This window comes from Arthrobacter sp. 9AX (assembly GCF_902506095.1).
GTDB lineage: Bacteria > Actinomycetota > Actinomycetes > Actinomycetales > Micrococcaceae > Arthrobacter.
Genome location: NZ_LR733293.1, coordinates 3,347,089 through 3,403,021, shown reverse-complemented (window position 1 = coordinate 3,403,021; position 55,933 = coordinate 3,347,089). Strand labels below are relative to the sequence as shown.

Annotated in this window: 55 protein-coding genes (1 of these 55 cut by a window edge); 31 read left to right on the top strand and 24 right to left on the bottom strand. The window is 66.6% G+C overall.

Annotated elements, in window-relative coordinates; all coding sequences use genetic code 11:
* Positions 1–263: the beginning of an oxidoreductase gene (locus BACI348_RS15730; RefSeq protein ID WP_159827434.1), read on the bottom strand. Its footprint begins 568 nt before the window's first position; the window shows 263 of its 831 coding nt (coding positions 1–263); the start codon lies at positions 261–263; its stop codon lies off the left edge, out of view.
* Positions 264–415: 152 nt separating this feature from the next.
* On the opposite strand from BACI348_RS15730, the gene BACI348_RS15725 reads away from it, so the two are divergent.
* Positions 416–895 carry a DUF2975 domain-containing protein gene (locus tag BACI348_RS15725; protein WP_159827431.1) on the top strand — a complete coding sequence of 160 codons (480 nt, stop codon included), beginning with the start codon at positions 416–418 and terminating at the stop codon, positions 893–895.
* Positions 895–1,101 carry a helix-turn-helix domain-containing protein gene (locus BACI348_RS15720; RefSeq protein ID WP_159827428.1) on the top strand — a complete coding sequence of 69 codons (207 nt, stop codon included), beginning with the start codon at positions 895–897 and terminating at the stop codon, positions 1,099–1,101. Before BACI348_RS15725 ends, BACI348_RS15720 begins: the two co-directional genes overlap by 1 nt.
* Before the next feature lie 21 nt (positions 1,102–1,122).
* On the opposite strand, the gene BACI348_RS15715 is transcribed toward BACI348_RS15720, so the two are convergent.
* Entirely contained in the window at positions 1,123–1,593 is a 471-nt protein-coding gene (locus BACI348_RS15715; protein ID WP_159827425.1) for an Hpt domain-containing protein, read from the bottom strand.
* Positions 1,594–1,883: 290 nt separating this feature from the next.
* On the opposite strand from BACI348_RS15715, the gene BACI348_RS15710 reads away from it, so the two are divergent.
* The 4 genes from BACI348_RS15710 (at position 1,884) to BACI348_RS15695 (ending at position 8,028) form a co-directional block, all read left to right on the top strand.
* A complete protein-coding gene (locus tag BACI348_RS15710) occupies positions 1,884–3,866 on the top strand; it encodes an APC family permease (RefSeq protein WP_159827422.1) in 1,983 nt (660 codons plus the stop codon).
* Positions 3,863–5,323 carry a TrkH family potassium uptake protein gene (locus BACI348_RS15705; RefSeq protein WP_328699968.1) on the top strand — a complete coding sequence of 487 codons (1,461 nt, stop codon included), beginning with the start codon at positions 3,863–3,865 and terminating at the stop codon, positions 5,321–5,323. Before BACI348_RS15710 ends, BACI348_RS15705 begins: the two co-directional genes overlap by 4 nt.
* Positions 5,324–5,434: 111 nt before the next feature.
* Positions 5,435–6,271 carry an alpha/beta fold hydrolase gene (locus tag BACI348_RS15700; RefSeq protein WP_159827419.1) on the top strand — a complete coding sequence of 279 codons (837 nt, stop codon included), beginning with the start codon at positions 5,435–5,437 and terminating at the stop codon, positions 6,269–6,271.
* Entirely contained in the window at positions 6,268–8,028 is a 1,761-nt protein-coding gene (locus BACI348_RS15695; protein ID WP_159827416.1) for a sensor domain-containing protein, read from the top strand. The genes BACI348_RS15700 and BACI348_RS15695 overlap by 4 nt, the downstream gene beginning before the upstream one ends.
* Before the next feature lie 147 nt (positions 8,029–8,175).
* Here the strand turns inward: BACI348_RS15695 and BACI348_RS15690 are convergent, their stop codons facing one another.
* Positions 8,176–8,559, bottom strand: coding sequence for a hypothetical protein (locus BACI348_RS15690; protein ID WP_442858505.1), 384 nt, complete (start codon positions 8,557–8,559; stop codon positions 8,176–8,178).
* A 202-nt stretch (positions 8,560–8,761) separates the two neighbouring features.
* A complete protein-coding gene (locus BACI348_RS15685) occupies positions 8,762–9,103 on the bottom strand; it encodes a hypothetical protein (RefSeq protein ID WP_159827413.1) in 342 nt (113 codons plus the stop codon).
* Positions 9,104–9,240: 137 nt separating this feature from the next.
* Here BACI348_RS15685 and BACI348_RS15680 point away from each other — a divergent pair, with 137 nt between their 5' ends.
* From BACI348_RS15680 to BACI348_RS15665, 4 genes are all read left to right on the top strand, one after another.
* Complete coding sequence (locus tag BACI348_RS15680) at positions 9,241–10,458, top strand: MFS transporter (protein WP_159827410.1); 1,218 nt, start codon at positions 9,241–9,243, stop codon at positions 10,456–10,458.
* 93 nt (positions 10,459–10,551) lie between these two features.
* Entirely contained in the window at positions 10,552–11,253 is a 702-nt protein-coding gene (locus tag BACI348_RS15675; protein ID WP_159827407.1) for an esterase/lipase family protein, read from the top strand.
* Between the two features lie 97 nt (positions 11,254–11,350).
* Complete coding sequence (locus BACI348_RS15670) at positions 11,351–11,698, top strand: hypothetical protein (protein WP_159827404.1); 348 nt, start codon at positions 11,351–11,353, stop codon at positions 11,696–11,698.
* Positions 11,699–11,805: 107 nt separating this feature from the next.
* Complete coding sequence (locus tag BACI348_RS15665) at positions 11,806–12,699, top strand: LssY C-terminal domain-containing protein (RefSeq protein WP_236557579.1); 894 nt, start codon at positions 11,806–11,808, stop codon at positions 12,697–12,699.
* Between the two features lie 5 nt (positions 12,700–12,704).
* Here the strand turns inward: BACI348_RS15665 and BACI348_RS15660 are convergent, their stop codons facing one another.
* The 6 genes from BACI348_RS15660 to BACI348_RS15635 all read right to left on the bottom strand — a co-directional run bounded on the left by BACI348_RS15660 (position 12,705) and on the right by BACI348_RS15635 (position 18,041).
* Positions 12,705–14,126, bottom strand: a complete 1,422-nt coding sequence (locus BACI348_RS15660; protein ID WP_159827398.1) for a hypothetical protein — start codon at positions 14,124–14,126, stop codon at positions 12,705–12,707.
* Between the two features lie 105 nt (positions 14,127–14,231).
* Complete coding sequence (locus BACI348_RS15655) at positions 14,232–14,705, bottom strand: hypothetical protein (protein WP_159827395.1); 474 nt, start codon at positions 14,703–14,705, stop codon at positions 14,232–14,234.
* A gap of 254 nt (positions 14,706–14,959) precedes the next feature.
* Positions 14,960–15,865: a phosphatase PAP2 family protein gene (locus tag BACI348_RS15650; protein WP_159827392.1), complete on the bottom strand. Its 906-nt coding sequence runs from the start codon at positions 15,863–15,865 to the stop codon at positions 14,960–14,962.
* 108 nt (positions 15,866–15,973) lie between these two features.
* Positions 15,974–17,152: an MFS transporter gene (locus BACI348_RS15645; protein ID WP_159827389.1), complete on the bottom strand. Its 1,179-nt coding sequence runs from the start codon at positions 17,150–17,152 to the stop codon at positions 15,974–15,976.
* 35 nt (positions 17,153–17,187) lie between these two features.
* Complete coding sequence (locus BACI348_RS15640; RefSeq protein ID WP_159827386.1) at positions 17,188–17,688, bottom strand: SRPBCC family protein; 501 nt, start codon at positions 17,686–17,688, stop codon at positions 17,188–17,190.
* Positions 17,689–17,699: 11 nt separating this feature from the next.
* Positions 17,700–18,041, bottom strand: coding sequence for an ArsR/SmtB family transcription factor (locus tag BACI348_RS15635; protein WP_159827383.1), 342 nt, complete (start codon positions 18,039–18,041; stop codon positions 17,700–17,702).
* Positions 18,042–18,205: 164 nt separating this feature from the next.
* Between BACI348_RS15635 and BACI348_RS15630 the strand changes: the two genes are divergently transcribed.
* From BACI348_RS15630 to menD, 4 genes are all read left to right on the top strand, one after another.
* Complete coding sequence (locus BACI348_RS15630) at positions 18,206–19,222, top strand: magnesium and cobalt transport protein CorA (protein WP_159827380.1); 1,017 nt, start codon at positions 18,206–18,208, stop codon at positions 19,220–19,222.
* A gap of 38 nt (positions 19,223–19,260) precedes the next feature.
* The gene (locus BACI348_RS15625; protein ID WP_159827377.1) at positions 19,261–20,265 is read left to right on the top strand and encodes an o-succinylbenzoate synthase; all 1,005 of its coding nucleotides are present in this window, start codon (positions 19,261–19,263) and stop codon (positions 20,263–20,265) included.
* Positions 20,266–20,468: 203 nt separating this feature from the next.
* Positions 20,469–22,538: a PhoX family protein gene (locus BACI348_RS15620; RefSeq protein ID WP_159827374.1), complete on the top strand. Its 2,070-nt coding sequence runs from the start codon at positions 20,469–20,471 to the stop codon at positions 22,536–22,538.
* A 222-nt stretch (positions 22,539–22,760) separates the two neighbouring features.
* The gene (gene menD / locus BACI348_RS15615; RefSeq protein WP_159830193.1) at positions 22,761–24,554 is read left to right on the top strand and encodes a 2-succinyl-5-enolpyruvyl-6-hydroxy-3-cyclohexene-1-carboxylic-acid synthase; all 1,794 of its coding nucleotides are present in this window, start codon (positions 22,761–22,763) and stop codon (positions 24,552–24,554) included.
* Between the two features lie 26 nt (positions 24,555–24,580).
* Here the strand turns inward: menD and BACI348_RS15610 are convergent, their stop codons facing one another.
* The 5 genes from BACI348_RS15610 to BACI348_RS15590 form a co-directional block, all read right to left on the bottom strand.
* The gene (locus BACI348_RS15610; protein ID WP_159827371.1) at positions 24,581–25,408 is read right to left on the bottom strand and encodes a VOC family protein; all 828 of its coding nucleotides are present in this window, start codon (positions 25,406–25,408) and stop codon (positions 24,581–24,583) included.
* 244 nt (positions 25,409–25,652) lie between these two features.
* Positions 25,653–26,456 (bottom strand): amino acid ABC transporter ATP-binding protein, encoded by an 804-nt coding sequence (locus BACI348_RS15605; RefSeq protein WP_159827369.1) that lies wholly within the window; start codon positions 26,454–26,456, stop codon positions 25,653–25,655.
* A gap of 13 nt (positions 26,457–26,469) precedes the next feature.
* Positions 26,470–27,261 carry an amino acid ABC transporter permease gene (locus BACI348_RS15600; protein ID WP_159827366.1) on the bottom strand — a complete coding sequence of 264 codons (792 nt, stop codon included), beginning with the start codon at positions 27,259–27,261 and terminating at the stop codon, positions 26,470–26,472.
* A gap of 146 nt (positions 27,262–27,407) precedes the next feature.
* Positions 27,408–28,211: an ABC transporter substrate-binding protein gene (locus BACI348_RS15595; protein WP_159827363.1), complete on the bottom strand. Its 804-nt coding sequence runs from the start codon at positions 28,209–28,211 to the stop codon at positions 27,408–27,410.
* A gap of 221 nt (positions 28,212–28,432) precedes the next feature.
* Entirely contained in the window at positions 28,433–29,833 is a 1,401-nt protein-coding gene (locus BACI348_RS15590) for an isochorismate synthase (RefSeq protein ID WP_159827360.1), read from the bottom strand.
* 162 nt (positions 29,834–29,995) lie between these two features.
* Here BACI348_RS15590 and BACI348_RS15585 point away from each other — a divergent pair, with 162 nt between their 5' ends.
* From BACI348_RS15585 to BACI348_RS15570, 4 genes are all read left to right on the top strand, one after another.
* Positions 29,996–30,772, top strand: coding sequence for a demethylmenaquinone methyltransferase (locus tag BACI348_RS15585; RefSeq protein ID WP_236557577.1), 777 nt, complete (start codon positions 29,996–29,998; stop codon positions 30,770–30,772).
* Between the two features lie 3 nt (positions 30,773–30,775).
* Positions 30,776–32,107 carry a geranylgeranyl reductase family protein gene (locus tag BACI348_RS15580; protein ID WP_159827354.1) on the top strand — a complete coding sequence of 444 codons (1,332 nt, stop codon included), beginning with the start codon at positions 30,776–30,778 and terminating at the stop codon, positions 32,105–32,107.
* Positions 32,104–33,204 (top strand): polyprenyl synthetase family protein, encoded by a 1,101-nt coding sequence (locus tag BACI348_RS15575; protein WP_159827351.1) that lies wholly within the window; start codon positions 32,104–32,106, stop codon positions 33,202–33,204. The genes BACI348_RS15580 and BACI348_RS15575 overlap by 4 nt, the downstream gene beginning before the upstream one ends.
* A 360-nt stretch (positions 33,205–33,564) precedes the next feature.
* Positions 33,565–33,702 (top strand): PDDEXK family nuclease, encoded by a 138-nt coding sequence (locus BACI348_RS15570; protein ID WP_159827348.1) that lies wholly within the window; start codon positions 33,565–33,567, stop codon positions 33,700–33,702.
* Here the strand turns inward: BACI348_RS15570 and BACI348_RS15565 are convergent.
* Entirely contained in the window at positions 33,699–34,124 is a 426-nt protein-coding gene (locus BACI348_RS15565) for a hypothetical protein (protein ID WP_159827345.1), read from the bottom strand. The genes BACI348_RS15570 and BACI348_RS15565 overlap by 4 nt on opposite strands.
* Positions 34,125–34,137: 13 nt before the next feature.
* Complete coding sequence (locus BACI348_RS15560; protein WP_159827342.1) at positions 34,138–34,806, bottom strand: trimeric intracellular cation channel family protein; 669 nt, start codon at positions 34,804–34,806, stop codon at positions 34,138–34,140.
* Positions 34,807–34,866: 60 nt separating this feature from the next.
* Between BACI348_RS15560 and BACI348_RS15555 the strand changes: the two genes are divergently transcribed.
* From BACI348_RS15555 to BACI348_RS15530, 6 genes are all read left to right on the top strand, one after another.
* Entirely contained in the window at positions 34,867–35,769 is a 903-nt protein-coding gene (locus BACI348_RS15555; RefSeq protein WP_159827339.1) for a sirohydrochlorin chelatase, read from the top strand.
* 54 nt (positions 35,770–35,823) lie between these two features.
* Positions 35,824–37,569, top strand: coding sequence for a nitrite/sulfite reductase (locus BACI348_RS15550; RefSeq protein ID WP_159827336.1), 1,746 nt, complete (start codon positions 35,824–35,826; stop codon positions 37,567–37,569).
* Positions 37,566–38,366 carry a phosphoadenylyl-sulfate reductase gene (locus BACI348_RS15545; RefSeq protein ID WP_201298436.1) on the top strand — a complete coding sequence of 267 codons (801 nt, stop codon included), beginning with the start codon at positions 37,566–37,568 and terminating at the stop codon, positions 38,364–38,366. Before BACI348_RS15550 ends, BACI348_RS15545 begins: the two co-directional genes overlap by 4 nt.
* A complete protein-coding gene (gene cysD / locus BACI348_RS15540) occupies positions 38,363–39,310 on the top strand; it encodes a sulfate adenylyltransferase subunit CysD (RefSeq protein WP_159827333.1) in 948 nt (315 codons plus the stop codon). Before BACI348_RS15545 ends, cysD begins: the two co-directional genes overlap by 4 nt.
* Positions 39,311–40,717 (top strand): sulfate adenylyltransferase subunit 1, encoded by a 1,407-nt coding sequence (locus BACI348_RS15535; protein ID WP_159827330.1) that lies wholly within the window; start codon positions 39,311–39,313, stop codon positions 40,715–40,717.
* Between the two features lie 162 nt (positions 40,718–40,879).
* Entirely contained in the window at positions 40,880–42,046 is a 1,167-nt protein-coding gene (locus BACI348_RS15530; protein ID WP_159827327.1) for an RtcB family protein, read from the top strand.
* Between the two features lie 17 nt (positions 42,047–42,063).
* On the opposite strand, the gene BACI348_RS15525 is transcribed toward BACI348_RS15530, so the two are convergent.
* Positions 42,064–42,474: an Hpt domain-containing protein gene (locus tag BACI348_RS15525; protein ID WP_159827324.1), complete on the bottom strand. Its 411-nt coding sequence runs from the start codon at positions 42,472–42,474 to the stop codon at positions 42,064–42,066.
* A 328-nt stretch (positions 42,475–42,802) separates the two neighbouring features.
* On the opposite strand from BACI348_RS15525, the gene BACI348_RS15520 reads away from it, so the two are divergent.
* The 6 genes from BACI348_RS15520 to BACI348_RS15495 all read left to right on the top strand — a co-directional run bounded on the left by BACI348_RS15520 (position 42,803) and on the right by BACI348_RS15495 (position 49,221).
* Complete coding sequence (locus BACI348_RS15520; RefSeq protein WP_159830189.1) at positions 42,803–43,945, top strand: ABC transporter substrate-binding protein; 1,143 nt, start codon at positions 42,803–42,805, stop codon at positions 43,943–43,945.
* Between the two features lie 30 nt (positions 43,946–43,975).
* Positions 43,976–44,701: an ABC transporter ATP-binding protein gene (locus BACI348_RS15515; RefSeq protein WP_050054183.1), complete on the top strand. Its 726-nt coding sequence runs from the start codon at positions 43,976–43,978 to the stop codon at positions 44,699–44,701.
* Positions 44,691–45,671: an ABC transporter permease gene (locus BACI348_RS15510; RefSeq protein WP_159827321.1), complete on the top strand. Its 981-nt coding sequence runs from the start codon at positions 44,691–44,693 to the stop codon at positions 45,669–45,671. The genes BACI348_RS15515 and BACI348_RS15510 overlap by 11 nt, the downstream gene beginning before the upstream one ends.
* Before the next feature lie 264 nt (positions 45,672–45,935).
* Entirely contained in the window at positions 45,936–46,232 is a 297-nt protein-coding gene (locus tag BACI348_RS15505; RefSeq protein WP_159827318.1) for a putative quinol monooxygenase, read from the top strand.
* A gap of 161 nt (positions 46,233–46,393) precedes the next feature.
* On the top strand, positions 46,394–47,656 hold the full coding sequence (cobA, locus tag BACI348_RS15500) for a uroporphyrinogen-III C-methyltransferase (RefSeq protein WP_159827315.1): 1,263 nt from the start codon (positions 46,394–46,396) through the stop codon (positions 47,654–47,656).
* A 98-nt stretch (positions 47,657–47,754) separates the two neighbouring features.
* Entirely contained in the window at positions 47,755–49,221 is a 1,467-nt protein-coding gene (locus tag BACI348_RS15495; RefSeq protein WP_159827312.1) for an FAD-dependent oxidoreductase, read from the top strand.
* Between the two features lie 131 nt (positions 49,222–49,352).
* On the opposite strand, the gene BACI348_RS20735 is transcribed toward BACI348_RS15495, so the two are convergent.
* The 3 genes from BACI348_RS20735 to BACI348_RS15480 are packed head-to-tail and all read right to left on the bottom strand — an operon-like array spanning position 49,353 to position 51,847.
* A complete protein-coding gene (locus tag BACI348_RS20735; protein WP_236557576.1) occupies positions 49,353–50,696 on the bottom strand; it encodes an SRPBCC family protein in 1,344 nt (447 codons plus the stop codon).
* A gap of 29 nt (positions 50,697–50,725) precedes the next feature.
* The gene (locus BACI348_RS15485) at positions 50,726–51,553 is read right to left on the bottom strand and encodes a DUF1206 domain-containing protein (protein WP_159827309.1); all 828 of its coding nucleotides are present in this window, start codon (positions 51,551–51,553) and stop codon (positions 50,726–50,728) included.
* A gap of 3 nt (positions 51,554–51,556) precedes the next feature.
* Entirely contained in the window at positions 51,557–51,847 is a 291-nt protein-coding gene (locus tag BACI348_RS15480; RefSeq protein WP_159827306.1) for a hypothetical protein, read from the bottom strand.
* Positions 51,848–51,990: 143 nt separating this feature from the next.
* Here BACI348_RS15480 and BACI348_RS15475 point away from each other — a divergent pair, with 143 nt between their 5' ends.
* Positions 51,991–52,527, top strand: coding sequence for a hypothetical protein (locus BACI348_RS15475; RefSeq protein ID WP_159827303.1), 537 nt, complete (start codon positions 51,991–51,993; stop codon positions 52,525–52,527).
* A gap of 97 nt (positions 52,528–52,624) precedes the next feature.
* Here the strand turns inward: BACI348_RS15475 and BACI348_RS15470 are convergent, their stop codons facing one another.
* The 3 genes from BACI348_RS15470 to BACI348_RS15460 form a co-directional block, all read right to left on the bottom strand.
* Positions 52,625–53,827, bottom strand: a complete 1,203-nt coding sequence (locus tag BACI348_RS15470; RefSeq protein WP_159827300.1) for an AI-2E family transporter — start codon at positions 53,825–53,827, stop codon at positions 52,625–52,627.
* A 112-nt stretch (positions 53,828–53,939) separates the two neighbouring features.
* Positions 53,940–54,620 (bottom strand): FadR/GntR family transcriptional regulator, encoded by a 681-nt coding sequence (locus BACI348_RS15465; protein WP_159827297.1) that lies wholly within the window; start codon positions 54,618–54,620, stop codon positions 53,940–53,942.
* A gap of 6 nt (positions 54,621–54,626) precedes the next feature.
* Complete coding sequence (locus BACI348_RS15460) at positions 54,627–55,913, bottom strand: MFS transporter (RefSeq protein ID WP_159830185.1); 1,287 nt, start codon at positions 55,911–55,913, stop codon at positions 54,627–54,629.
* Positions 55,914–55,933 lie beyond the last annotated feature (20 nt).

Sequence of the window (55,933 nt, the reverse complement as noted above, 5' to 3'; positions counted from 1 at the left end):
CGGTACCCGTAGCCGGCGTTGTTGACCAGGACGTCGACGCTGCCGAAGCGTTCCTTCGCCTGATGCACCACCGAGTTGATTTGGGCGCGGTCCGTGACGTCGAGGGGCAGGGCAAGGGCCGTCTCGGGGAAAGCCTCGGCGAGGTCCTGCACGGAGGCGCCGTCGCGGGCTGTGGCCACGGCGTTGTGCCCGTGGGTGAGCACCGCCTGGGCGAGTGCCCGGCCGAGTCCGGTGGAGCATCCTGTGATGAGCCAGGTAGCCATGGTGGGTTCCTTCCATAGACCGGATTAGGGCGTGGAATTCACGCCTACGGACCAGATAACAGCACAATCGCCGCCGGCGATAGGTACCGTCAGAACGATGGCAAGGTGAGACATCAATTGACTTTCGATAGGTAACAACTGAAACTCGATGCATGAAGATCACAAGTCTGGCCGTCGTCGCCCTCCGGATCGTCCTGGTGGCGGCGTTCCTCCTGTTGCTCCTTTTCCAGGTCATGTCCATGCCGGGCCAGTTTGCCCACATGGCGGCCGAGGATCCGGAGCGGGCCTACCTGCAGTGGCCGCTTACCGTCTTCGCCATCCTTGAACTGGCCTGCGTCCAGGTGGTGATCGTGAGTACCTGGAAGCTGCTCACCATGGTCCGGCGCGACCAGATCTTCAGCCGGCAGGCCTTTGTGTGGGTGGACGCCATCATGTGGGCCATTGCGGCTGCCTGGACCATGCTCGCCGTGTTCTTCGCCATTGTGGTGCTCAACGCGGACGATCCCGGCATGCCGCTCCTGCTGGTCCTGATGCTGACGGCCGGTGCCGCCGTCGGCCTGGTGGTGGTGGTGCTCCGCGCCCTGCTCCGGCAGGCCGCGGACCTCCGCTCGGACCTGGAAGCGGTGATCTGATGCCCATCGTGGTGCGCATCGATGTCGAACTGGCAAAGCAGAAAATGAGCGTGGGTGAGTTCGCCGAGCGCGTGGGCCTTACGCCGGCCAACGTGGCAGTCCTCAAGAACGGACGGGCGAAGGCGGTCCGTTTCAGCACGCTGGAGGCCATGTGCCGCGTCCTTAACTGCCAGCCGGGCGATTTGCTGGAGTTCACCGAGGACTGAGCGCGCCGCTCAGCCACCGGGCTACTCCGGGGCGGACACCTGCGTGGGAAAGCCTGCCAGACGGAGGGCAGACGAAAGCTCGGGGGTGGACGAGCGGCGCCCCTCGAGGTGGGCCTGCAGGAGGTAGGCGGTGTGGCTGCCGCAGGACCTCAGCGGTTCCAGATGGGCTTCGGCCAGCTGCGGCAGGGTGAGGGCGTGCTCGGTGCCGGGGCTGTTGTGCAGCTCCATCTGCAGGCCCTGAGCAAGGTCCGCCAGGCGTTCGCCGCCGAGCCTCTGGCTGGAGATCTTGAGGCTGAGCACGGCATCCATGGCGGCGGGAAAGTCGCCTGCAGCCAGGGCCAGGCGCAGCCGTTCCACCCGGTAGGGCAGGCGTTCGATGAAGGCTTGGACGAGTGCTTTCCACACGCCTTCATGGTCCTCGAGGTCCGCGCGGAGCCTGTCCAGTACGGTCCTGTCGAGGAACGGCAGGATGGAGCCGTTGGAGTGAGTCATCGTTGTCCCGCCATCACTTCCGCCAAGTAGACCCTACTTTTCCCCCAGCAGAGACTGCCTCAAGGTTACTCCCAACGGCAGGCTGGAAGCACTAGTAAGGGGTACCCGATGTCAGTCCGGGTCGGCGCCCGCCCGCCTGTCAGGAGGGGCGTTAAGAAAGCGTTAAGATCCCCGGAATTGGCCCCGGGAGGCGATTGGCCCGGTGCTAGGCTCCGTTAGTTATCAGCACAGCGTCGCGCCTGGAACCGGGGAACTTGTGCCGGTAACGGGCACCAAAGAAAGACACGTCCTTGACGGCTTCCGCCCGGTCTTCCCTTCCCGCCATCGTTCCCAACCCGGAACTTGCCACGGAACCCCGCAGCCCGTTGACCAAGTGGCTGCTGGAACACCGGGTCAGCCAGCCTGTGGGTCCCGAAGCCAACGAGGCCCACGCCCCGCAGCAGAGCTGGTGGAAGGTTATGTGCCTGACCGGCGTGGACTACTTCTCCACCCTGTCCTACCTGCCCGGCATCGCCGCACTCGCCGCCGGCGCCCTGTCCCCGCTCGCCACCTTGCTCATCGTCGCACTGACCCTCCTGGGCATGCTCCCCATGTACCGGCGCGTGGCGGAGGAAAGCCCGCACGGGCAGGGATCCGTGGCCATGCTCGAACGGCTCCTGCCGTTCTGGCGGGGCAAGGTCTTTGTGCTGGTGCTGCTCGGCTTCGTGGCCACCTCGTGGATCATCACCATCACCCTCTCGGCCGCCGATGCCACGGTGCACCTGCTCGAGAACCCTTACCTGCCGCCGTTCCTGGAAGGCCAGGCGGTGCCCATCACGGTGTTCCTTCTCCTGGTTCTTGGCGCAGTCTTCCTGTTGGGCTTTTCGGAAGCCGTGGCCGTCGCGATTCCCCTGGTGGCCGTGTTCCTGGTACTGAACGCCATCATCATCGGCGCCGGCATCGCGGAAATCCTGGCCACGCCCGGCGCCCTCAATAACTGGACCGAAGCCCTGACCTCCTCCGGGGGCGGTTTCGGCGGAATCCTCGGTCCCGCCCTGATGGCCTTTCCGCTGCTCGTCCTGGGCCTCTCCGGCTTCGAGACCGGCGTCAGCATGATGCCCCTGGTAGCCGCCGAGGGCGGCACCCCCGCGGAGAAACTGGCCAACCGGGTGCGCAACACCCGCAAGCTGTTGACGACGGCGGCGCTCATCATGAGCGTCTACCTGCTGGGCAGCAGCTTCGTCACCACCGTCCTGATCCCCGCCGAGCAATTCCAGGCCGGGGGAGAGGCCAACGGCCGTGCCCTCGCGTACCTGGCCCACGAACACCTCGGCAACGGCTTCGGCTCGGTCTACGACGTCAGCAGCATCCTGATCCTGTGGTTCGCCGGCGCGTCCGCCATGGCCGGCCTGATCAACATCGTTCCCCGCTACCTGCCCTCCTACGGCATGGCCCCGGACTGGTCACGCGCCGTCCGGCCCGTGGTGCTGGTCTACACAGCCATCAGCATCCTGATCACCATCGGCTTCAACGCCGACGTGAACGCCCAGGCCGGCGCTTACGCCACCGGAATCCTGGCCATGATGGTCTCCGGTGCCATCGCCGTGACCATCTCCGCGATCCGCCGCAAGCAGCGCGCCGCCTCCATCGGCTTCACCGTGCTGACCCTGGTGATGCTCTATGCCCTGGCCGCCAACGTCATCGAAAAACCGGACGGCCTGGCCATCTCCGGCTTCTTTATCCTGGGCATCGTGGCGGTCTCCCTCGTCTCGCGCATCAGCCGGACCACCGAGCTGCGCGTGGACAGCATAGAGTTCGACGACGAAGCGCGCCGCTTCATCAGCGACACCCTGGACTACGACGGCCGGATCAACCTCATCGCCAACAAACCCCAGGCCCGCGATTCCGCCGAGTACACGGATAAGGAAGCTGTGCAGCGGGAGAACAACCCCGTACCCGGCTCGGCGGATGTCATCTTCCTGGAAATCGACATCACCGACCCGTCCGAGTTCAGCGACACCCTGCAGGTCCGCGGCGTCGAAGTGGGAGGCCACCGGGTCCTGCGGGCCTCCAGCCCCGCCGCTCCGAACGCCATCGCTGCCATCCTGCTGGCCCTGCGGGACGGTACCGGCGTCAAGCCGCACGCCTATTTCGAATGGTCCGAGGGCAACCCGCTGGCCCACCTCATGCGCTACCTGCTCCTGGGCCGCGGCGATACCGCCCCGGTGGTCCGCGAAATCATCCGCGAGAATGAACCGGACCCTGACGGGCGCCCGGGCATCCACGTGGGATGAGCCTGCGAAGGAGCGTCCCGACGCCGGCACCCGCCACCCCGGGCCCCGACGCTTCCAGCGTGGCCGCCATCCAAAAAATGCTCCGGGACGCCCGGAACGACAACGGCGGCGGCAAGGAAAACTTCATCCGGCGGGCACTGTCCCACCCGGTCAGGGCAGTTCCCGTTGCCTTCCTGATGGTCATCATCATCGGGGCGGCACTGCTGATGCTCCCGGCGTCACGCACCGACCCCGACGCCGGGGCATTCATGGACGCACTGTTCACCTCCGTTTCCGCCGTGTGCGTGACGGGCCTGATCACCGTGGACACGGCAACGTTTTGGACCCCGTTCGGGCACGTGGTCATCCTGGCGCTGATCCAGGTGGGCGGGTTCGGCATCATGACCCTTGCCACCCTCCTGGCGCTGCTGGTCCGCAAAAGCATCGGCCTCCGCGGCCAGCTCGTGGCCCAGTCCGAAACCCACACCCTTAACCTGGGCGATGTCCGGGCGGTGCTGCTCCGGGTGGCGCGGATCATGCTCACGTTCGAAGCCGCGACAGCGCTGGTCCTCTCGATCCGGTTCTGGATCGCCTATGACCAAAACCCCGGCACTGCGCTCTGGCACGGGATCTTCCACGCTGTCTCCGCCTTTAACAACGCCGGCTTCTCGGTCTACAGCAACAACCTCGTCGGCTTCGCGGAGGACCCGTGGATCATCACGCCCATCTGCCTGGCCATCATCGCCGGCGGGCTCGGTTTCCCGGTGATCATCCAGTTGGTCCGGGGCGAGACCAGGCCCCGGAACTGGTCCGTGCACCTGCGCTTGACTGTCTACGGAACGCTGTTCCTCCTGATCGCCGGGATGGTGCTGTTCGCGGCGTTCGAATGGAACCGGAACGAGACGTTGGGCCACCTCTCGTTGACCGGCAAGATCCTGGGCTCCTTCGCCGGCAGCGTCTTTCCCCGCACCGCCGGGTTCAACAGCATCGACTACGGCGCCGCGGCCCCGGAAACGCTGATGGTCACCAACATCCTGATGTTCATCGGCGGCGGCAGTGCCGGCACCGCCGGCGGCATCAAGATCACCACCTTCCTGGTACTTGGCTTCGCCATCTGGAACGAAGTCCGCGGCCGTGACCAGGTGACCATCGCCCACCGGTCTGTCAGTTCCTCTTCCCAGCGGCAGGCCCTGTCCGTGGCACTGCTGGGGATCGCCGCTGTGGTGATCGGGACCATGCTGCTGCTGATGTTCACCGACTACAGCCTGGAGAAGGTCCTGTTCGAATCCATCTCCGCGTTCGGCACAGTGGGCATGAGCACCGGCATCACGTACCACCTGCCCCCGTCCGCTGAGTGGGTGCTGATGGCATTGATGTTCACGGGCCGTATCGGGACGGTGACGGTGGCGTCAGCCCTGGCCCTCTCGGCCCGGCCGCGCCTGTTCCGGCTGCCGGAGGAACGCCCCATCATCGGCTAGGTCAAGATTCCATCAATCCTGGGCCGGTCCTAGGATTCAGGGACCCGCCGACGCTAGTATCTGAGCAAACGCAAAGTAACCCTACTTATTATCTTTGGGGGTCCGTGAGGCATGGTCGAAGCCGTCGCGTCAGCAGTTTCACCGGTGATCCGCCGGAACAACGTTACCGTGTCCGGCCGGGCGGACGGGCCGGTGATGCTGTTTGCCCACGGCTACGGCTGCGACCAGGCGATGTGGCGCAGGCTCGTGCCCTACTTCTCCGATACCCACCGGCTGGTGCTCTTTGACAACGTTGGCGCGGGCCGCTCGGACGTGGAGGCCTATGACCGGGAAAAGTACGGGTCGCTGGCTGGCTACGCGGCGGATCTACTGGAAATCTGCGAAGCCCTGGACCTGAAGGACGTCATCCTGGTGGCCCACAGCGTCAGCGCAATGGTGGGGGTGATCGCTGCTGCGCAGGAACCTGAGCGGTTCTCCCGGCTGGTCCTGGTGGCACCCTCCCCGCGCTACACCAACGACCCCGCCCATGGCTACGTGGGCGGATTCTCGAAGGAGGACATTGAGGGCCTGCTGGCATCCCTGGACAGCAACTACTTCGCCTGGGCCGAGGCACTGGCTCCGATGGCCATGGGCAATCCCGAGGACCCTGAGCTCTCGGAGGAACTCCGGAGCAGCTTCTGCCGCACCGATCCCGCCATCGCGAGCCACTTCGCACGGGTCACCTTCCTCTCGGACACCCGGAACATACTGGACCAGGTGGGAACGGACAGCCTGGTCCTGCAGTGCTCCGAGGACCTGCTCGCGCCGCCTGAAGTGGGTTCCTATGTGCACCGGCACCTGGCGCACAGCACGCTGGTGCAGCTTCAGGCCACCGGACACTGCCCGCATGTCAGCGCGCCGCAGGACACGGCCCAAGCAATCCTGAACTACCTTTCGGGCAGTCCGTGACAGGACCCGGCGGGCCGGACCCGGACCATTTTGAGGCGCTGTTCCACCAGGCGCCGTGCGGGTATCTGATAACGGACGACGCCGGACGCATCACCGCGGTCAACGAAACCTTTGTGCGCTGGACGGGTTACAGCCGTTCCGGGCTGGTGGGGTCCAAGCTGCAGTCCCTGATGCCTGTTGGGGACCAGATCCTGTACTCGACGCACTGCATTCCCCAACTGGGCATTAATGGCGCAGTGTCCGAGATCGCCGTTGAGATCATTGCGGCAGACGGCGGGCGGCGGGCGGCGCTGCTCTCGGCATCACGGTCACCCGGCTCAGGGCAGGAGCCTGCCAGTGTCCGCGTCATCATTTTCAGTGCCCATGAACGGCGGATGTACGAAAGGGAACTGGTCTCCGCGCTCCGGGCAGCCGAAGAAGCAGAAGCCCGGCGCGCGCAGGCGGAAAAGGAACTCCAGCACCTGGCCCTGCACGACGCACTGACCGGCCTGCCCAACAGGGCTGGGCTGAAGGCGAAGCTGGACGCGGTACCGGCGGGCGGCGGGCTGGCCGTCCTGTTCATCGACCTGGACCACTTCAAGGCCGTCAACGACAGCCTGGGCCACGCGGCCGGGGACGATCTCCTGGTTTCGGTGGCGAACCGCCTGAGGGCGGCCGTTCCGGGAACCGGCATCGTGGCCCGGCTGTCCGGTGACGAGTTCGTGGTGGTGGACTCCTTCGCCGGCTCCCGCGAGGCAACTGGCCTGGCAGCCGGGCTGCTGGAGATCCTCAAGACGCCCATCCTGATCGAAGGACTGGAAATCGTTACGTCCGCGAGCATCGGAGTCGCCGTCAACGGGGATGATGATGAAACCCCTGAAGACCTGGTCCGCCGGGCCGACATCGCAATGTACCGGGCCAAGGAACTGGGACGCAGCCGCTGGGAACTGCACCAGCCTGCCGAGTCTGACTACACCGTGGACCGGCTCCGGGCGCTGGGCGAGCTGCGCCGCGGAATCAACGACGGTGCCCTCCGGGTGCACTACCAGCCGCGCATCGACCTGCACACCGGCCGCGCCACGGGCGTGGAGGCACTGGTCAGGTGGCAGCATCCAACACGGGGCCTGCTGCCGCCGTCGGAATTCATCACCATGGCCGAAGAATCCGGGTTGGTCCGTCCACTTGGCGCCTGGGTCCTGGGCGAAACGCTCCGGCAGGCTGACAACTGGCGCCGGGAAAGCCGCCGCGGTGCGGACCTTGATTTCGCCGTCAACCTGTCCGCCCGCCAGCTCAGTGATCCCGGGCTGGTGACCATGGTGGAAGACGCGCTCCGGTTGCGCGGAATCGATTCCTCGCACCTGCTGCTGGAGATCACCGAAACGGCCCTGATGGCAGACCCCGGCGGTGCGCTGGACTCGCTCACGGCGCTGAAGAACCTGGGCGTGGGCCTCGCCGTGGACGACTTCGGCACGGGCTACTCGAGCCTGACCTACCTGAAGAAATTCCCCATCGACGAACTGAAGATCGACCGGTCATTCATCAATGGACTGGGATCGGACTCCGGTGATTCCGCGATTGTGGGGAGCTGCATCGACCTGGCGCACGCTGTGGGCATCCGGGCCGTTGCCGAGGGTGTGGAAACCTCCGGTCAGGTGCAGACGCTCAAGGACATGGGCTGCGACCTCGCCCAGGGGTTCCACTTCGCCCGCCCGCTGCCGGCCCCGGCGCTGAAGGAATGGCTGGACGCGCACACCCGGGACGAGCGGGCCGGCGCATAAGGGGTTTCCACCAGACTGGGAGTGCGGCTACCCGTCTATTCGGATACAGCTGCACTTCCAGCCCGTGGAAAGTCTGATAGGAAAGAGTGTTCCGCCGAACATCCTGGCCCGATCATTGGACGCTGCGGATGCTGGGGCCTGGACGCCCTATGCGGCGATCAGTGCCGGCCTTGCGCCAGTATGCCCGCGGCGCGGTGCCAGGACGCTGATAGCGCACGGCTTCTGGGACGGATCGATTTTTGCCGGCAGGTGATGGGTCTCGGAGCAGGCTTGCAGCTGCTCCAGTGCCTCGTCATCCACCAGGGCGTGGGAGATGTCCAACTTCAGGTCCAGGCCCTGCCTGATGGAATTGGCGCGCTTAACCACTACATATAAAGCATTGACGCTGTGCACGGTGACATGCCCCTTTGCAATCACCAGAGCTTTCGCATGATCGAGATCTACACGGACAACAATGTTGAGCTTGGAATTCAAGATGTAAAGCCTTCCCCTGCATTGGCTGCGACGCTGCAGCTTCTTGCGTTGGCCCATTTCTTAAGCCTCAACCAGAGTAGGGGCAGAATGTGATGCACGCAACAGTTACGTATTTATTACACCGTTTGGAGATGCTTGCGTTGTGACAGATGCTGCGCCTGTAACGGCCGCAACGAACCCTGCCAACAAGCGACTGCGGCCTGCGGCACCCAGCCGCCAGCCGCCGTCGAACTCTCCGGCCCTGTACGTTCCGCGGGGCTCACACCACCTCGGGAAGCTTTCCTGTTAACACTGAGACCGGTGCCGAGGACCAGCGCTCGCGCTCCGGCTCGTAGGAGATGACCACGGATGCGCCGCTGTCCCGGGCCTCGTCCATGGCAAGCAGCAGGGCGTCCTCAACATGCCGGGCGTACTCGAGCCGCTCGCGCAGGGTTCCCTGCAGTTCGCCGTCGTCGATTAGGGCGTGGCTCTTGGCATCCACGATGACCTTCAGCAAATACCCCTGGTCCTCATGGAGGGATCCCCGGGTTGATGTAATTTCGGTGACTTTGTCTGCCCGGACCAACCCGTTGCCGAGCGTGCGGATCCACACTTCACCCATTGAATGAACCTCCCCTTTGGCCTTGGGCGCGCGAATCAGCACCCCATAAAGCAAACGGTAGTCCTTTGCAAGGGTTTTGTGACCCCCAAATCTTTGGTTTTCCGTCTCCTGCTGCCACCCGCCCTAGGATCAATCTGATGAGTTCCCCCGACGATCCACAGCCCTTCAGCCTGCGCGCCATCGCATTGGCCGCATTCGGCCCCACGTTGCTTTTCGGGATCGGCCAGGGAGCCATCCTGCCGGTGGTGGCGCTGACAGCCCGCGACCTTGGCGCGTCCGTGGCGCTGGCCGCTTTGATCGTCACGCTGATTGGGCTGGGCTCGTGGTTCTTTAATCTGCCTGCATCCCTGGTGACGCTGAAATTCGGGGAACGCTGGGCCATCGTGGCCGCCGCTGTCGCCGCCGGCCTGGCGCTCGCCGCGGCCGGGCTGTCCTCCCTGATCCCCAACGGCCTATGGCTGCTTGCGGTGGCAATGGCCGTCGTCGGAATGTCCGGAGCGGTGTTCGGCCTGGCGCGGCAAAAATACCTCACCGAAGCCGTCCCCGTGGAGTTCCGGGCACGGGCCCTGTCCACGCTGGGCGGGGTGAACCGGATCGGTGTGTTCATCGGGCCGTTCCTGGGGGCTGCCGTGATGCAGTTTTCCGGGATCGGCGGCGCGTACTGGGTGGGTGTGGTGGCCATGGCTGCCGCCGCGCTGCTGTCCCTCACCATCCCGGACCTGGAGATGGCGGAAACGCGCGACGGCGGCCACAAGGGGCCGGAGCCGACGCTGCGCAGCGTGGCGGTCTCGCACGCCGGGGTGTTCTTGAGCGTGGGGGTGGGGATCCTGCTGCTGAGCGCGCTGCGCTCCTCGCGCCAGGTGGTCATCCCGTTGTGGGCGGACCACCTGGGCATGGATGCCAGCTCCGCTTCCCTGATTTATGGTTTGTCCGGGGCCATTGACATGCTGGTGTTCTACCCGGCGGGCAAGCTGATGGACCGGAAAGGCCGGCAGTTTGTGGCTGTCCCGTCCACGCTGCTGATGGGCGCCGCGCTGCTGCTGATCCCGTTGACCGGGTCCTTTATGGGCCTGCTGCTCGCTGCGCTGCTGATTGGGTTCGGGAACGGCATCAGTTCGGGGCTGGTAATGACCCTTGGGGCGGACTTCTCTCCCGACCGGGGCCGCGGCCAGTTCCTGGGCTTGTGGCGGTTTATGGCCGACGCCGGGTCCACCGCCGGGCCCGTGTTGCTCTCCGGGGTGACGGCCCTCGCCTCCCTGGGGGCGGGGATCTCAGCCACCGGCATCCTGGGGTTCGCGGCGGCAGCCGTGTTCGCCGTCGTGATTCCCCGCCTGAAGCACCGCCGGAACTACTGAGGTTCCCCCGTTGCTCTATCAGTTACGGTGCCCAACCGGCGGTTTGGGGACCAAAAATGCTGGAGCAACGGGGTGTGGGGCTATCCTCAACAGATGAGTGAAACGGGCACGCCCACCCGCATCAGCGCGGTGCAAAAAGGCGCGTGGTGGCTGCAGGACTACCTTTATGCTGCCGGCTGGCAGGTCCGCGGCGTGCTGTCCCGCGTACAGCCCGGTTCGTTCCACCAGGGCAACGGGACCCCCGTGGTGATCATCCCCGGCGTGTACGAAAACTGGCAGTTCATGCTGCCGCTCATCCAACGGATCCACGACGCCGGCCATCCCGTCCACGTGGTGACGGTTTTGCAGCGCAACAAACTGGACGTCCCCGCCGCGGCCCGGGTGGTGGCGCAGCACCTGGAGGAGGCGGGCCTGCGCGATGCCGCGATCGTGGCGCACAGCAAGGGCGGGCTGATCGGGAAGTACACCATGCTGAACCTTGACCCGGAGCGCCGGATCGAGCGGATGGTCGCCGTGTGCACGCCCTTCTCAGGCTCGCGTTATGCCCGGTACATGCTGCTGCCCAGCCTCCGGATCTTTTCCCCCCGCAACGCGTTGACGCTCCAACTCGCACGCGAGGAGACCATCAACAGCCGGATCACGTCCATTTACGGTCCGTTCGATCCGCACATCCCGGAGGGGAGCGTCCTGCCGGGTGCCACCAATATCGAGTTGCCCACCGCCGGGCACTTCCGGATCCTGGGGGACTCCGAGACGGCACGGATCATCGTGGAGCAGCTGAACCTTCCTGCGTGAACCCTGCGTAGCCGGATCCTTGAGCCGACACAGCACCCTCAGTATTCTGGAAGGAGTCATGCAGTAGGCTTCCCGTCGATATTTCCTGGAGGTCACCGTGGCTTCCATTTCCCTCAATTCCTTGCACGTCCCTGTCCACGGAACCCGCCCGCACCATGGTGTTGCGCCGGGAACCCATGCGAGGCGGCATGAACCAGGCATCGAACCCTTGCCCGCCGCGATCCGGCCCAAAGCCGTCCAGGAACTGTTCCGCCGGTGGCCCAAGGTGCCCTCGCGCGAACTGGAACGGATCCGGCACGCGCTGCTGCAGTGCCTCCATCGGGGCCATCCGGGCCGCGAACATCAGCTCTCCGAGCCCGCCCGGGAATTGCTTGACCTGGTGACAGCCGAGCTGGACCGGCGGCGCGAAGCCGTCAGGGCAGGCACTGAACACACCACTGCGTAGCTGGTGCCACCGCTCCGCAGGACAATCCGGACAACGGCGTTTGGGGGTGCCCTGTGGAGCGGTTGGATAGAGTGTTGGTTCGTGCCGTCGCCGAAAGGAGAAGCCCTGTGGCGTCCACTGCCGGGGAGCGGGCTGTTCCGGAGGAGCCGGACCACTCACGTTCCAGCAGCCCGGTGGTGCGCAGGCAAAGCAGGTGGGCCACCGTCCTGGCGGTCCTGCAGCGGCTGCTGTACCTGCTGGTGACCATTGCCGTGGGCTGGGCCGTCTACTATTTCCTGCTCGCCCGGCTTTCGCGCGGCCCCGAGCAGGCGTGGGTGTTCCTGCCCGTCTGGCTGATCCTGGCCTACGCACTGTTGCCGCGCATCCACAAGATCCTCAGCGGGCTGTATATCCCGGACTACTTCATCGGACGGACAAGAACGGGCGACGGCGTCCTGGGCGATCCCGTGAACCTCGCCGTGGTGGGCCCCAAGGAAGAGCTGCGCCAGGCCATGCTGACGGCCGGCTGGGTGGAGGCCGATCCCATCACGCCTGCCACCGCCTGGCATACGCTGACGTCCACCGTCCTGGGCCGCAGCTACCCGGCCGCCCCGGTGAGCTCGCTGTACGTGTTCGGTCACAGGCAGGACCTCGCCTTCCAGCGTGAAATCGACGGAAATCCCCGGAAACGGCACCACGTCCGGTTCTGGCAGTGCCCGCCCGGATGGCGGCTCCCTGGAGGGCTCGCCGTGGATTGGGTGGGGGCCGGGACCTATGACCGAAGCGTAGGCCTGTCCCTGTTCACGTTCCAGATCACCCATAAGATCGCCGACCGCACGGACGAGGAACGCGATTTCATCATCGAAACACTCCGCTCCGCCAACGCTGTGGAATCGGTGCACACCATCCTCAACTACTCCAGCGGCTACCACCACCGCAACGGCGGCGGTGACGCCATCCGCACGGACGGGCACCTGCCCATCATCGACCTGTACCCACCGGAGCGGCTTCGGAGGGCATAAAGCGGTCAGTTCAACGTGAAGGATGTGCTGGTAACGGAAAGGGTGCCGCTGGTGGCAGTCAGGGTGCAACTTGCGAAATTTCCGCTGCCCACGATCAGAAGATCGGGGAACGATGCCAGGCCCGCAGTCCCTGGTTGACTGAGTGTGCCTTTGAGGTTGCACATGGACTGCAGCGAAACCTGGCCTGCTTCTGTCGCATTGCCGTAAGCATCCAGGATGCTGACAGCCACGGAGGGCGTGATGAGCTGGTTCCTTTTTATGTTCGAACCCATGGCTCCGAACTGCAGACTGCTCGGCGTTGCGGCGGTGATGGTGGCTGTTATCGGTGTGGGAGCTGCCAGTCCGTTCGAGGCGACTGTGATCGTTGCGGTGCCGGCCTTCGTGTTCGCGTAGAAGAACGACGCCGATGAGGAACCTGCAGGGATAGTGACAGCGGTGACCATGGCGCCGTTCGCCGTTGCAGCAAAGATGGAGGATGCGGCGGAGCTCGTGGCGAGGGAGATATTGGATATTTCGGCAGTTACAGGGTTGCCGTAAGCATCCTGGCGTTGCACTGTCACCGGGCCAAGGGTGGCCTTGTTGGAGGCCGGGCCGGTGAGGGCGGTTCCACCGGTGACAACGAGTTTGGCAGCTGCCGCCGGAACAACTGTGAAGGTTTTGCTCGCAATGCCGGCGTAACCCGGGCTCGATGCAATGAGGGTGTAGCCCGCTCCGGCCTTGTCGATTGAGAGGCCACTGAACGAGGCGGTGCCCCCACTGTCTGTGACGGCAGTGGCCTGCCCAGACAAAGTTCCGCCGACCGGGTTCGCTCCCAAGCTAACGGTGACAGGGACTCCCCGTTCGCGGACCGGAAAGCCAAAGATGGTCCGTAGCTGAATGTCAAAGGACGAGACGGGCGAACCGGCCGTCACCACGGGGGACGGCTGCGAGTCGAACGAAAGATCGCGGATGCTGGTCACCGCCACATTGCCGCTCACCGGTCCAGGTGCAGTCCACGAGCGGTGGACTGCGGTGACCTGGTACCGGTGCGTGCCTTCCGGGACGGAGATGTCAGTGCAGGTGGTGGCCGCGACCGGGGCCGCAAGGCTGGAGCCGCAGGCGGCCACAACCGTGGAACCGGTGATCCGGGTGATGTAGTAACCCGTGGGAAGCACGCTGCCGCCGGGTCCTGTCCAGCTGACGGTGACATTGGAGTTGCTGCTTGCGGGCACCGAAACGTTGGTGGGCGGAAGCAGCGTGGCGACGGCTGCCGTCGTACTTCCTGATCCGCTGGCGCGCCAGAAGGCGGACGCCGGCTCGGCGCTGATCAACGCGGCAACCAGGAGGATGGCAACGGCCAGGGCGCTGGCGCGCAACGCCCGGTAAACCGGAACCAGCTCCCGCGGAAGCCGGGGGGTGGCTTCGGGGGAGCTGGCGACTGCGGGCACGGGAACCTTCCGGAAAAGTCGGGCTTGGTAGCTGTCAGGCGGACTTCATCACCAAGGGGCTATGAAGCTGATGGACTGTTTCAGGAGTGTGATCCCTGGGCCTCTTCAGCTGGCCGCGATGTGCAGTGGCACGTCCGCCCCCTGGCAACCGTCTTGGTTGACACCGGGGCGGTCGACCATCTGAAGCGTTACGGTGCCGGTTACGGACTCGCCGGCCTTGATCTCGGTCTGGGTGAAGACGGGAGTGCCAACCTTGAAGTCGGCAGCCGAGCATCCGGTGACAGCGGTCCACTCGGCGCCGTTCGCACCTGCCACAGCGGCGGTGACCGTGCTGAGCTTCTGGACGCCGGTGCCCGGGTTGGTCACCGTAAATGTGGCCGTCTTGGTGGGGCCGTTGGGTGACAGCGGGTCACCGGCAACCGAGCTGGTGACGGTGAAGTTCTTGGAGGCGCCCGCCTTGGTGGTGGTGTCCGCGCTGCCCGTGGCGGTCCAGTAGGCGAACGCGGCGCCGCCGCTGATGGCCACCAGTGCGATGGTGGTGCCGATGATGCGCTTCTTACGTCCTGCGACCTTGCCCATGATGTGCCCCTAAAGTTTGTGCGGTGTTCCGCTGAGACTCTGTGAGCCTTAGCGGCTCCGATGGGAATAGCTTGGTAGACGCGGCTCAAATTACGCCGGGGTAATCCGTCAAGGTTTTGTCAAGAGTTCTTCGACGTTTGCGCAGGTCAGTGTCACGGGAGGGGACGGAGACTCCGTTGCGCCGCGTGACGACGCTGGGACTCCCGGTGACGAACCGATGCTTTTGGTCGCCCGCACTGGGACGGAGGTGACCGTCAGCGCCTGGCTGAGTCCCGCCGTCGGGCGGCGAAGGCGAACAGGGCCGTGGTGGCCACGGTGGCCAGGTACCCGGCGATGACGATCAGCGAGATCCCGGCCCAGAAATAGTTGGTGGTGCTGGCTTCCTGCCAGGGCCCCGGCGCGATCCGGACCAGCGAATACACCGCCACCGCCGCGGACGCCAGCCCGATCACCACCGGCAGCGTCAGCCAGATCCGGGCCGAGCCCACATGCCCGCCGAACCCGTCCCACGCATTCCACATCCCGCGCCGGATGATCAGCCAACCCGCCGGAACCATGAACGCGCCCACCAGGAGGAACGCCGCCACGACGTCGGCCGGCCGGTGCCACTGGTTGATCAGCGTGGACACTCCGGAGGCGATGGCGAAGGTGCCGCCCACGAAGCCTGCCATGGGCCGCCAGCGCGGGGAGGCCATCAGGAACACCGCAGCCGCGGCCGACGCCGCCAGGGTGGTGTGTCCGGACGGCAGCGAGTTCAGCTCCAGCGTCACCACGCCCTTGTCCGGCCGCGCCGGCAGCACATCCTTGAGCACCTGGGTGGCGATGTTGGCGCCGATGCAGGCCGCCACGGCGATGCCCGCCTCGGTCCAGTGCTTGCGGATCACCGTGACGAACAGGACCACGACGGCGGCCATCACCAGTGAGATGGTGGGCAGCAGGTCCAGGAACCTGGTGCTCGCCTTACCGGCGGGCCCGTGGATATCAACGGCCTCCACCAGCGCGGATTCATCGATGAACTGGCCCGTAGTGGTCTGGACGAAGAAGTGGTATGTGGCGATCAAACCGGCAATGCAGGCCAGCGTGGCAAGCACGAACAGGACAGCCGAGCCCGGTGCGGGTCTGCTGGGTGTCCTGCTGGAGGTTTGGCGGGAAATCGTCACCGGTTAAGGGTGTCACAAAAAGCTGGGAGCCCGCCGCACCGGGCTGCTGCCTACAACTGAATAGCGCTAAGTGTCGGTTTGGAGCGTCAAGACGGCACTTGGCGCTACCTAGTGGGGCGGCAGGGGGCGCGGGACCGGGGAGAGGCGGGGGATGCCCGCCGCCGCGACGAGCAGGGCAAGGGCACCGAGCCCGAACGGCAGGGCCGTGAGGGTAGCGATGCCGCCCACCAGCAGCGGCCCGCCGGCGTCGCCCAGTTCCCGCCCCAGTTCCGCGGAGCCCATGGTCCGGCCCATCCGCTCCGGCGGCGTGGTGTCCGCCAGATGGGCGAACCCGAGCGGCGTGACAGCGCCGATGCCCGCACCGATCAAAGCCGCGGAAACAAAAATGGTGACCACGCCAGGGGCAACCGCCAGCAGGCCGACGCCCGCGGCAATTAACAGCAGGCCCGCCGTCGTGCCCCTGTTGTCCGTGACGCGGTGGCTGTCCCGCAGACGGCCCATCCACGGCTGGACCAACACGGAGCCGGCCGCGAGGACGCTCACGGCGGCAGTTCCCGCGAGCGCCCCCATCCCGTGCCGGGTGGCCAGCGCGGGAAGGAAACCGACGGCGGCGCCCAGCGCAGCCGTGGAGGCAGCCAGCACCAGTGTGGGCACCAGGAACCGGCGTTCGCCCACCTGCCGCGCCAGGTCCATCACCGTATACCGCTGGCGCGGGAGCGGCTCCAGGTGCGGCACCGCAGCCATCACCCACACAGCGGTAACAACAGCGAGGGCGGAGAGGGAGCCGAACAGCAGCGGGAACCCGCCCGCCAGAATGAGGCCCGCGCCGAGGAGAGGACCAATGATGTAGCCCAAACTCTTCCAGGATCCGTACCGGCCAAAATAGGTGCCGGCCCGTCCGCCGCGGGCCAGCCGGGCCACCATGGCTGACGATGCCGGGGAGAATGCTGACGCCGCCGCGCCCTGCCCCAGCCGGGCCAGCGCCAGCATGAGCGGATCGGCTGCCCACAGCCCAATCAGGGACAGCACGGCGAACGCCACCAGACCGCCAACAATCACCGGTTTGGCGCCGACGCGGTCACTGAGGGCACCGAACACCGGTTTGAGGAAAACCTCAGAGATGTCGTACAGCGCCAGGAGGATGCCCAGGTTCAGCAGCGTCAGGCCGATGTTGCCACTCTGCGCGCCCAGGCCAGCCGCGATGCTGTGCGCCCCGAAGGCCGTGACGAAGCCGGCGGCGTACAGCGGGGCGGAGGAGGAGCGGGTGGCAAGGCCGGAGACGGTCACGTCAGCGAGTGTAGCCGCTGCACGCGCAGGAAAGCTCAGGAGAGCCCGGCCGCCAGCTCCTCGATGATCTCGAACTGCTCGCGCACGCCGCCTTCCATGCCGGACTGGGCAATCATGTCTCGGACTTCCTTGCTTCCCGCATTGGTGCGGATGCTGACCAGGGTAGTGCCGCCGTCGGCCGCTTCAAACGTGACCGTACTGACCACGGCGCCTTCCTCGCTGTCCGGCGGGGTATCCGGCATCTCCATGATTTCGGTGTGGACGATCCGCTCGTTGGGCACAATGTCCCGGTACGTGCCATGGAAGGCCACCTCGAAGTCCCCGTGGGCCACCATCACGTACCGCCAGGCCCCGCCCACGCGGAAATCCATCTCCGCCACAGTCATCTCGCCGCGCCTGCCGGGCCACCACCTCCTGACGAGGTCCGGCGTGGTCCAGGCTTTGTAAACGAGGTGCGGCGGCGCGTTGACCGTGCGGGTGATCAGGATTTCCTCGTCGCTGGGGAAGCTGACGTCCATGGTGCTGGTGTGTGCCATTGCCTTGCTCCTTAACCGTGCGTTTCTTCGTCTTTGAGGTCCGCCAGGACATCCTCCAGCAGCTCGAGCCGCTCCTCCCAGAGGTGCTGGTAGCTGGAAACCCAGTCATGAATGGGCTTGAGTGCCTGCGGGTTCAGCCGGTAGACGCGCTGCCGGCCTTTGTCACGGACGACGACGGCCCCCACCTCGCGCAGGACCCGCAAGTGGCGTGACACGTGCGGTTGTGCGAGGCCCAGCAGCTCCACCAGTTCGTTGACCGGCCGCTCGGCTTGGCTGAGGGCGTCCAGGATTTCCCGCCGCCGGGGCTCGGCCACCGCGTTGAATGCATCTGCCGTTGTTGCCGCCCGTGCCATGTCCCAATCATATATCGATATGGATATGAAATTGAAGGGGTGCTTCCCAAAACCGTGAACCTGAGTAGTGTGCGGATCAAAGGAACCATGGGCTTGCGCGGGCTTGAGGGCACCGAATCCTCCCGAATAGAAGGAGCGGCCGTGTTCAACGAAGGAGGCGGGCAATGACCATCATCGATAACGCCGTATACGTGGACGGACGGCGGACGGAGGACCCCGGAAGCCTGGACGAAACCTACTTCGTGCTCCGCCAGCGCGAGGGCATGGCCTGGATCGGCCTGTACCGGCCCGATCCTGAGGAACTTCAGTCCGTGGCAGAGGAGTTCGACCTGAACCCCCTGGCCGTGGAGGACGCCCTCTCCGGGCACCAGCGCGCCAAGCTGGAGCACTACGGCGAATGCGTGTTCCTGGTCCTGCGGCCGGCCCGCTACCTGGACGACGTGGAGAAGGTGGACTTCGGCGAGATCCACGTTTTTGTGGGGCAGGAGTATGTGGTGACGGTCCGGCACGCCGAATCCCCGGACCTGGCCAAGGTGCGCCGCCGGATGGAGGGGATGCCGGAGTTCCTGGCGCTGGGCCCGGACGCTGTCCTCTACGGCATCCTGGACCAGGTGGTGGACGAGTACGAGCCGGTGGCGGCGGGGCTCGAGAACGACATCGACGAGATCGAGGACGACCTCTTCGGCGCCGACCCGGATGTTTCCCGCCGGATCTACGAACTGTCCCGCCAGGTGATCACCTTCCAGCGCGCCACCAGCCCGCTGGCGGGCATCCTGCAGGAACTGATGGCCGGAACGCCGGAGCGGGTGCCGGACCCGGAACTGCAGGACCATTTCCGTGACGTTCTGGACCACGTGCTGCGGCTTAACGAGCGCGTGGCATCCTTCCGGGCCCTGCTGCAGAACGCGCTCGCCGTCAACGCGGCCCTGGTTGCGCAGCGGCAGAATGACGAAATGCGCCTCCTCACCGAGTCCAGCTACGCGCAGAACGAACAGGTCAAGCGGATCTCCTCGTGGGCTGCCATTCTGTTCGCGCCCACCCTCGTCGCCTCGATTTACGGCATGAATTTTCGTGACATGCCCGAGCTCAACTGGCTTTTTGGCTACCCGTTCGCCCTGGGCCTGATGTTCGTTATGGGTTCTGCCCTGTACCTGACGTTCAAGCACAACAAGTGGATCTAGCGGCCGTAACCGCGGGCGCCCGCTTGTACAGTGGGTCCATGCCCGCCGCCGCACCGCCCCTGCCCGCCCTTGAGGACCTGCTGGCCAGAGCGCACGTGGTCAGCCTGCCGATGCGCGTGAAGTTCCGCGGCATCATGGCGCGTGAGTCCCTGCTGCTGCGCGGCCCGGCGGGCTGGGGCGAGTTCTGCCCCTTCCCGGAGTATGGCGATGCCGAGGCCTCCCGCTGGCTGGCGTCCGCGATCGAGGCGGGCTGGGAAGGGTTTCCGGAGCCGCTGAGGACGGTTGTCCCGGTCAACGCCACCGTCCCCGCCGTAGCCGCCGGGCGCGTGCCCGGGATCCTGGCGCGCTTTGGCCGGGTGGACGCCGTCAAGGTGAAGGTCGCCGAACAGGGACAGACGCTCGACGACGACGCCGCCCGCCTCGCCGCGGTCCGCTCCGCCCTCCCGGACGCCACCATCCGGGTGGATGCGAACGGCGGCTGGGACGTCCCTGCTGCCATCGAGGCACTCACCCGGCTCGCCGGCGTCGGGCTTGAATACGCCGAGCAGCCCGTCCCCACCATCGACGGACTGGCCGAGGTGCGGCGCGCGCTGCAGGCCGCGGGCACCCCGGTGCTGATCGCCGCGGATGAAAGCGTCCGCAAGGAAACGGACCCCCTGAAGGTGGCCCGGGCAGGCGCGGCGGACCTGATCGTGGTCAAGGTGGCCCCGCTCGGCGGAGTGCGGCGCGCCCTGGACATCGTGGCTCAGGCCGGGCTGCCCGCCGTCGTCAGTTCCGCGTTGGACACCTCCGTGGGGATCCGCGCGGGCCTTGCCCTGGCGGCCGCGCTGCCCGAGCTGCCGTACGCGTGCGGGTTGGGGACCGTGTCCCTGTTCGAATCGGACATCACCACGGATCCGCTGGTGGCCGACGACGGCGCCATCCGCCTCCGCCACGTGTCCGCCGATTCCGGGCTGCTTGAGCAGTACGCGGCTTCCGCCGAACGTCGCGACTGGTGGCTGGCCCGGCTGGCCCGCGTCCACGCGTTCCTGACCCCCCAGTGACGCTCTCTTTTCCTGCGACGCTCTATCGCTTATCGCGGGTATTTATCGAACGCTCTATCACTTGATGTGGCTTTTTTAGGACGCGCCATCACATTCCCGCAGGTCACGCGGGGTTAGCCGGAACTTCACCTTCCTGACTACTTGATGTAGAAATTCACTGACAGGGTGGGCGGGACCTCATAGAAACATCTTGGAAGGCCCCCATGTCTGAAACGACTGCCCGTAAATTTCCGCTGCTGCCGATGCTCGGCCACACCAAGGGCAACCGCAGTGCCGTCACCTGCGCGCTGAAGTGCGACAACGCCTGCGCCGGCGACGTCTGCAACACCAGCTCCAACAGCTACTTCCGCGACATCGCCTCCGCCACCATGTCCCGCCGCGCCGCCCTGGGCTTCGGTGCCGCCGGTGCCCTCGCCGTCGTCCTTGGAAGCGCGGTGACCTCCGCCGAACCGGCCAGTGCTGCGGGCCTGTCCAAGGCTGCGAAGGAAGGCTTCGGCAAGTCCAAGCTGCAGTTCACGGCCATCAAACCGGTGGACAAGGCGGTGGATGCTTTCACCGTTCCCGAGGGATTCACCTGGCAGCCCATCATCCGGTGGGGCGACCCGCTCTTCAACGACTCGCCGGACTTCGACCTGAACAAGCAGACGGCAGCCGCCCAGGCCCGCCAATTCGGCTACAACAATGACTACACGGACATCGTGGAGATCCCGGACAGCAAGGGCCGCCGCGCCGTGCTGTTCACCAACCACGAGTACACCAACGAGAACATCATGGTCCCGGCCGGGTATGACGCCGTGGAGACCCGCGCCATCGGACGCGCAGCGCACGGCCTGGCCGTGGTGGAACTGGAGCGCAAGAACGCCACCAAGCCCTGGAGCTACGTCAAGGGCGCGCCGCTGAACCGCCGCTTCCTCTCCGACACCACCTACGAACTGACCGGACCGGTGGCCGGCTCGGCTCTCACCAAGACCGTGGCGGACCCCACCGGCAAGTCCATCAAGGGGACGTTCGGCAACTGCTCCGGCGGCACCACCCCATGGGGCACCATCCTCTCCGGCGAAGAAAACTTCAACGGCTACTTCGTCTCGCCGGGAACATCCGCAGCGGACAAGCGCTACGGGCTCACCAGCAAGCCCACAGCCCGCCTCTGGGAACTTGACGACAAGCGCTTCGACACCCGCAATGCCGGCTACGAAAATGAAGCCAACCGCTTCGGCTGGATCGTGGAGGTGGACCCCTTCGACCCCACTTCCACCCCGAAGAAGCACTCCGCCATGGGCCGCTTCAAGCACGAGGGCGCCAACGTGATCGTGGCCGAATCCGGGCACGTGGTGGCGTACATGGGTGACGACGAGCGCTTCGACTACCTCTACAAGTTCGTCTCCAAGGACAAGTACCGCGAGGGCGACCGCAAGCACAACATGGGGCTGCTGTCCGAGGGCGACCTGTACGTGGCCATGTTCACCGGCAACTCACCTGCCGCCGAAATCACCGGGACCGGGGCCGTGCCCGCCGACGGCGTGTTCGACGGCTCGGGCGAATGGCTGCCCCTGGTGGTCGGCGGCAAGTCCGCCGTGGCCGGGATGTCCGTCGAAGAGGTCCTGGTGTACACCCGCCTGGCCGCAGACAAGGTAGGTCCAACCAAGATGGACCGCTGCGAGGACGTCCAGCCCAGCCTGCACACCGGCAAGGTCTACGTGGCCTGCACCAACAACACCAACCGTGGCACCGGTTCCAGCGAGGCCGCCACGGAAGTCAACCCGCGCAACCAGAACCGTGACGGCCACATCGTGGAAATCACTGAACGGGGCGACCAGGCCTCCACCACGTTCAACTGGAACCTCCTGCTGGTCTGCGGTGACCCGGCCCTGCCCCGCGCCACCTACTTCTCGGGGTTCCCGGCGGACAAGGTCTCGCCCATCTCCTGCCCGGACAACCTCGCGTTCGACTCAGTGGGCAACCTTTGGATCTCCACCGACGGCGCGCCGTCCACCATCGGCTACAACGACGGGCTCTTCAAGGTCACCCTGGATGGCGCTGAGCGCGGCAAGGTGGAGCAGTTCCTCGCCGTTCCGCGCGATGCCGAGACCTGCGGACCCATCATCCATGACGAGGAACGGACCGTGTTCGTGGCCGTCCAGCACCCGGGCGAGGAGGGCACCTTTGAGGCGCCGAACTCCTACTTCCCGGACTACGTCCCGGCAGGTACGACGCCGGCCCGCGGCCAGGTGCGCGCGCCGCGTCCCGCCGTGGTCCAGGTATTCCGCGGCTAGGTTCGTCCCGGTGATCGAGCCTGTCGAAATCCAACGCTCTCTCACTTAACGCGGGTAAATCCAGGATGCTCTCTCACATACCGCAGGAATAATCGGAACGCTCTATCACTCTCTTCAGGAGAGTGATAGAGCGTTCCGGGTTAACGTGCATCAAGTGATGGAGCGTCGAGGCGGGGTGGTGCAGGAAGTGATGGGGCGTTGGGTGTTTTCGTGCGGGAAGTGATGGGGCGTCGGGGGTGGCAGACTGGTTTGGTGACTTCGCTGAACGACCCCGCCCCTGACGCCGCCCACACTTCCGGCGCAGATTCTTCTGACACAGCGGCCCCCTTGAGTGCCTTGGCATCCGCACGGATGGTCGTCGAAGCGCTGCTCGACGGCGGCGTGCAGCACGTGGTGGTCTCGCCGGGTTCGCGGTCCGCCCCCATGGCGTACGCACTGGCGGACGCCTCGGCCCAGGGCAGGGTGGAGCTTCTGGTCCGGATTGACGAGCGCTCCGCCGGGTTTACGGCACTGGGGCTGGCGCTGTCCACAGGATCGCCCGCGGCGGTGCTCACCACGTCCGGAACCGCCGTGGGCAACCTGCTGCCGGCGGTGATGGAGGCCAACCACGCGGCGGTTCCGCTGATCGTCCTGTCCGCCGACCGCCCTGACGAGCTCCGCGGAACGGGCGCCAACCAGACCACCGTCCAGCCGGACATCTTCGGCGACCAGGTGCGGTTCGCCGTCGACATCCCCGCCGGCTCCAACCCCGAACGGGCCGTCCACACTGGCCTTTCCGCCGCCACCGGCGCATTCCCGGATTTCCCCCCGGGCCCGGTGCAGCTCAACCTTGCGTTCCGGGATCCGCTGGTTCCGGCGCCGTCGGACCGGTTGCCGGTGCCTGCCGGACGGCCGCGGTACCGCATCGGCACCGAGCCGCTCATCATGAACCTGCCGCCTGCTTCGACGGACCTGCCCGAGCGCCGGACCGTGGTGTTGGCCGGTCACGACGCCGGTCCCGTCGCCGAGGCTTTCGCCCGCGCCCATGGCCTGCCGCTGCTGGCGGAGCCGTCCTCGAACGCGCGTTTCGGGCCGAATGCGGTGGGACCGTACCGGCTGCTGCTGGAGCACTTCGGGCCTGGCGCAGGGCAGCCGATCGAGCGCGTGGTGCTGTTCGGCCGGCCCACGCTGTCCCGCCCGGTTGCTGCGCTCCTGGCCCGGGCGGACGTGCCGTCCGCGTTGTACCAGCCGGTTCCGGTGGCCTGGTATGAGCCCGGACGGCGCACCGAACTTCCCCTGGAAGACCTCGCCGACCTCGCCGATTTTGCCGGCCGGGGCCCGTCTGACTGGCTGGATACGTGGCTGCTCGCCGGTTCTGCCGCGCAGCACGCACTGGACCTTGTCCTGGCCGAAGACGCGCCGGCCACCGGACCGGCGGTGGCATCGCTCGTCTGGAAGCACGCCCGCGGGCAGTTGGTGCTCGGCTCCTCGAACGGCATCCGCGACGCGGACCTGGCCGGCCTGCCCGCCCCGGACCCCGCCGCCACGGTCTATGCCAACCGGGGCCTCGCAGGGATCGACGGCACCGTTTCCACCGCCACCGGCATCGCCCTCGGCGGCCGGCAGGAAACCACCGTCCTCCTTGGCGACGTCACCTTCCTGCACGACGCCGGGGGCCTGCTCCTGGGCGCCGGGGAAGAGCAGCCGCAGCTGCGGATCGTGGTCCTCAACGACTCCGGCGGTGCCATCTTCGACCTGCTGGAACATGGCGCGGTGCGGGAGGCTGGAACGTACGGCGACGCCGTCGAACGCCTCTTCGGCACCCCGCACACAGTGGACATCGCGGCACTTGCCGCAGCGTACGGCGTCGGGCATGTCTCAGTCAGTACGACGGCGGCACTCGCCGAAGCGCTCGGCCAACCCGTGGAGGGCCGCACTATCCTTGAGGTCCGCGCGGACCGCAGCGGCCTGCGCGCCCTGCATGCCCGGATTAAGGGCGCCGTCGCCGCTGCCGTTGGGGGAGTGCTCGCGCGCTAGCCTAGGTCCGCCCGCGTGACAGGGTGCTAACCGCCCGGGGGAGTGAACTGGCTGGTGCTGAATACCGCTCCCTGCGGGTCCCGGATCAGTGCCTCGCGCGTCCAATCGGTGTCGTCCTGCCGAATAACCTCAGCGCCCAGCCGCCCGGCCTCTGCCACGGTCCGGTCCCTGTCTGCAACGGTGAACGTGACGTGCCAGTGCGGTGGTTCGTCGGAGGAGCTGGCTACGATCCAGGCGACCGCGTCCTCAAAGCCTGCGGGGGCGGGGAACGTCGACTGCCGTGCCCTGATGTCCGGGTCGACTGTCGCTTCGAGGTGGTCGCCGTAGCCGGGGCGGCGGACCATAAGCCCGTAGCCGATGTCGTCCACCTGCCAGCCGAACGCTTTTCCGTAGAAGGCCATGGCGGCCTCGGGGTTCGGGGTGTGGAGATCGCTGAAATTCCAGGTCCCCGGCTGATTTGCCAGCTGGGCCCCTGGACGGCGCTTCGCCTGCCAGAGGCGGAATGCGGCGCCGTCCGGGTCCACCATCGCCGCGCTGCGGCCGCCTTCCCCGGCATCCGCTGGCGCGGACAGGAGGCTGGCACCGGCCGCCACGAGGCGTGGAACTGCAGCATCGGCGTCGTCCACTGCTACGTAGGTGTTCCACGCCGTGGTTCCCTCCTGCCCGCTGCCCAGGCCCGCAACGTCCCTGCCCCCGAGCCGTGCTATCAGATAGCGGCCCGTCGCGCCCGGCGGCATCACGTCCTCGAACGTCCAGCCGAAAAGTCCCGCGTAGAACTCAGCGGCGGCATCAACGTCGGGTTGCTCCGTGTCGATCCAGCACGGCACGCCGGATGGGTAGGTCCGCTGGTTCATGGATCGCTCCTGCGCGGGGTTTGCCTGCGGGACCGGCAGTTCCGCCGCTGATCCGGCGGACGCTGCCGTTGGACCCATTGTCGGCTCGCCCCGAGATACAAGTAAAGGCCAGGTTGGCGACACGCAACTTCACTTTCGACGCGCAAAAGCCCTGTCGCTGCCCGGATGTGGGTACGACAGGGCTATTGCGCGGCGTCAGCTGCGCGTCGTCAGAGCAACAGCAGCAGCGGCGGCCGGAGCGCGTCTATTCCTCGATCTCGATGTGGGTCGGGTCGAGCACGCGGCGCAGGAACTCCTTGGTGCGCGGCTGCGCGGGGGCGGCAATGACCTGCTCGGCCACGCCTTCCTCCACCACAACGCCGCCGTCCATAAACACCACACGGTCCGCCACTTCGCGGGCGAAGCCCATCTCGTGGGTGACCACCAGCATGGTCATGCCCTCCTTGGCGAGGTTACGCATGACGGAGAGGACATCGCCCACCGTTTCGGGGTCCAGGGCGGAGGTGGGCTCGTCGAAGAGCATGAGCTCGGGGTCCATGCTGAGCGCCCGGGCAATGGCCACGCGCTGCTGCTGGCCGCCGGACAGCTGGTCCGGGAACCGGTCCGCGAGGTGGCCCAGACCCACACGCTCAAGGTTGTGCAGGGATACTTTGTCCGCCTCGGCCTGGGAGCGCTTAAGGACCTTGACCTGCGCGATGGAGCAGTTGCGCTTGGCGTCCAGGTGCGGGAAGAGGTTGAACTGCTGGAACACCATGCCCACCTTGCGGCGCATCTTGTCGATGTCCACATCGGGGTCGGTGGCTTCGAAACCGCCCACGTGGATGCTGCCCTGGTTGGGTTGCTCGAGCAGGTTGACGCAGCGCAGGAGGGTGGACTTGCCGGAGCCGGAGGGCCCGATCAGGCACACCACTTCGCCCGGCGCCACGTCCAGGCTGATGCCTTTGAGCACCTCGTTCGTTCCGTAGGATTTGCGCAGGTCCGTGATGGACACACCGGCGGCGTGCACTGTTGCCGTTCCGCCGCGGGAGTTGTTTACGACGTCGTTCATTTAGCTTGCCTGCCTATCGCTTGGTCCGCGCGGAGCGGCTTTCGAACTTCCGGGCCAGGAGGCTCAGCGGGATGGTGATCACCAGGTAGAAGGCGCCGGCTACCAGGAGCGGGGTGAGCCCGGCACCCAGGCTGGAGATACCGTCCCGGCCGAACTTGGTGAGCTCGTACTGCGAAGCGGTGAGGCCCAGGACGTAGATCAGCGAGGAGTCCTTGGTGAGCAGGATGACCTCGTTGGTGAGCGGCGGCAGGACGATACGGAAGGCCTGCGGGATCACGATGGTCACCATGGCCCGCCACTGCGGCATGCCCAGGGACCGGGCCGCTTCGAGCTGACCCTTAGGCACTGCCTGCAGGCCGGCGCGGAGGGTCTCGGCGATGTACGCGGAGGCCACGATGCCGAGGGACAGCATCACCACCAGGGTGATGTTCCACGAGACGCCGAACGCCAGCGGCACGCCGTAGCCGAAGGCGATGAACACCAGCAGGGCGGGGATGCCGCGGAAGAATTCAATGTAGCCGGTGGCGATCCAGCGGTAGAGCGGGAAGCTGGAGAGCTTCATCAGGGCCAGCAGCAGGCCGCCCGAGAGGCCCACCACGAAGCCGAGGACCGTGTAGATGAGGGTGTTCACCAGGCCGGTGGTGAAGATGCCGGGGAACATCGGCCCGATCTTGGCGAAGTTGAAGACGCTGTTGCCGATGGTCTTCCAGTCGGTGGCCAGGATCAGCGCGGCGATGGCCACCACAAAGATTCCGGCCTGGACATAGAGGCTTACTCTGGCTCGCTGACGTGCGGTCATTGCCATGGGGTGCTCACATTCGTTGTGCGTGGCAGAGGCCCCGGACGGTCTGCGTACAGCCCGGTCCGGGGCCCCTGCTGCGTAGTTCTCTGGGCCGAAACGGTGCCAGGGCGGGGGAGCCCCAGGCCTCCACGGCGACTACAGGTGGGTGGCTACTTGGCGGTTTCGCCGAACCAGGTGGTCTTGAACTTCTCCAGCGAGCCGTCATCGGTCAGGCGCTTGAGGGTGCCGTTGACCTTCTCTGCCATGGCGGTGTTGCCCTTCTTGATGGAGATGCCCAGCTGTTCGCCGGTGGCAAAGTCCTCAACGCTCTTGAACTTCGGCTGGTCCTTGATGGCGTAGCCCAGGACGGACTGGTTGCCCAGGGCGGCGTCGATGGTGCCGGCTTCGAGTGCCTGCACCAGGAGGCCGGTGTCCTCGAACTGCTGCGCGTCGATGCCCTCCTTTTGGGCGTAATCGGCGCCGGTGGTGGCCTGCTGGACACCCACCTTCTTGCCCTTGGCATCGTCCAGGCTCTTGATGCCGGAGCTGTCGCTGGCCACGAGTGCGAGGTCGTCGTCGAGGTACGGGGTGGAGAAGTCCATCACGGCCTTGCGGGTGTCCGTGATGGAGATGGAGGAGATGCCGAGATCGCACTGCGTGAGGGCGGTACCGGTCTCGATGGCTTCGAAGGAGCTGTCCACGATGCTCAGTTCGGCGCCAAAGTCCTTGGCGAGTTCCTTGGCGATGTCCACATCGAAGCCGACCGTCTGGCCGTCCTTGTCGAATTCGAACGGCTCATAGGGGATGTCCGAGCAGACGGTGAGCTTGCCGGAGTTGATGAGCTGGACGCCGCCTTCAGAGGCTGCCGGAGTTGCGCTTCCGCCGCCGCAGGCCGTGAGGGTTAGTGCGCCAACGGCGAAAAGTGCTGCTGCCTTGGCGGTCATTGTGGCCGTGGCCAGGGACTTGAGCTGCATGTTTCTTACCTTTTGTTGCAGGAGTATGCGGTACTAAATCGGTTCATAGTGTAGCGCCCAATAAGAGATGTGCATCACAGGAAACTTAGTTTCACTATTGGATAACTAAATTACTCCTGTTTTCAAGCCTAGGCGAGGCAGAGCTGTCTCCGGTGCCGGACGCTCCCAAGCGGGCAGCACGATGTGGGGCTCTGAACTGCGAAAACGACACATCGCGCTGCCTAGTTCTTGATCCCGAGCGCTTCCAGCATCGGCCGGAACTTGGCCCAGGTTTCTGCGAGCTCGGCCTCGGGCTGCGAGCCGTCAACTATTCCGCAGCCGGCATACAGCCGCACCGTGTCGGGGCCTTCGATCACGGCGCCGCGCAGCGCGATGCCCCATTCGCCGTTTCCGGCTGCGTCCAGCCAGCCCACCGGTCCGGCGTAGGGCCCCCGGTCCAGGTGCTCCAGCTTCCGGATCAGGGCTCCGGCAACCTGGGTGGGCGTTCCGCAGACAGCGGCAGTGGGGTGCAGGGCGTTGATCAGCGCCAGGCAGGTGGGCACGTGCCCTTCTATCTCAGCCAGTTCAGCCTTCACGTCCGAGGCCAGGTGCCACACGTTGGGCAGCTCCAGGATGAACGGCTCGTCATGGGCGTTCATCGCCTCGGAGAACGGCGCGAGCTGGGTGGTCAGCGACTGAATGGCGATCTCGTGCTCGTGCCGCTGCTTCTCCGACCCCGCCAGTACCCTCGTGGCGTAGTCCATGGGGAGTCCGTCCTCACCGTGCGCGTCGCGGCGGTCCAGGGTTCCGGCCAGCACGCGCGCCTGCGCGGTACGGCCCTCCACCTGGATCAGCATCTCCGGCGTCGCGCCCACCAGGCCGTCCACGCCGTATGTCCAACATTCGCGGTACCGCCCGGCGAGTTCGCGGAGCACTTTCGCGGCGTTGACGCCGGTGGGCACCGTTGCCACGATGTCGCGCGCGAGCACCAGCTTCTCCAGCGACCCGGTCCGGATCTCGGCCACCCCGGCGGCAACTGCCGCCTTCCAGTCTTCCTCGCTAAGCGATCCTGTGTGCAGGGTTGCCCCGGCAGCAAGGGGCAGGGGGCGTACGACGGCGCCGCCCGCCTGGGCGGGGACGTTGCCGGAGGTGACGGCGCCGGCCAAGTCCGCTGCCGCCGTCGTCCGTCCCGCCGGCTGGACTGCCGGGGTGCCGCTGCGGAGCCAGTGCTCCAGGGCGGCGAGGGCGCCCGCCTCGGTGAGGGGGCCGTCGTCGAACGTTAACTGGGTGAGCCATACCCGGCCGTCCCGGACCCCCACAACTATTTCGGGCACGATCAGGCGTGACTCGTGGGCAGAGGTTTTGGAGAAGGCGAAGGAGCCGAAGGCCACAGGGCCCGTGCCGGGGAGCTCCACGGAGTCGGCGATGTCCGCCTCGAGGACCAGGTGGCGCCACCAGATATCGGCCTCGAGGAAACGCTCGGGGCCCGTGGCCGTGAAGCGGGCGATCTCGCCGAAGCCGACCAGTCCTGCCTCTCGGCGGGTCCAGCAGAGGAGGTCGTCCCGGACCAAAAACGACGGCAGCCCCCCGGCGAATTGTTGGCCATCGAGGGGGACTGTCAAGGTGCGGAACGTGCTGGTCATGATTGCTCCACGGTACTCCTTTTTACTGGTGGGGCCGGTTACGACGAAGCAGGGGAGCAGCCGGGACCCCCGAACCGCCCGGACCAACGCCGCAGGCCAGGCCCCGGTGTGGCGGAAGCCGGCTTGGTCCGGACCCACCTGAACATTTGAGACAATGTCATGGTGAACCGAGCATCCTTGGATAAGCGTCCGGACGAAGTAGCCACGATGTTTGACGACGTCGCACCGAAATACGACGTCGTCAACGATGTCCTCTCGATGGGGCAGACCCGCCGCTGGCGCAAGGTTGTGGTGGAGGCCATGGAAGTGTCCAAGGGGCAGCGCGTCCTGGACCTGGCTGCCGGTACCGGCACATCCAGCGAGCCATATGCCGACGCCGGGATTGATGTGGTGGCGTGCGACTTCTCCCTGGGCATGCTCAAGGTGGGCAAGCGCCGCCGCCCGGACATCGACTTCATCGCCGGTGACGCCACCAACCTGCCGTTCGCGGACAACACCTTTGACGCCACCACCATTTCGTTCGGGCTGCGCAACGTTAACGAGCCCAAGAAGGCGCTCCAGGAGATGCTCCGCGTCACCAAGCCCGGCGGGCGCCTGGTCATCGCCGAATTCTCCCAGCCGGTGGTGCCGCTCTGGCGGACCATGTACACCGAATACCTCATGCGCGCCCTGCCGGCCATCGCGGTGAAGGTCGCCTCCAACCCCGACGCCTACGTCTACCTCGCCGAGTCAATCCGCGCCTGGCCGGACCAGGACCACCTGGCCGCCTGGCTGCAGGAGAGCGGCTGGGAGAAGGTCACCTACCGCAACCTCACCGGTGGCATCGTGGCCGTCCACCGCGCGTACAAGCCGGCAGGGCCGGACGCAGGGAACGCCGCTGCCGCCATCGCCGCGCACAAGGGCCCGGTGGCCAAGCTGCGCCGCAACATCACCCGCTGACCTGTGAAGGTACTGATTGTCGGCGCGGGGCCGGCCGGCTCCACCGCCGCGTACTACCTTGCCAGGGCGGGCATCGACGTCACCGTTTTGGAGAAGACGAGCTTCCCGCGGGAGAAGGTCTGCGGCGACGGCCTCACCCCGCGCGCCGTCCGGGAAATCCAGAAACTTGGCCTGCCGCACCCGGAGAACGAGGGCTGGCGCCGCAACAAGGGCCTGCGCCTGATCGCCGGCGGCCGCACCATCGAGCTTCCCTGGCCGGAGGTATCGGACTTCCCGGAGTACGGCCTGATCCGCACCCGGCTCGGTTTCGACGAGGAACTGGCCCGGCATGCCCAGGCCGCCGGTGCGGTGATCCTTGAACGGCACAGCGTCACCGAGGCGCTGCGGAACGCCGACGGCCGGGTTACCGGCGTCCGCGCAGCGCTCCTTGACGAGTCCGGACGCAAGACGGGCCACGCGCACGAGTTCAGGGCCGACGTCGTCCTCGCCGCGGACGGCAACTCCACGCGTACTGCCGTGTCCCTCGGCATCCAGAAGCGCGACGACCGCCCCATCGGTGTGGCCGTCCGGACCTACTTCACTTCGCAGCGCACCAACGATGACTGGATGGAAGGCTGGCTGGAGCTCCCCGGCCGCGACGGCAAACTGCTGCCCGGCTACGGCTGGGTGTTCGGCGTCGGCGACGGCACGTCCAACGTGGGCCTGGGCATCCTGAATTCGTCCAGGGAGTTCGGCAAGCTTGACTACAAGCAGGTCCTGCGCGAATGGACCGCCGGCATGCCCGCGGAGTGGGGCTTCACGCCGGAGAACCAGGTGGGCGAAATCCGCGGGGCCGCGCTGCCTATGGGCTTCAACCGCACGCCGCATTACTCGCCCGGCCTGCTATTGCTTGGTGACGCCGGCGGCATGGTTTCCCCGTTCAACGGCGAGGGCATCTCCTACGCCATGGAGTCCGCACGTTTCGCCGCTGAGTTCATTATCGACGCCTCCTCCCGCTCGGCTTCTTCGGGTGGAACGTACGACGCCGATGCGCACCTTTCGCGGTACGCGGACTACGTCCGGGAGCAGTGGGGGTCGCACTTCACCCTGGGCCGGGCGTTCGCGGCACTGATCGGCAAGCCCGCGGTGATGAAGCTGGCGCTGCGGACCGGGATGCCGATTCCTGTCCTGATGCGCTTCGTGGTCCGGCTCCTCGCCAACCTCACGGACCCCTCAGCCAAGGGCTTCGAGGACCGGGCGATCCGCGTCCTGGAGTCGCTGGTTCCGGCCACATCCAATACACCGTCGGCCTCGAATCAGCGGTATCCGCAACAAAAAGTTAGGGTTAACCCGTGACCAACTCCGCAGACCACAGCTGGACGCACGCCGGGCACGGCCTGCCGGACTCCGAACCCAGCCTCAACACCACCGCCATCGCCACCGGCCTGCAGCTCCCCGCAGGGTTCGCCGCTATCGCCGGGGATGCCGAGCTGGGACCGGCGATCACCAACAACCTGGCCCGGGTGGAGAAGAAGCTCCGCGAAGCCATCGCCAACTCGGATCCGCTGGCTGACGCAACGTCGCGCCACCTGGTGGAAGCCGGCGGCAAGCGCATCCGGCCCCTGCTGACGCTCCTCTGTGCACACCTCGGCGACGCCTCGTTGCCCGCAGTGGTGCAGGCCGCCGTCGTGGTTGAACTGACGCACCTTGCCACCCTGTATCACGACGACGTGATGGACTCCGCGCCGTTCCGCCGTGGTGCACCCACGGCGCATGAGGTGTGGGGCAACTCCGTGGCCGTCCTGACCGGCGACCTGATCTTCGCGCGCGCCTCCATCCTGGTGTCCGAACTTGGCTCACGCGCCCTGGGCATCCAGGCCCGCACGTTCGAGCGGCTGTGCCTTGGCCAGCTGCATGAGACCGTGGGGCCGCGCCCGGATGAGGATCCCGTGGAGCACTACCTTTCCGTGATTGCGGACAAGACCGGGTCCCTGGTTGCTGCTTCCGGACAGCTCGGGGCCATCTTCGCAGGAGCCGATCCCGCGTTCGAGTCCGTGCTGGTGGAGTATGGCGAGAAGGTGGGCGTGGCCTTCCAGCTGGCCGACGACGTCATCGACGTCACCGGCATCAAGGTCAAGTCCGGGAAGTCCCCGGGCACGGACCTGCGCGAAGGCGTTCCCACCTTGCCGGTGCTGCTCCTGCGCAAGGCTGCCCTGGATGGTGACCAGTCCGCCGTCGAACTCCTGAAGCTGATCGACGGCGATCTGACCTCCGACGAAGCCCTGGCCCAAGCTGTTGCAGGCCTGCGCGAGCACCCGGTGACGGCCGAGTCCTGGGTGGTGGCGCGGCAGTGGGCCAACGAAGCCATCGCCGCCCTCGCCCCGCTGCCGGACGGTGTAGTCAAGGAATCGCTGTCCAACTTCGCGGTGGCCGTGGTGGACCGCGCCAGCTGATTCCTGTTTTTGTGGAAGCCCGGCCCCGAAGATGGTGCCGGGCTTCTGCTTTTGTTCTCCGCGCTTAAACGGGACAGCCCCGGTCCGCAGCAACAATACGAGTCATATGTTGCTGTGAACCGAGGCTATCTCTCCGTTCGCATCAGACCCGCCGGAGGCGTTTAGCGGATCCATGAACAGTCTATGACAGTTTTGTCACAAGGCGCAAGTCCCTTGTTACTGGCAGTGTCAAAAGTTTTTACTGCTGAATCTCCCCACCTCTTACCCGGTCCACCGGTGAAAGGCCCGCGGGTTGCCACGACCCGCCGGGAAGCACCGCCATACCTGTTCCGCAGCGGGGGTATCCACACCGAGACGCAGGTGGAATTTCCTGGAATCGGGATCGTGGACTTCCTCCTGGAGGGTTTCCTGATTGTGGAGATCGACGGCGGCACCCAGCTGGAGCCGCGACAGGTCAAGAAGGAGAAAGCCAGAAGCAAGCGGCCAGCGGGAACCTAGTCTTCGTCGTCCTCGAAGGCCCATTCGAACATGTCGAACACGAACTCCGAGAACGTGCCTTCCTCGGACTTCCACTGCCCGCGGGCGTTGTTGCGCCGGTACACAATGGGGTCCGGGACGCCGAGGTCGCCCACCCGGAAGCCCCAGGTGTACTCCTCTTCCTCATCCTCGAGGAACATCAGGAAGCCCTCGTCATCAACTTCGAGCTCGTCCGGGTCCCAGAAGTAGTGGTACGCCTCCATCAGGTCCTCGCAGCCACCAATGGCCAGGTAGAACTCGCGAAGGACCAGCGGAATCTCGAATTGGTGGTCCGCCAGGGCCTTGTCCAGCTCTTCGGCGGACAGGCCGTCCTCTTCCTGCCATTCATCCTCGAGATACTTCGGAACAAGCGCACGGAATTTCTCGAGGAACATGTCAGTCATGCTCATATCCTAGCTAATCCCGGCCCCTCGATTCGCCGCTGTCCGTCCCTGCCCGGTGCCACCCGCGAACGGCGAGTGGAGCCTGCCAGGACCGCCGCCAGGCCAGGACCCGGAACGTGAACACCATGGCGGCGATGACTGCCGCCGTCAGCACGTTGAACACGCCAAACACCCACAGGATGGCTGTCATTGCGGCTCCCAGGAAGGCCGGCAGGGCGTAGATGTCTTTGGGATTGAACAGCTCCGGAACCTCGTTGGCGGTGACATCGCGCAGCAAGCCCCCGCCCACCGCCGTCGTTACGCCCAGGAGCACCGACGCCACCGGATTCAGGCCGGTGGCCAGCGCCTTCAACGTGCCGGTCATGCAGAACAAAGCCAGGCCGCCGGCGTCGAACAGGGTCAGCAGCGAGGTATAGCGCTGGACGCTGGAGAACAGGAAGTACACCAGGACCGTGGCCAGCAGCGGCGGCACGAGGTACGCGGGATTGGTGAAGGCTGCCGGAACAACGGCAAGGATGATGTCGCGGATCACGCCGCCGCCCAGGCCCACCAGTGAAGCCAGCAGCAGAGATCCAACAATGTCGATCTGCTTGCGCGCCGCGAGCAGCGAACCCGAGACAGCGAAGAAGAAGACGCCCAGCAGATCCAGCCACACCGGCACGTTGTCAAAGGCGAAGGTCATTGAGCGTCCCAGTAATTCAAAGAGGGCGGACAGGGCGGCTCCAACGTTACGCTAGCCCCTATGAACAGCCCCATCATGATCGCCTGCGCCCATGGGACGTCCAACACACAGGGCGCTGCGGAGGTCAACGCCCTGCGCGGCGCCATCGCCGCGCTCCGCCCGGGCCTCGACGTCCGCGAAGCCTACGTGGACGTCCAGCAGCCGGACCTGGTGGACGTGGTGGCGGGGCTGCCGGCAGGGGAGTCCGCCGTTGTTGTGCCGCTGCTGCTCAGCGTGGGATACCACGTGAAGGTGGACATCGCGCGGGCCGTGAAGAGCCGGCCCGGCAGTGCTGCCGCCGCCCCGCTGGGTCCGGATCCACGCCTGGCCGCCCTGCTGGACCAACGGCTGCGCGAAGCCGGTGTCACGGACAACGACGTGATCGTCCTCGCCGCTGCCGGTTCGTCCAACCCCAAGGCTGCCGTGAGCGTCGAGGAGCTGCTGGGCCAGCTTCAGGAGCTGCGGTCCAACCGGATGGTGGCCGCCTATGGTGCCTCCGCCAAGCCGTCAGTGCCCGACGCCGTCGCGATGCTTCGCGAGGAACTGGAAGGAGGTGCCGGGGCAGGGGAGTCCGCGGGGGCTGTCGACGTCGGCGGCCGCGTGGTGGTTGCCTCGTACCTCCTGGCGCCGGGCTACTTTCATGACCAGCTCGCCAAGGCAGGGGCCGACGTCGTGACCGAACCACTGCTGCCGTCACCAGCGCTGGCTGAGATCGCCCTCGAACGGTATGACGCCGCTGTCGCGAAGGCCAGCGAAGCCGCCGCCGCGGAGCCCGCCCAGGCACCCGCTGAAGCGCCCGGCCAAGCACCAGCTCAAGGCCCAGCCGGAGCACCCAAGGCTCCCGCAGCGCAACCCAACGATGCACAGGAGGGTGGCTACTTCAAGGCCATACGGCGTTTCGTGACGAAATATTTCCCTAGGTGACTCAACGTTTCCGGGCCTTTGTGACGCTATTCGGCAGGGACCTACAGTCGATGCATGACTGATACAGCTCTAGCCGGAGCGTCCGCGGACAGCGCCGCCCCGAAGCGCCCGGCCCGCCCGTCCCGACCCGCCGCGAAACCGCACGGGCAGTGGAAAGTGGACGGCAAAACGCCCCTGAACGCCAACGAAACCTGGAAACAGGAAGACGACGGCCTTAACGTGCGCGAGCGTATCGAGACCATCTACTCCAAAGAAGGCTTCGACGCCATCCCCGGCCAGGACCTGCACGGCCGGTTCCGCTGGTGGGGCCTGTACACCCAGCGCAAGCCCGGGATCGACGGCGGCAAGACCGCAACCCTTGAGCCGCACGAGCTCGAGGACAAATACTTCATGCTGCGCGTGCGGATCGACGGCGGCGCGCTCACCACCGAGCAACTGCGCGTCATCGGCCAGATCTCCGTGGACTTCGCCCGCGACTCGGCGGACCTCACCGACCGCCAGAACATCCAGCTGCACTGGATCCGGGTGGAGGACATCCCCGAGATCTGGACCCGCCTGGAAGGTGTTGGCCTGTCCACCACCGAAGCCTGCGGCGACGTTCCCCGCGTCATCCTGGGCTCACCCGTGGCCGGCATCGCCAAGGACGAGATCATCGACCCCACGCCGCTCATCGCGGAGCTGGGGGAGCGGTTCATCGGCAACCCGCTGCTGTCCAACCTGCCCCGCAAGTACAAGACCGCGATCACCGGCCACCCCAGCCAGGACGTGGTCCACGAGATCAACGACTTCGCCCTCGTCGGTGTCAAGCACCCCGAACTCGGCATCGGCTACGACCTCTGGGCCGGCGGCGCGCTGTCCACCAACCCGATGCTCGGTAAGCGCCTGGGTGCCTTCGTGAAGCCCGAGCAGGCCGCCGACGTGTGGCTCGGCGTCACCAGCATCTTCCGCGACTACGGCTACCGGCGCATGCGCACCAAGGCGCGCCTGAAGTTCCTGATGGCCGACTGGGGTCCGGAGAAGTTCCGCCAGATCCTCGAGGACGAATACCTGGGGTACAAGCTGGCCGACGGCCCGGCCGCGCCCAAGCCCACCACCCCCGGGGACCACATCGGCGTGCACGAGCAGAAGGACGGCAAGTTCTTCATCGGTGCCACCCCGCTGGCCGGCCGCCTGTCCGGCGCCGCGCTGGTCAAGCTCGCTGACACCCTCGAGGCCCGCGGCTCCTACCGCCTGCGCACCACCCCGCACCAGAAGCTGGTGGTCCTGGACGTCGAGAAGGACCAGGTGGAGCCGCTCGTGGCAGAGCTGGACGCGCTGGGCCTGTCCGCCCGCCCGTCCGTGTTCCGCCGCGGCACCATCGCCTGCACCGGCATCGAGTACTGCAAGCTGGCCATCGTGGAGACGAAGCACACGGCCGCCACCGCCGTGGCCGAGCTGGAACGCCGCCTCGCCGACCTCGCCGAGTCCGGCGAACTGCCGCACGCGCTGTCCCTGCACATCAACGGCTGCCCCAACTCCTGCGCCCGCATCCAGACCGCGGACATCGGACTTAAGGGCATGATGCTGCCAACGCCCGACGGCGACCCCTCCCCGGGTTTCCAGGTCCACCTGGGCGGAGGGCTGGCTTCCAAGGACCGCGAGGAAGCAGGCCTGGGACGCACCGTCCGCGGCCTCAAGGTGTACGTTGACGACCTGCCCGACTACGTGGAGCGTGTAGTCCGCACCTTCGTGGCCCAGCGCGCCGAAGGCCAGACCTTTGCGGAATGGGCCCACGCAGCAGACGAGGAGGCCCTGCAGTGAGTAAGCACGCACTCGGAGTTGACCCGGTAGTTGCGCCGGCCGAGGCAGCGGCGACGGTAGTTGAGCTCGTCGAAACCAAGGCCGCGGAAACCCCCAAGCTCCGTTCCAAGGAAGAACTGAAGGCCCTCGCCGAGGCCGGCGCTGCCGAGCTCGGCTGGGACGCCCCGGCCCGCGATGTGATCGCCTGGGTGGAGCGCAACTTCGATCTTCCTTCGGTGGCCGTCGCCTGCTCCATGGCCGACGCCGTCCTGCCGGCCTTGGTCGCCGACCAGATGCCCGGCGTCGACGTCCTCTTCCTGGAGACCGGCTACCACTTCCCGGAAACCTACGCCACGCGCGACGAGGTGGCCGCGAACCTCCGCGTCAACGTGGTGGACCTGCTGCCCGAAAATACTGTGGAACAGCAGGACCGGCTCCTGGGCAAGGACCTCTTCGCCCGCGATGCGGCCCAGTGCTGCGCCCTGCGCAAAGTGGCTCCGCTGCGCCGCACCCTGTCCGGCTACGAACTCTGGTTCACCGGCGTCCGCCGCGACGAGGCACCCACCCGCACCAACACGCCGCTGGTGACCTGGGACGAGGCCAACGGCCTGGTCAAGGTCAACCCGGTGGCTGCGTGGACGTTCGACCAGTTGGTCCAGTACTCCGATGACAACCTCCTGCCCGTCAACCCGCTGCTTTCCCAGGGCTACCCGTCCATTGGCTGCCAGCCCTGCACCCGCAAGGTAGCGCCCGGAGACGATCCCCGTGCAGGCCGCTGGGCAGGCACCGACAAGACAGAATGCGGACTACACGTATGAGCACTTTCCTAACCGAGGAGACTACCCAGGTGACCGACTCCGCCGTCTCAACCCGACTGAGCAGCCTGGACACCCTCGAGTCCGAGGCCATCCACATCATCCGCGAGGTTGTTGCCGAGTTCGAGAAGCCCGCGCTGCTGTTCTCCGGCGGCAAGGACTCCGTGGTGATGCTGCACCTGGCTACCAAGGCGTTCTGGCCCGGCAAGGTTCCGTTCCCCGTGCTGCACGTGGACACGGGCCACAACTTCCCCGAGGTCATCGAGTTCCGCGACCGCACCGTTGAGCGGCTGGGCCTGAAGCTGGTGGTGGGCTCCGTGCAGGAGTTCATCGACCGCGGTGAGCTCGCCGAGCGTGCCGACGGCACCCGCAACCCGCTGCAGACCGTTCCGCTGCTGGACGCCATCCAGTCCAACAAGTTCGACGCCGTGTTCGGCGGCGGCCGCCGCGACGAGGACAAGGCCCGCGCCAAGGAGCGCATCCTGAGCCTGCGTGACGAGTTCGGCCAGTGGGACCCGCGCAACCAGCGCCCCGAGCTGTGGAACCTGTACAACGGCCGCCACACCGTGGGCCAGCACGTCCGCGCGTTCCCCATCAGCAACTGGACCGAGCTGGACATCTGGCGCTACATCGAGCGCGAGAACATCGAGCTGCCCGGCCTGTACTACGCCCACGAGCGCGAGGTCTTTGCCCGCGACGGCATGTGGCGCGCGGTGGGCGAGGTGTCCCTGCCGCTGCCGCACGAGGAAGTCATCACCAAGACCGTCCGCTACCGCACGGTGGGGGACATGTCCTGCACCGGCGCGGTGGAGTCCGACGCGTACACCGTGTCCGACGTCGTCGTTGAAGTTGCCGCCTCCACCCTGACCGAACGTGGCGCCACCCGTGCAGATGACCGCATCTCCGAGGCCGCCATGGAAGACCGCAAGAAGGACGGGTATTTCTAAATGACCACCGAAGCAGTTCTCCCGGCGGACCTGGAAACAGCCCTGCCCACTACGCTCTTCCGGTTCGCCACCGCAGGATCGGTGGACGACGGGAAGTCCACTTTGGTGGGCCGCCTCCTTCACGATTCCAAGGCCATCCTGGCTGACACGCTCGACGCCGTTGCCCGCACCTCCGCGGACCGCGGGTTCGGCGGGGAAAAGGGCGGCATCGACCTGGCCCTGCTGACCGATGGCCTGCGTGCCGAGCGCGAGCAGGGCATCACCATCGACGTGGCCTACCGCTACTTCGCCACGGACCGCCGCAGCTTCATCCTGGCCGACTGCCCCGGGCACGTTCAGTACACCAAGAACACGGTGACGGGCGCGTCCACGGCGGATGCCGTCGTCGTACTCATTGACGCCCGCAAGGGTGTGCTCGAGCAGACCCGCCGGCACCTGTCCGTGCTGCAGCTGCTGCGGGTGGCGCACGTGATCGTGGCCGTCAACAAGATCGACCTGGTGGACTTCAGCGAGTCCGTGTTCCGCGGGATTGAAGCCGACGTGCAGCAGGTGGGCCGCGAGCTGGGCCTGGGTTCGGACGGAATCACCGACCTCCTGGTGGTCCCGGTGTCCGCGCTGGACGGCGACAACGTGGTGGAGCGCTCGGAGCGCACCCCCTGGTACACCGGTCCCGCGCTGCTGGAGGTCCTCGAGACCCTCCCGGCCGCCGACGAACTCGAAAGCCACCTGGAGAGCTTCCGTTTCCCGGTCCAGCTGGTCATCCGGCCGCAGGGCGCCCTGGCCCCCGACGCCGTGGCCGCCGGCCTGGACGTGGAGGCCTACCGCGACTACCGCGCCTATGCCGGCCAGATCACCGAGGGCTCGGTCAAGGTGGGGGACAAAGTCGCTGTCCTGACCCCCGGCCAGGCTCCCCGCACCACGACGGTCACCGGCATCGACTTCGCCGGAGCCTCGCTGGAGGAAGCGGCCGCCCCGCAGTCCGTAGCCATCCGCCTGGCTGAGGAATTCGACGTCGCCCGCGGTGACACGATCGCCGCCGCCGGCACCGTCCGGGAAGCCTCGGCCGACCTGTACGCATCGCTGTGCTGGCTGTCCCCGAAGCCGCTGCGTGAAGGCGCCAAGGTCCTGGTCAAGCACGGCACCCGCACGGTGCAGGCGCTGGTCCGCAACGTCAACGGCAAGCTGGACCTGGCCACCTTCAAGCTGGAGGCCGCGTCCACCCTGGAACTGAACGATATCGGCCACGCGCAGCTCCGGCTCGCCGCGCCGCTGCCGCTGGAGAACTACCTGCACCACCGCCGCACCGGCGCGTTCCTGGTGATCGATCCGCTGGACGGCAACACGCTGGCCGCCGGCCTGGTCAAGGACCACCCGGGCGACCACGAGGACGAGCGCTACAGCATCTAGTTGTCGCCGGAATCGCCGGAACGCTGCGAAACCGCCGTAAAGTCACGGCGTCCCCGCACCGTTCCGGCGATTTCGCTGTTAACGGCTGCGTTACCGCCCGCCCTCGCCGCAGGGGTTAGCCTTGGATCCACGGTAGTCCTCATCCGGCAGCGGAGGCGGCGCATGGAAACCATCAACAGCAAGCTGCTCAACTGGGCGTCGATCCTGGACCCCCAGACCCGGGAGCAGGCTGTGATGACCGCCGGTTTGCCGTTTATCTACCCGCACCTGGCCCTCATGCCCGACGCCCATCTGGGCAAAGGCGCCACCGTGGGCTCGGTGATTCCCACGCTGCACGCGATCGTCCCCGCGGCGGTGGGCGTGGACATCGGCTGCGGCATGATCGCCGTCCGGACCCAATACTCAGTCAAGGACCTCCCCGAGGACCGGCGGCGGCTGCGCGAGGACATCGAGCGCGCCGTCCCACTCTCCGCCGGCCACAACAACCGAACCGTGCTGCCCACCGCCGGACCGCGGATCGCCGAACTGAAGGCGCTGGCCGCGAAAGCCGGGTTCAATCCGGCCCAGTACGTGGCGAAATGGGAGCTGCAGCTGGGCTCGCTTGGCTCGGGCAACCACTTCATCGAGGTCTGCGCCGACGAAGCCGACGCCGTCTGGCTGTTCCTGCACTCAGGGTCACGCGGCATCGGCAACAAGATCGCCCAGCACCACATCGGCGTCGCCCAGCACGTGTCGCGGAAGAACCAGGTCCGCCTGCCCCACCCTGACCTCGCCTACCTTGACGAAGGCACACCCCAGTTCGATGCGTATATCAAGGAGCTGCGGTGGGCCCAGCAGTTCGCGCTCCTGAACCGTGAGGAAATGATGGACCGCGTCAGCGCACAGTTCGGCCGCTGGGTGGGCGGCCGGGTGCACGAACGCGAACGGATCAACTGCCATCACAACTTCACCCAGCAGGAAACGCATTACGGCAGGTCCGTGTGGGTGTCCCGGAAGGGCGCCATCCAGGCCGGCCCCGGCGACCCGGGACTGATCCCCGGATCCATGGGGACGGCGTCGTACGTGGTGGAAGGCCTGGGCAACCCGGCATCGCTGAACTCCTCCCCGCACGGGGCCGGCCGGGAGTACTCACGCAACGCTGCCCGCAAAACCTTCACCCTGGAGGAGCTGAAGCAGGCCATGCGCGGGATCGAATTCCGGGCGTCGGAGGCATTCATCGACGAAATTCCGGCCGCCTACAAACCTATCGACCAGGTGATGCAGGACGCCGCCGACCTCGTGAAGGTCCGCCACAAGCTGCGGCAATTAATTAACGTCAAAGGCAACTGAAGGCGCTCAGGAGGCGCTCAGCCGAAATCGGGTCTCTTCTGCAGGGCGGCCTGGAGGAGATAGGTGGTCTGCCGGCTGCATTGCTTGATCCTGCGGAGGTGTGCCGCGGCAAGGTGTGGAAGCGCCACAGCGGGATCGGTGTTGAGGATGTCATGGCGCAGGGCCTGCTCCAGGTCGAAGGCCAGGCCGGCGAGCCGCTCGGCCCCCACCATTTGGCAGGACGTCTTGAGGCTGAGGACGGCATCCATGGAGCCCGTGACGTCCCCGGTGGTCAGGGCCTGCCTCAGTTTCTCATTCCGTTCCGGCAGGTACGTGATGAAGTTCTGCACGAACACCTTCCAGACGCCCTCATCGTCGTCGAGTTCTTCCCGCAGCCGCTCCAGCACCGAAGGGTCAAGGAGGGGTGCGTAACCGCTGTTCGGGGTCACCGCCGCCACCCGCAAGCAGCCCCGGCGCCGGACACCACAACATGACGGAAATGCCTGCAAAGCTGAACACCCATGACCGGCCCCTATAAGTCAATTCACTTATGAGCCTCCCCAGCAGGACTTTTATGGACGCTACGCGGCGGGGCACCGGGAACGCACGAGTAGTCAGTACTCGAATCTTCCGGCAGCAGTGAAAACGGGCCCCAGTGGTGCGCAGGTTGTCTAGGAATGTGACGCCAAATGAACCTTCGTGACCCCCCGTTTCCGCTTCATTGAACGGCCCAGGGCCACTCCCTATGGTGAAACAATGACTAGTTCCAAGCCCGGGATGACCCGCATCGTGGCAGGCGAAAGCGCTGTTCCCCAGCGCAAGCGTGCCATCGAGGCAGCCCTGGCCATCGGGCTGGTCCTGCTGATTGCCGTAGGCGCCGTGGTGGCGTCCGGTCTTTCCCGCAATACCGGGGCGCAGGCCGTTGAACCCACCCCCGCTGCGGAACTGAAGCTGGGCTACTTTGGCAACGTAACGCATGCCCCCGCCCTGGTGGGTATCAAGGAGGGCTTCCTCGCCGAGGCCCTGGGCAGCACCGCTCTCAGCACCGAAACCTTCAACGCCGGTCCCGCTGCCATCGAGGCCCTTAATGCCGGGGCCATCGACGCCGCCTACATCGGCCCCAACCCGGCCATCAACTCGTACGTCAAGAGCGGCGGCGAGTCCGTCAGGATCATCGCCGGGGCTGCTGCCCGTGGCGCCCAGCTGGTAGTCAAGCCCGGCATTACCTCGGCCGCGGACCTCAAGGGCAAAACCCTTGCGTCCCCGCAGTTGGGCGGTACGCAGGATGTCGCCCTGCGCGCCTGGCTCACGGCCCAGGGGTACAAAACCAATGTTGACGGCAGCGGCGACGTCGCCATCAATCCCACCGAAAACGCCCAGACCCTGAAGCTCTTCCAGGACGGAAAGCTCGACGGCGCCTGGTTGCCTGAGCCCTGGGCCTCACGCCTGGTGCTCCAAGCCGGCGCCAAGGTGCTGGTGGACGAAAAGGATCTGTGGGACGGTGCCGGTACCGGCAAGCCCGGCGAGTTCCCCACGACCGTCCTGATCGTGAACCAGAAGTTCGCGGCCGACCACCCCGACACGGTGAAGGCGCTCCTGGCCGGCCACGCGAAGTCCGTGGCCTGGCTAAACGAAAAACCCGCTGACCAGAAGGCCGCCGTCATCAACGCCGCCCTGCAGGAATCAGCCGGTGCAGCCCTTCCGGACGACGTCCTCACGCGTGCCCTCAGCAACATCACCTTCACCCTGGACCCGCTCGCCGGCAGCTACCCCCGGCTGCTGCAGGACGGAGTCGAGGCCGGCACCACCAAACAGGCCGATATCAACGGACTCTTCGACCTCCGCCCGCTGAACGACGTCATCGACGACGCCGGCAGCGGTACGGAACCGGTCTCCGCTGCCGGCCTCGGCCACAACTGATCCCTCACCTACCTACGTAAGGACGGCACTATGCCAGTCGTACTGGAAAACCTGGGCAAGCGCTTCGGCGACGGCGCCCCGGTGCTGGACGACGTCAACGCCAACATCGGCCAGGGCGAGTTCGTCGCCCTCCTCGGTGCCTCCGGCTGCGGCAAATCCACCCTGCTGAACATCATCGCCGGACTTGAAGCGCCGACGTCGGGCGCCCTCGAAGTGCCCAGCGACGGTGCCGCGTTTATGTTCCAGGACGCGGCCCTGTTCCCCTGGCTCACGGCACGGGAGAACATCGAACTGGCGCTGAAGCTGCGCGGCATGGGCAAGGCCGAGCGCAAGGCGAAGGCGCAGGAGCTCCTCGAGCTGGTGCATCTTGGCACCGCCGGGGACAAACGACCGCACGAACTGTCCGGCGGCATGCGCCAGCGCGTGTCCCTGGCCCGGTCGCTGGCCCAGGACCGGCAGCTGCTGCTGATGGACGAGCCGTTCGCCGCACTGGACGCCATCACCCGCGATCTGCTGCACGACGAACTGGAGCGTATCTGGAAGGAAACCGGGCGCACCATCGTCTTCGTGACCCACAACGTCCGCGAGGCCGTCCGGCTGGGCCAGCGCGTGCTGCTGCTGTCCTCCCGCCCGGGCCGCGTTGTCCAGGAATGGGCCGTCACCGAGGAACACCGAACCGACGCCGGGCTCGCCGGCCAGCTGACCGGGGTCATCACCGCCCGGCTGCGTGAGGAGATTCGCCGCCATGCCAAGTAACTCCGTATCTGATCCGGCGGTTGAGCCTGTCGAAACCAGGGTTTCGGCGGGCTCAATCACCGACCCCGCCGAAACCCGGCACATCCACGCCGCCCTGACGCGGGCTTCCACCGGCAAGGAAGACCTGCGGGAACTTGAATCCGGCCTGGACTCCCTGCAGTCCGACGCCGACCGCAAGCACCGGATCGACTGGAGCCGGGTGCTCCTGCCCATCGCCGCCCTGGTGGTCCTCGTGCTGATCTGGCAGTTCTACGTCTCACTCGGGGTGAAGCGCCGCGACCTGGTGCCCGGTCCGCTGGACGTGGTGACGCAGATGGGTGTGCTCTGGAACGAGGGCAAGCTCCAGGAATCCGTCTGGACATCCATGCAGCGCGGGCTCGTGGGGTTTGTGATCAGCGTGGCCATCGCCACTCCGGTGGGCCTGCTGCTGGCCCAGGTGGCTCCGCTGCGACGGGCTTTCGGGCCGCTGATTTCCGGCCTGCAGGTGCTCCCGTCCGTGGCCTGGGTTCCGGCGGCCATCATCTGGTTCGGCCTGACCGACGCCACCGTGTACTTCGTGATCTTTATGGGCGCCATTCCGTCCATCATCAACGGGCTCATCTCCGGTGTGGACCAAATCCCCCCGCAGTACCGCCGGGTGGGCACCGTCCTGGGTGCGTCGCGGCTGCAGATGGCGCTGCAAATCATCCTTCCCGCTGCGCTGCCTGGCTACCTGAGCGGGCTGAAGCAGGGCTGGGCGTTCTCCTGGCGGTCACTCATGGCGGCGGAAATCATCGCGGTGGGCGGCACCATCGGCTTCGGCCTGGGCTCGCTGCTGGATCAGGGCCGGCAGCTGTCCGACATGACAGTGGTGATGGCGGCAATCCTGCTGATCCTCGCCGTTGGGATCCTGATCGAGCTGCTGGTGTTCGCGCCGATCGAGAAGCGGCTCCTCCGCAGCCGCGGCCTCCTTTCCGGGAGCACCCGCTAAGGCTGCCGCTCCAGTCACCCGCGCAGAACCTGACAGCAGAGCCCGACGGCGAGTCCCGCCGTTGGGCTCTGCTGTTGGGATTTGCCGAGGCCCGGCCAGGCCGCGCCCGGCTGGGCGAGGCCTGGCAGGCCGGCGCCATGACCGTCAGCTTTGTGTGCCGCAGCGGATCGGTGGAACCGGCGGACCCTTGCCAGGCCCGGACCCCCTGCCTAGACTCGCGCTTAGGCCGGTATCGCCCGGTTCCATCAATTTGAGGAGACAGCCATGGCACCGAAACTGGGACTGCTGGCTATGGTCGAGGCGAAGCCGGGGAAGGAACAGGAAGTCTGGGATTTCCTCAACGGAGGCAGGGAGATCGTGGACAACGAACCAGGCACCCGGACCTGGTATGCCTTCCGGGTCAGCGAAAACACCTTCGGCATTTTCGACACCTTTGATACCGAGGCGGACAGGCAGGCTCACCTCAACGGTGCCATTCCGGCTGCACTGGCTGAACACGGCCCGGCCATGCTCGCCAAGGATCCCGACATCAGGCCAATCGAAATCATCGCCGTGAAGTAGGGCCAAAGGAAGGCTCCGGATAAGGGGCGGATCTCCACACCCTGAGGTCCGTCCGCTTACCGCTTGGCACGTCTGGCAGCAATGTGACGCAGCGTTACCTTTCGTGACCTGTTGTTGCTCGGCCTTTGTAGGCGATTGTGACGCGGCCCTACCGTTGATTCATGGCAATTCAGGATATTTACCCCACGGCACTGCGGCTGCTCGGCCGCCCCGTGCTGGTGGTGGGCGGCGGCCCCGTCGCCGCGCGCCGCGCCAAGGGGCTGCTCGACGCCGGTGCCCGGGTCACCGTCGTGGCTCCGGTTGCCTCCGCCGCGCTCCAGGAAATGGCCGACGCCGGGCTCCTCACCTGGGAGCCGCGCACCTACCGTCCGTCCGACGTCGACCGCGTCTGGTTTGTCCAGACCGCCACCGGCGATCCCGCCGTGGACGCCCAGGTTTCCGCCGACGCCGAGGCTCAGCGGGTGTGGTGCGTCAATGCTTCAGACCACGAGGCCTCCGCCGCCTGGACCCCTGCTGTCGCCGAAGTGGATGACATCAAGATCGCCGTGAACGCCGGGGGAGACCCGCGCCGCGCCATGGCCCTGCGGAACGCCGTTGCCACCGCGCTCGAAAGCGGTGACCTCCCGCTCCGCCGCCAGCGGGCCCACCGGGGATCTGTCGCCCTGGTAGGCGGCGGCCCCGGCGACACCGGCCTCATCACCGTCCGCGGCCGCCGGCTCCTCGGCCAGGCCGACGTCGTGGTGGCGGACCGCCTGGGCCCGCGCGGACTCCTCAACGAACTCGCCCCCGACGTCCGCGTCATCGAAGTGGGCAAGACCCCCGGCCACCACCCGGTGCCGCAGGCAGACATCAACCGGATCCTCGTCGAGGAAGCCCTCAAGGGCCACCGCGTGGTCCGGCTCAAGGGCGGGGACCCCTACGTCCTGGGCCGCGGCGGCGAGGAAGCCGAATACTGCCGGCAGCACGGCGTTGAGGTGGAAGTGGTTTCCGGCGTCACGTCCGCAATTTCTGTCCCGGCCGCAGCCGGCATTCCGGTAACGCACCGCGGCCTGGCCAAAGGCTTCAGTGTGGTCACCGGCCACGAGGAACTGTCCGAGGTTCCGGCCCGCCCGGACCACACCGTGGTGCTGCTGATGGGTGTGGGCCAGCTGCGTGAGTCGGCGTCCGCCCTGGGCAAAGCCGGCCTTCCCGCCGACACTCCGGTTGGTATCGTGGAGAACGGTTACCTGCCGAACCAGCGCGTCACCATCGGCACCCTCGGGTCCATCGCGGACCAGGCGGAAGCCGCCGGTGTGGCCAACCCGGCAGTCATCGTCATCGGCGACGTGGTGCGCGTGAGCCCGTTCGCACCGCCGCACTTCAAAACTGCTGATTACGGCACCACCACTCCCAACAGCCCCCGCAAGACCGTCCTCACCACCTAGCCCCCACCCAACCAGGCAGCGCCAAGTGTCGTTTTGACCCCTCATAACGACGCTTAGCGCTGCACAGTTGGGACGGAACGAAGAAAAGGAACACAGCCGTGTCACCAAGCACCACCGTAGGTTCTGCCGACCGTCCGCTGCGCGTCGCCGTCGTGGGCTCCGGCCCGGCCGGCGTCTACGCCGCGGACATCCTCACCAAGAGCGAAGCCGTTAAGAGCGGCGAGCTGACCGTGAGCATCGACCTCTTTGACCGCTACCCGGCACCCTACGGCCTGATCCGCTACGGCGTGGCCCCGGACCACCCCCGCATCAAGGGCATCGTCAACGCCCTGCACAAGGTCCTGGACCGCGGCGACATCCGCTTCTTCGGCAACGTGGACTACGGCACGGACCTCACCATCGAGGACCTGCGCACCCACTACGACGCCGTCATCTTCGCCACCGGCGCCATCAAGGACGCGGACCTGAACATCCCCGGCATCGAGCTGGACGGCTCCTACGGCGGCGCGGACTTCGTCTCCTGGTACGACGGCCACCCTGACGTGCCGCGCGAATGGCCGCTGGAGGCCAAGGAAATCGCCGTGATCGGCAACGGCAACGTGGCCCTGGACGTGGCCCGCGTCCTGTCCAAGCACGCCGACGACCTCCTGGTCTCCGAAATCCCGGACAACGTCTACGCCGGCCTGAAGTCCTCGCCCGTCACCGACGTGCACGTCTTTGGCCGCCGCGGCCCCGCCCAGGTCAAGTTCACCCCGCTGGAGCTGCGCGAGCTGTCCCACTCCAAGGACGTGGACATCATCCTGTATCCGGAGGACTTCGAGTTCGACGAGGAATCGGACCGCCAGATCCAGACGAACAACCAGACCAAGACCATGGTGGGCACGCTCACCAACTGGATCGCCGAGCAGCCCGAGGACGTCTCCGAGCTCAAGGCCTCCCGCCGCCTGCATCTGCACTTCCTGCACAGCCCGGTGGAGATCTATGACGACGCCGCGACGCCGGGCAAGGTGGCCGGCATCAAGTTCGAGCGCACCGAGCTGGACGGCACGGGCAACGCCCGCGGCACCGGCGAGTTCGTGGACTACCCCGTCCAGGCCGTGTACCGCGCCATCGGCTACTTCGGTTCCGCGCTGCCGGAGATCGAGTTCGACCACAAGAAGGGTGTGGTCCCGAACGATGGCGGCCGCGTCCTGGACGCTTCGGGCACCCACGTGCCGGGCATCTACGCCACGGGCTGGATCAAGCGCGGACCCGTCGGCCTGATCGGCCACACCAAGGGCGACGCCCTCGAAACCGTCACCTACCTGCTGGAAGACCGCGAAAACCTGCCTGTCGCCGCAGTTCCTGCGGAAGACGCCGTTGTGGAACTCCTGGACGGCCGCGGCGTGAAGTTCACCAGCTGGGAAGGCTGGCTGGCGCTGGACGCCCACGAGCTGGCCCTCGGTGCCGCAGCCACCGAAGCCGGCGGCTCGAACGGTGTTGAGGTCAAACGTGAGCGCATCAAGGTGGTGCCGCGCGAGGACATGGTCAACATCTCCCGTGACGGTGTAGCCGCCCAGGTTTGATCCAACTGCAACGCGAGGTCACCTCCGGCCCAATATCTACCGTTTATTGGGCTGGAAGTCACTCCGCGTCCGTCCCTAACCTCGCCATCTCGGCCAGGGAACCTGCGGACGCGGCTCCACGCGTTGCTGCTTTAACGTCCGGCTCCGCCTGCGGCCATCAGCTCCAGCCGCTGGAGAGTTTCGCGGTTCCGGACGGTAATCAAGGGATCGCGCAGGACTTTCGGGACCTTCTTGCCGGGGCCTCGGATGGCGTCCTCCGCCATGGTCACCAGGCACTGGTCGCCTTGGTCCTGCAAGGTGATGACTACTTTGGCCTCGCCCAGCGGCCAGCCGCGCGCCACCAGTTCCAGCGACTTCCCGGGTTCGGCGGCGATGACCCGGGTGCTGTCATTAATTACCAAAGGCCAGGCGCCGACGGAGTGGTGGAGACGTGAACCAGCCTGCGGCCACGTGTCGTCCACTGCGCGGATCCGGGAGGCGCCCACCACCCAGCCGGAGTAGAGCCAGCCGTCGGCAATGACCCGCCAGACGTCGGCGGCGGGTGTGGTGAACAGCTGTGACACGGTGGACATGGTGTTCCTTCCTGTGGTGGCCGGGCTGGGCTGTTTGTCCGAAGTCAGTGGATGCTCTCCGGCGGGATGCACGACGCCGGCACTCGGGGAGGCGGGCGGCGCAGGTTGCTGCGCGGCCCGGTAGGAGTCCTCCCGCAGGCGGCGTGTCCACGCATAGGCTTCCGCGCCGTCTGGCTTGTTTTCGAGCGGATTGAAGCGCAGGGGAGTGTCGGCCGGTTCCGGGGCTGCGCGGAGCCGGAGTTCGCCGCACTGCCGCCAGGGCCCCAACGGTTTTGCCCAGTAGAGCCCGAGCACCCAGTTGCCGGAGGCGACCGAGCCCGCTGGCAGGTTGAGGGTCCGGAGCCCCAGCAGCACCGGCCCGTTCCCGCCACGGTAGGGCATGAGGGTGCTGAAGGTGGCCGGGGCGACGTCGCGCTTGGGCTGGAGCAGGAACCTGCCTGGGAGTTGCCAGCCTGTTGAGGCAAACAGCACGTCGGCTACGCCGCCGGACCTGGGCGGACTGCCTGCAGCCACCGCACTGCCGCCGGACCCACCGTCCGAAGGGCCGCCGTCGGGCGCCTCCTCCAAGATGTTTCCCTCGGACCGCGCGACCCGCAGTGCGAGGCCCAGCACGTCCGGAAGCCCCTCCGGCAAGCCCACTGAACGCGAGAAGCGTGCCACAACGCTGTCAGTGCCCGCAGCGTCCAGCCAGTCAATCCCGCTCGCTTCTCCAGGGTTCCCGGCCCGGATCAGTTGGCCCGCCAGGCTGATCCCCTTCGGATGGATGGGCCGATCCGGCCGCGCCACTTTGAGAACCCGGAACATGGCAGCCAAGCCACGGCCCGCCGTCTTAGTGAAACCGGGGGCAACGTCCCCGGGAGCGGCGCCGGGGGAGGAGCGCTGGTCCTGCAGCAAGTGCGTCATGTTTCCTTCCTACCCACTTACGGAGGGAGCTACATCCGCCCGAACCGTGACCGGATCAGTGCGAAAATGCCGTACGCAATGAACCCCGCCCCGATGGCCACCAGCAGGTAGGGGCCGAACGGGTGGTCGCGGAGGGCTTTCAGGCTGCCGTCCAGTCCGGTTGACTCTTCGGGGCTGTGCTTTGCGGCGGCAATGACGAAGAGCAACCCGGTGAGGCCCAAAGCGGCCCCTTTTGAGATATGGCCGGTGACGCCGAGGGTATCGATCAGCCGGCCGCGCCGGGTCCCGTCAAAGTGGAAAAGCTCTTCCTTGAAGCCGCGCCGTACGCCCTTGAACACGAAGTAGATGCCGATGCCGATGATGGTCAGGCCCAGCGCCACCAACGCCCAGGGCCCCCAGGGGGCGGCCATCAGCGAGGCGCTGAAATCCTGCGTGCTCTCGCTGGAGTCGCCCCGCAGGCCGACGGCGAATCCGACGAAGCTGAAGCCGACGCTGCCGTAGGCGATGGCCAGGAAGCCTGAGGAGATCAGCTTGGAAACCCGCTCCTTGCGGGGCAGGCGGCGGGCCCGCAAGGTGGCTTCGCTGGCCTGCCACAGGGCCAGGCCAAGGCACGAAGCGACGCAGACCCACATCACCACCGGTCCCCAGGCGTTCGCGGCGAGCTGCTCAATGGCGCCCGTGGGTTCTGCTTCGCCGGGCTGGCCGAAGGCAACAGCAATGGCGATGGCCCCGATAATGACGTGCAGCAGGGCCATCACGGCGAACCCGGCCCGGGCCAGGACGTCGAGCGCCGGGTGGTTCGAGGCTTCCTCGACGGCGTCCGCAGCCTGGCTCAGGGTGGATTCGCTGTCCGACATCAATCAGCCGTTCATGGGCCCTTCGGCGCGGATCTTCTCCGCGCCGGGTCCCTCGACGTGGACTGTGCAACGGACAACAAGTTGTCCGGGGGCGTTGTCCAGCTCCACCAGGGAATCGTGCCCGCTGAGCACCGTAAAGACTTCCGAGCCGGGCACCACGGCCACGCCCTTGGCTTCGGCAGTGGCCCGGGCATTGCCGAACGCCTCGCGCCGGAGCCCTTCCACGTACTTTCCTTCACCTTCGCGGGCAGGGTCACCAAATGCCCAGCCGAACAAACTCCCAGTAGTTCCCATGCCGTTGATATTACGCGGTCTGCCATCGCAAGACGGGCTTTCGTAATATTAGTAAGTGTGCTTACCATAACCTCGATGGGACATGGCAAGTGACGTCCCAGGTGGGGCCTTTTGTAACCAGTTCAACGTTAGGAATGCACATCATGGCAGGAAATCTCATTGCCCGGTCAGTTCACGACCTGACGGCAGCAGCATGGTTCGGTGGATCCCTGATGGGGGCCATCGGCCTGAACGGTGCAGCGGCGGCGGCCAAAGACCCGTCGGAACGGACCCGGCTCTCGAGTGCGGGCTGGATGAAGTGGGCACCGTTCCAGACGGCGGCGTTCGCCTCGCACCTGGTGGCGGACCTCGCCATCGCCTGGGAGAACAAGGAGCGCATCGCCAATCAGGACGGCGTTGCGCGCGACACCGTCATTAAGACTGCCGTGACCTTGGCGGGTGCCGGCGTCACGCTGTACTCCGGCATCCTTGGCAAGAAGGTGGAGAAGCTTGCGGACCAGGGCGCCGAAGGTGCCACCGAGCCGCGGCCGGGAGCATCGGACGAACTCAAGGCGGCGCAGCAGCAGCTCAAGGTGCTGCAGTGGGTCATCCCGGCGTTCGCCGGCCTGGTGGTCATCCTCGGCGCCAAGCACGGCGAAATGCAGCGTCCCAAGAACGTTTTCGCCGGCCTGCGCGGATAGCTCAAGCTTCCGCGGCGGCGGCAAGGCAAAGCGTACGTCGACGGTCCGGCACCCAGGTGCCGGACCGTCGTCGTACGTCCCCAGGGGGTCTGCGGAGCTAGACGGGTTTGGTGCCCGCCGGGGGCAGGTCCGGATTCATGTCCGCCAGGTTCGGATCCTCCGCCGTCCACACCTGGATGATCGCCCAGGCAACGGCGGTCAGCGGCACCGAGAGCACGGCCCCGACGATTCCGGCCAGGATGGTCCCGGCCGTCAGCGCCATGAGGATTACCAGGGCGTGGAGCTGCAGGGACTTGCCCATCACGATCGGCTGCAGGAGGTCGCCCTCAAGCTGGTTGACTGCAATCACCACGGCCACCACGATCAGCGCAACCACCGGCCCGTTGGCCACGAGGGCAACCAGCGCCGCCAGGATTCCGGCCACCGTTGCGCCCACCAGCGGGACGAACGCGCCAATGAACACGATGATGGCCAGCGGGAAGGCCAGCGGGACCTGAAGGATCAGCAGTGCCGCCCCGATGGCCACGGTATCCACCAGTGCCACGATGGCGGTGCCGCGGACATACCCGCCCAGCACCTCGAGGGTGCGGCTGCCCACGCGGCGCAGCTTCGCTTCCCGGCGGCCACTGAATGGCCGGATGAGGAAGTTCCAGATTTTCGCGCCGTCCTTGAGGAAGAAGAACAGGATGACCACCATCAGGCTGGCTCCGGCGATGAATTCGGTGACCACTGACAGCCCGGTAATGGCTCCGGATCGGACTTGGCTGCTGGTGGCGAACTGCACGATTCCCTCGCGCGCCTGGTCCAGCTGTTCCCGCTCGATGGGAACCGGGCCGGTCAGCAGGAACTGCTCCAGCTCGTCCAGTCCCGACGACGCCTGCTGCGCCAGCTCGCCCCACTGGTTGCGGACCGAAAAGTAGATCACGGTGGCGACTCCCGCGAGCAGCGCCAGCAGTGCGACGAAGGCGATCCCGGTAGCCACCCCGCCGGGAAGCCCGCGGCGGCGGAGTATGTTGACGAAAGGCCCGATCGCCGCGGCCAGGATCAGGGCGATCAGGACCGGGATTACCAGGAGCTTGATCTGCATCAGCGCGTAGACGGACACCACGGCAACCGCCAGGATCAGCAGCACCTGGGCTGAACGGATGCCCACGCGGCCCAGGCCGTCAGCCCACAGGGCACCGGGCGGCTTCGTTTCCCGTTTCTTCGCAGCGGCGGGCGGCGCCTCCTCCGCGGTGTCCGGCGGCAGCGTTGTGTCGGTGTCCGGCAACTTTTCGGTCAGGCGTGGTGATCGCGCCATGGGGACTCCTCAATCGTCGGCGGGTCCCCCTGGCGTGCGGCTGCGCACACCGGGGATAACCTTTGTCAGATAGTAAGCCTACTGACCGATTAGGGAGTGGCGAAACCCCGGGTTAGGCCGCCAGCCATTCCGCGCAGGAGTTCAGGTTACGGTTCACCGTGGCCACGGCCGTGTCCTCGTCCCGCTGCTCAATGGCCGCGAGCAGGAGGTCATGCCCCTCGTGCTGGAGGCCGTCGAATCCCGGCCGGCGCAACTGCTGGAGCAAATCCTCATGGACCACTGCACCGAAGCTGACATACAGCTCATGCAGGAGCGGGTTCCCGGAGGCCTGGGCCACGCGCTCGTGGAAGCCCCAGTCCGCGCGGGCCCAGCCCTCATAGTCTTCGGTGTTCCAGGCGCGGGTGCGGTCACTGAGGAGGGCACGCAGGGCTGCGACGTCGTCGGACGTGGCATTCCGCGCGGCCAGCCGGGCTGCCTGCGTGTCCAGGCCGAGCCGGACCTCCAGGATGTGCGCCTCGGTATGGTCCTGGTACATGCGCCGGGCGGCGCCGGAGATCTCGCTGGTGGCCCGGACATAAGTGCCGTCACCCCGGCGGACTTCCAGCATGCCGCTGTGAGCCAGGGCCTTGATAGCCTCGCGGAGCGTGCCCCGGGAAACGCCCAGGCCAGTCATCAGGCCGGTCTCGGAGGGGATGCGCTGGTGAAGGGGCCACTCGCCGGACTGGATCATGGCCCGCAGCTTGGCGGTGATTTCCTCGGCAAGGGGCGGGCGGTAGGAAGGGCTGAGCGCCATCGGTTCCTACTTCCTCTCAGCGGAGGTGGAGGAGGCGGCGGCAGCGACGGCCGCGGCCATACCGCGGGACATCGCCGTGCCGGTGATCAGGTGCGCCACCACAATCTGGACCAGTGAGAGGGCCAGCAGCAGCGCGAGCGGCAGGATCCAGCCGCCGGTGGCGCTGTGCAGCAGGCCCATGCCGAAGGGACCCGCCGTGGCGAGCAGGTATCCGCTGGACTGGGCCAGCGTGGACAGCGCCGTGGTCTCGGCCGTGCTCGCCCCGCTGCGGCTGATCATCACCATCACCAGCGGGAAGATGCCCAGGCCGAACCCCAGCAGCACGGCGGGGATGACAGCCAGCCCCACCGGAAGGACCAGCAGCAGCGCCAGTCCCGCGGCCATGGTGATGCTGACCAGGTAAAACGCCGGGCGAAGCATCCCGGGACGCGAGCCGATGGCGATGAGCAGCATGCCCGCGGGAACGGATACCAGCTGCATCAGCCCGAACATCAGCCCGCTGTCCGAAGCGTTCATGCCCATGGTGGTCAGCATGTAGGGGAACCAGCTCAGCAGGGCGTAGGCCAGCAGGGCCTGGAGCGTGAAAATGGCGGTCAGGAGAAGGCCCTTCCGGGTCCGCAGCAGCGGCCAGGGGGAGACGTGCCGGGCCGCTGAACGGGTGCTGTTCCAGTGCGCGTGCAGGGCCACGGGAAGGAAGCCAAGGAACGCCGCTACGGCAGTGATTCCAATAGCACCAACGGCGGCGGACGGCGAGCCGAGGGCCTGTGCCAGCGGAACCACGGCGACGGCGGTCACGGTGGCGCCGGTGGTCATGGTCACCGTGTACACGGCCGTCATCAGGGAAGTCCGGTGCGCGAAATGCTCCCGGATGAAGGACGGCATCGCCACATTGCAGACCGCCAGCCCGGACATACCCACCACGCTGCCCAGCACCAGCATCCCGGTGGCTGGGATCCCGCGGAGCAGGAGGCCGCCGGCCAGCATGGAAAGGGACAACAGGATGGCCTTCTCCACGCCCAGCTTGCCCGTCAGCCACGAGGTGGCCGCGCCTGCCACGGCAAAGCACAGGGTGGGGATGGACGGAATGACCGCCGCCACCAGCGGCCCGTAGCCCAGGACCGTCTGAAGGTCGTGCAACAGTGCAGATGCCCCGGTGATGCCCGCACGCAGGTTGAGCCCGATCAGCACCAGCGCAATCACACCGAAAACGACGGCGGAGCGCGGCTTTGCGGGTGCGGCCGCCGAAGTGCCGGCACCGGCAGTCCTGGCCCGGGCAGTTGCGGGCGCGGCCACGGAAGGGGGTGGGGTGAACG

Excerpts from the sequence above, each read along its gene's own strand:
- BACI348_RS15705 (WP_328699968.1), top strand. The coding sequence starts at position 3,863 with ATGAGCCTGCGAAGGAGCGTCCCGACGCCGGCACCCGCCACCCCGGGC.
- cysD (WP_159827333.1), top strand. The coding sequence starts at position 38,363 with ATGAGCACTTTCCTAACCGAGGAGACTACCCAGGTGACCGACTCCGCC.
- BACI348_RS15550 (WP_159827336.1), top strand. The coding sequence starts at position 35,824 with ATGACTGATACAGCTCTAGCCGGAGCGTCCGCGGACAGCGCCGCCCCG.
- BACI348_RS15505 (WP_159827318.1), top strand. The coding sequence starts at position 45,936 with ATGGCACCGAAACTGGGACTGCTGGCTATGGTCGAGGCGAAGCCGGGG.
- BACI348_RS15480 (WP_159827306.1), bottom strand. The coding sequence starts at position 51,847 with ATGGGAACTACTGGGAGTTTGTTCGGCTGGGCATTTGGTGACCCTGCC.
- BACI348_RS20735 (WP_236557576.1), bottom strand. The coding sequence starts at position 50,696 with ATGACGCACTTGCTGCAGGACCAGCGCTCCTCCCCCGGCGCCGCTCCC.
- BACI348_RS15510 (WP_159827321.1), top strand. The coding sequence starts at position 44,691 with ATGCCAAGTAACTCCGTATCTGATCCGGCGGTTGAGCCTGTCGAAACC.
- BACI348_RS15470 (WP_159827300.1), bottom strand. The coding sequence starts at position 53,827 with ATGGCGCGATCACCACGCCTGACCGAAAAGTTGCCGGACACCGACACA.
- BACI348_RS15635 (WP_159827383.1), bottom strand. The coding sequence starts at position 18,041 with ATGGCACGGGCGGCAACAACGGCAGATGCATTCAACGCGGTGGCCGAG.
- BACI348_RS15530 (WP_159827327.1), top strand. The coding sequence starts at position 40,880 with ATGGAAACCATCAACAGCAAGCTGCTCAACTGGGCGTCGATCCTGGAC.
- BACI348_RS15465 (WP_159827297.1), bottom strand. The coding sequence starts at position 54,620 with ATGGCGCTCAGCCCTTCCTACCGCCCGCCCCTTGCCGAGGAAATCACC.
- BACI348_RS15625 (WP_159827377.1), top strand. The coding sequence starts at position 19,261 with ATGCCCGCCGCCGCACCGCCCCTGCCCGCCCTTGAGGACCTGCTGGCC.
- BACI348_RS15640 (WP_159827386.1), bottom strand. The coding sequence starts at position 17,688 with ATGGCACACACCAGCACCATGGACGTCAGCTTCCCCAGCGACGAGGAA.
- BACI348_RS15725 (WP_159827431.1), top strand. The coding sequence starts at position 416 with ATGAAGATCACAAGTCTGGCCGTCGTCGCCCTCCGGATCGTCCTGGTG.
- BACI348_RS15655 (WP_159827395.1), bottom strand. The coding sequence starts at position 14,705 with ATGGGCAAGGTCGCAGGACGTAAGAAGCGCATCATCGGCACCACCATC.
- BACI348_RS15595 (WP_159827363.1), bottom strand. The coding sequence starts at position 28,211 with ATGCAGCTCAAGTCCCTGGCCACGGCCACAATGACCGCCAAGGCAGCA.
- BACI348_RS15475 (WP_159827303.1), top strand. The coding sequence starts at position 51,991 with ATGGCAGGAAATCTCATTGCCCGGTCAGTTCACGACCTGACGGCAGCA.
- BACI348_RS15675 (WP_159827407.1), top strand. The coding sequence starts at position 10,552 with ATGAGTGAAACGGGCACGCCCACCCGCATCAGCGCGGTGCAAAAAGGC.
- BACI348_RS15600 (WP_159827366.1), bottom strand. The coding sequence starts at position 27,261 with ATGGCAATGACCGCACGTCAGCGAGCCAGAGTAAGCCTCTATGTCCAG.
- BACI348_RS15605 (WP_159827369.1), bottom strand. The coding sequence starts at position 26,456 with ATGAACGACGTCGTAAACAACTCCCGCGGCGGAACGGCAACAGTGCAC.
- BACI348_RS15565 (WP_159827345.1), bottom strand. The coding sequence starts at position 34,124 with ATGACTGACATGTTCCTCGAGAAATTCCGTGCGCTTGTTCCGAAGTAT.
- BACI348_RS15560 (WP_159827342.1), bottom strand. The coding sequence starts at position 34,806 with ATGACCTTCGCCTTTGACAACGTGCCGGTGTGGCTGGATCTGCTGGGC.
- BACI348_RS15630 (WP_159827380.1), top strand. The coding sequence starts at position 18,206 with ATGACCATCATCGATAACGCCGTATACGTGGACGGACGGCGGACGGAG.
- BACI348_RS15690 (WP_442858505.1), bottom strand. The coding sequence starts at position 8,559 with ATGGGCCAACGCAAGAAGCTGCAGCGTCGCAGCCAATGCAGGGGAAGG.
- menD (WP_159830193.1), top strand. The coding sequence starts at position 22,761 with ATGGGGCGTCGGGGGTGGCAGACTGGTTTGGTGACTTCGCTGAACGAC.
- BACI348_RS15720 (WP_159827428.1), top strand. The coding sequence starts at position 895 with ATGCCCATCGTGGTGCGCATCGATGTCGAACTGGCAAAGCAGAAAATG.
- BACI348_RS15485 (WP_159827309.1), bottom strand. The coding sequence starts at position 51,553 with ATGTCGGACAGCGAATCCACCCTGAGCCAGGCTGCGGACGCCGTCGAG.
- BACI348_RS15715 (WP_159827425.1), bottom strand. The coding sequence starts at position 1,593 with ATGACTCACTCCAACGGCTCCATCCTGCCGTTCCTCGACAGGACCGTA.
- BACI348_RS15685 (WP_159827413.1), bottom strand. The coding sequence starts at position 9,103 with ATGGGTGAAGTGTGGATCCGCACGCTCGGCAACGGGTTGGTCCGGGCA.
- BACI348_RS15680 (WP_159827410.1), top strand. The coding sequence starts at position 9,241 with ATGAGTTCCCCCGACGATCCACAGCCCTTCAGCCTGCGCGCCATCGCA.
- BACI348_RS15610 (WP_159827371.1), bottom strand. The coding sequence starts at position 25,408 with ATGAACCAGCGGACCTACCCATCCGGCGTGCCGTGCTGGATCGACACG.
- cobA (WP_159827315.1), top strand. The coding sequence starts at position 46,394 with ATGGCAATTCAGGATATTTACCCCACGGCACTGCGGCTGCTCGGCCGC.
- BACI348_RS15590 (WP_159827360.1), bottom strand. The coding sequence starts at position 29,833 with ATGACCAGCACGTTCCGCACCTTGACAGTCCCCCTCGATGGCCAACAA.
- BACI348_RS15555 (WP_159827339.1), top strand. The coding sequence starts at position 34,867 with ATGAACAGCCCCATCATGATCGCCTGCGCCCATGGGACGTCCAACACA.
- BACI348_RS15700 (WP_159827419.1), top strand. The coding sequence starts at position 5,435 with ATGGTCGAAGCCGTCGCGTCAGCAGTTTCACCGGTGATCCGCCGGAAC.
- BACI348_RS15620 (WP_159827374.1), top strand. The coding sequence starts at position 20,469 with ATGTCTGAAACGACTGCCCGTAAATTTCCGCTGCTGCCGATGCTCGGC.
- BACI348_RS15520 (WP_159830189.1), top strand. The coding sequence starts at position 42,803 with ATGACCCGCATCGTGGCAGGCGAAAGCGCTGTTCCCCAGCGCAAGCGT.
- BACI348_RS15515 (WP_050054183.1), top strand. The coding sequence starts at position 43,976 with ATGCCAGTCGTACTGGAAAACCTGGGCAAGCGCTTCGGCGACGGCGCC.
- BACI348_RS15535 (WP_159827330.1), top strand. The coding sequence starts at position 39,311 with ATGACCACCGAAGCAGTTCTCCCGGCGGACCTGGAAACAGCCCTGCCC.